This window comes from Cyanobium sp. Tous-M-B4, from assembly GCF_024345395.1.
Taxonomy (GTDB): Bacteria; Cyanobacteriota; Cyanobacteriia; order PCC-6307; family Cyanobiaceae; genus Cyanobium_A.
On record NZ_JAGQBA010000004.1, the window covers coordinates 1 to 55,527 of the forward strand.

Annotated in this window: 61 protein-coding genes and 1 pseudogene (1 of these 62 only partly in view); 24 read left to right on the plus strand and 38 right to left on the minus strand. The window is 58.8% G+C overall.

The genetic code is table 11. The features are described 5' to 3' along the window. Window positions 1–755: photosystem II q(b) protein (locus KBY73_RS08490; protein WP_254936670.1), on the minus strand; the 755-nt coding region annotated here is incomplete at its 3' end. 361 nt (window positions 756–1,116) lie between these two features. On the opposite strand from KBY73_RS08490, the gene KBY73_RS08495 reads away from it, so the two are divergent. Then, window positions 1,117–1,386, plus strand: coding sequence for a hypothetical protein (locus KBY73_RS08495; RefSeq protein ID WP_254936671.1), 270 nt, complete (start codon window positions 1,117–1,119; stop codon window positions 1,384–1,386). Between the two features lie 96 nt (window positions 1,387–1,482). Here KBY73_RS08495 and KBY73_RS08500 read toward each other — a convergent pair whose 3' ends face one another. Continuing rightward, window positions 1,483–3,669 carry a PhoX family phosphatase gene (locus KBY73_RS08500; RefSeq protein WP_254936672.1) on the minus strand — a complete coding sequence of 729 codons (2,187 nt, stop codon included), beginning with the start codon at window positions 3,667–3,669 and terminating at the stop codon, window positions 1,483–1,485. 7 nt (window positions 3,670–3,676) lie between these two features. Next, window positions 3,677–4,636, minus strand: a complete 960-nt coding sequence (locus KBY73_RS08505; RefSeq protein WP_254936673.1) for an esterase-like activity of phytase family protein — start codon at window positions 4,634–4,636, stop codon at window positions 3,677–3,679. A 186-nt stretch (window positions 4,637–4,822) separates the two neighbouring features. Here KBY73_RS08505 and KBY73_RS08510 point away from each other — a divergent pair, with 186 nt between their 5' ends. The 6 genes from KBY73_RS08510 (at window position 4,823) to KBY73_RS08535 (ending at window position 7,593) form a co-directional block, all read left to right on the plus strand. Beyond that, window positions 4,823–5,938 carry a RimK family alpha-L-glutamate ligase gene (locus tag KBY73_RS08510; protein ID WP_254936674.1) on the plus strand — a complete coding sequence of 372 codons (1,116 nt, stop codon included), beginning with the start codon at window positions 4,823–4,825 and terminating at the stop codon, window positions 5,936–5,938. After that, on the plus strand, window positions 5,935–6,141 hold the full coding sequence (locus tag KBY73_RS08515) for a Nif11-like leader peptide family natural product precursor (protein ID WP_254936675.1): 207 nt from the start codon (window positions 5,935–5,937) through the stop codon (window positions 6,139–6,141). Before KBY73_RS08510 ends, KBY73_RS08515 begins: the two co-directional genes overlap by 4 nt. 94 nt (window positions 6,142–6,235) lie before the next feature. Beyond that, a complete protein-coding gene (locus KBY73_RS08520; RefSeq protein ID WP_254936676.1) occupies window positions 6,236–6,496 on the plus strand; it encodes a hypothetical protein in 261 nt (86 codons plus the stop codon). Window positions 6,497–6,722: 226 nt separating this feature from the next. Beyond that, window positions 6,723–6,866 carry a high light inducible protein gene (locus KBY73_RS08525; RefSeq protein ID WP_254936954.1) on the plus strand — a complete coding sequence of 48 codons (144 nt, stop codon included), beginning with the start codon at window positions 6,723–6,725 and terminating at the stop codon, window positions 6,864–6,866. Beyond that, complete coding sequence (locus KBY73_RS08530; protein ID WP_254936983.1) at window positions 6,863–6,988, plus strand: hypothetical protein; 126 nt, start codon at window positions 6,863–6,865, stop codon at window positions 6,986–6,988. The genes KBY73_RS08525 and KBY73_RS08530 overlap by 4 nt, the downstream gene beginning before the upstream one ends. Before the next feature lie 176 nt (window positions 6,989–7,164). After that, window positions 7,165–7,593: an EamA family transporter gene (locus tag KBY73_RS08535; RefSeq protein WP_254936677.1), complete on the plus strand. Its 429-nt coding sequence runs from the start codon at window positions 7,165–7,167 to the stop codon at window positions 7,591–7,593. Between the two features lie 199 nt (window positions 7,594–7,792). Here the strand turns inward: KBY73_RS08535 and KBY73_RS08540 are convergent, their stop codons facing one another. From KBY73_RS08540 to KBY73_RS08550, 3 genes are all read right to left on the minus strand, one after another. Continuing rightward, the gene (locus KBY73_RS08540; RefSeq protein WP_254936678.1) at window positions 7,793–8,044 is read right to left on the minus strand and encodes a DUF2811 domain-containing protein; all 252 of its coding nucleotides are present in this window, start codon (window positions 8,042–8,044) and stop codon (window positions 7,793–7,795) included. Window positions 8,045–8,279: 235 nt separating this feature from the next. After that, window positions 8,280–8,645, minus strand: coding sequence for a hypothetical protein (locus KBY73_RS08545; RefSeq protein WP_254936679.1), 366 nt, complete (start codon window positions 8,643–8,645; stop codon window positions 8,280–8,282). Window positions 8,646–8,731: 86 nt separating this feature from the next. Next, on the minus strand, window positions 8,732–9,055 hold the full coding sequence (locus KBY73_RS08550; protein ID WP_254936680.1) for a hypothetical protein: 324 nt from the start codon (window positions 9,053–9,055) through the stop codon (window positions 8,732–8,734). Window positions 9,056–10,168: 1,113 nt separating this feature from the next. Here KBY73_RS08550 and KBY73_RS08555 point away from each other — a divergent pair. After that, on the plus strand, window positions 10,169–10,369 hold the full coding sequence (locus KBY73_RS08555; RefSeq protein WP_254936681.1) for a hypothetical protein: 201 nt from the start codon (window positions 10,169–10,171) through the stop codon (window positions 10,367–10,369). Between the two features lie 503 nt (window positions 10,370–10,872). Here the strand turns inward: KBY73_RS08555 and KBY73_RS08560 are convergent. The 7 genes from KBY73_RS08560 to KBY73_RS08590 all read right to left on the minus strand — a co-directional run bounded on the left by KBY73_RS08560 (window position 10,873) and on the right by KBY73_RS08590 (window position 16,982). Then, a complete protein-coding gene (locus KBY73_RS08560) occupies window positions 10,873–11,811 on the minus strand; it encodes an IS5 family transposase (protein WP_254936955.1) in 939 nt (312 codons plus the stop codon). A 131-nt stretch (window positions 11,812–11,942) separates the two neighbouring features. Continuing rightward, a complete protein-coding gene (locus KBY73_RS08565) occupies window positions 11,943–12,719 on the minus strand; it encodes a sulfite exporter TauE/SafE family protein (protein ID WP_254936682.1) in 777 nt (258 codons plus the stop codon). Beyond that, window positions 12,716–13,774, minus strand: coding sequence for a hypothetical protein (locus tag KBY73_RS08570; RefSeq protein ID WP_254936683.1), 1,059 nt, complete (start codon window positions 13,772–13,774; stop codon window positions 12,716–12,718). The genes KBY73_RS08565 and KBY73_RS08570 overlap by 4 nt, the downstream gene beginning before the upstream one ends. Further along, window positions 13,771–14,619 (minus strand): acetaldehyde dehydrogenase (acetylating), encoded by an 849-nt coding sequence (locus KBY73_RS08575; protein ID WP_254936684.1) that lies wholly within the window; start codon window positions 14,617–14,619, stop codon window positions 13,771–13,773. The genes KBY73_RS08570 and KBY73_RS08575 overlap by 4 nt, the downstream gene beginning before the upstream one ends. Window positions 14,620–14,684: 65 nt before the next feature. Next, the gene (locus KBY73_RS08580; protein WP_254936685.1) at window positions 14,685–15,095 is read right to left on the minus strand and encodes a hypothetical protein; all 411 of its coding nucleotides are present in this window, start codon (window positions 15,093–15,095) and stop codon (window positions 14,685–14,687) included. A gap of 456 nt (window positions 15,096–15,551) precedes the next feature. Continuing rightward, window positions 15,552–16,064 carry a VOC family protein gene (locus KBY73_RS08585; protein WP_254936686.1) on the minus strand — a complete coding sequence of 171 codons (513 nt, stop codon included), beginning with the start codon at window positions 16,062–16,064 and terminating at the stop codon, window positions 15,552–15,554. Between the two features lie 36 nt (window positions 16,065–16,100). Next, window positions 16,101–16,982: a proline iminopeptidase-family hydrolase gene (locus KBY73_RS08590; protein ID WP_254936687.1), complete on the minus strand. Its 882-nt coding sequence runs from the start codon at window positions 16,980–16,982 to the stop codon at window positions 16,101–16,103. A gap of 35 nt (window positions 16,983–17,017) precedes the next feature. On the opposite strand from KBY73_RS08590, the gene KBY73_RS08595 reads away from it, so the two are divergent. Then, the gene (locus tag KBY73_RS08595) at window positions 17,018–18,076 is read left to right on the plus strand and encodes a Gfo/Idh/MocA family protein (protein ID WP_254936688.1); all 1,059 of its coding nucleotides are present in this window, start codon (window positions 17,018–17,020) and stop codon (window positions 18,074–18,076) included. Between the two features lie 16 nt (window positions 18,077–18,092). Here KBY73_RS08595 and KBY73_RS08600 read toward each other — a convergent pair whose 3' ends face one another. Continuing rightward, entirely contained in the window at window positions 18,093–19,214 is a 1,122-nt protein-coding gene (locus KBY73_RS08600; protein ID WP_254936689.1) for a calcium:proton antiporter, read from the minus strand. Beyond that, on the minus strand, window positions 19,211–19,879 hold the full coding sequence (locus KBY73_RS08605) for a cysteine hydrolase family protein (RefSeq protein ID WP_254936690.1): 669 nt from the start codon (window positions 19,877–19,879) through the stop codon (window positions 19,211–19,213). Before KBY73_RS08605 ends, KBY73_RS08600 begins: the two co-directional genes overlap by 4 nt. Window positions 19,880–19,902: 23 nt before the next feature. Here KBY73_RS08605 and KBY73_RS08610 point away from each other — a divergent pair, with 23 nt between their 5' ends. Next, window positions 19,903–21,255, plus strand: coding sequence for a glutamine synthetase family protein (locus KBY73_RS08610; RefSeq protein ID WP_254936691.1), 1,353 nt, complete (start codon window positions 19,903–19,905; stop codon window positions 21,253–21,255). A 65-nt stretch (window positions 21,256–21,320) separates the two neighbouring features. Here the strand turns inward: KBY73_RS08610 and KBY73_RS08615 are convergent, their stop codons facing one another. After that, on the minus strand, window positions 21,321–22,625 hold the full coding sequence (locus KBY73_RS08615; RefSeq protein ID WP_254936692.1) for a DUF2252 domain-containing protein: 1,305 nt from the start codon (window positions 22,623–22,625) through the stop codon (window positions 21,321–21,323). 296 nt (window positions 22,626–22,921) lie between these two features. Between KBY73_RS08615 and KBY73_RS08620 the strand changes: the two genes are divergently transcribed. Both KBY73_RS08620 and def read left to right on the plus strand, forming a co-directional pair. Further along, complete coding sequence (locus KBY73_RS08620; protein ID WP_254936693.1) at window positions 22,922–23,707, plus strand: hypothetical protein; 786 nt, start codon at window positions 22,922–22,924, stop codon at window positions 23,705–23,707. A gap of 35 nt (window positions 23,708–23,742) precedes the next feature. Further along, the gene (gene def / locus KBY73_RS08625; protein ID WP_254936694.1) at window positions 23,743–24,285 is read left to right on the plus strand and encodes a peptide deformylase; all 543 of its coding nucleotides are present in this window, start codon (window positions 23,743–23,745) and stop codon (window positions 24,283–24,285) included. Between the two features lie 96 nt (window positions 24,286–24,381). On the opposite strand, the gene KBY73_RS08630 is transcribed toward def, so the two are convergent. Then, window positions 24,382–24,690, minus strand: coding sequence for a hypothetical protein (locus KBY73_RS08630; RefSeq protein WP_254936695.1), 309 nt, complete (start codon window positions 24,688–24,690; stop codon window positions 24,382–24,384). A 158-nt stretch (window positions 24,691–24,848) separates the two neighbouring features. Here KBY73_RS08630 and KBY73_RS08635 point away from each other — a divergent pair, with 158 nt between their 5' ends. The 6 genes from KBY73_RS08635 (at window position 24,849) to KBY73_RS08660 (ending at window position 32,497) form a co-directional block, all read left to right on the plus strand. Continuing rightward, window positions 24,849–25,778 (plus strand): YeeE/YedE thiosulfate transporter family protein, encoded by a 930-nt coding sequence (locus KBY73_RS08635; RefSeq protein ID WP_254936696.1) that lies wholly within the window; start codon window positions 24,849–24,851, stop codon window positions 25,776–25,778. Window positions 25,779–25,830: 52 nt separating this feature from the next. Further along, a complete protein-coding gene (locus KBY73_RS08640) occupies window positions 25,831–26,274 on the plus strand; it encodes a VUT family protein (protein WP_254936697.1) in 444 nt (147 codons plus the stop codon). Between the two features lie 62 nt (window positions 26,275–26,336). Next, the gene (locus tag KBY73_RS08645) at window positions 26,337–27,539 is read left to right on the plus strand and encodes a beta-ketoacyl synthase N-terminal-like domain-containing protein (RefSeq protein WP_254936698.1); all 1,203 of its coding nucleotides are present in this window, start codon (window positions 26,337–26,339) and stop codon (window positions 27,537–27,539) included. Window positions 27,540–27,627: 88 nt separating this feature from the next. Continuing rightward, window positions 27,628–29,736, plus strand: coding sequence for an AMP-binding protein (locus KBY73_RS08650; RefSeq protein ID WP_254936699.1), 2,109 nt, complete (start codon window positions 27,628–27,630; stop codon window positions 29,734–29,736). Then, entirely contained in the window at window positions 29,733–31,583 is a 1,851-nt protein-coding gene (locus KBY73_RS08655) for an APC family permease (RefSeq protein ID WP_254936700.1), read from the plus strand. Before KBY73_RS08650 ends, KBY73_RS08655 begins: the two co-directional genes overlap by 4 nt. Window positions 31,584–32,044: 461 nt before the next feature. After that, the gene (locus KBY73_RS08660; protein ID WP_254936701.1) at window positions 32,045–32,497 is read left to right on the plus strand and encodes a cupin domain-containing protein; all 453 of its coding nucleotides are present in this window, start codon (window positions 32,045–32,047) and stop codon (window positions 32,495–32,497) included. 6 nt (window positions 32,498–32,503) lie between these two features. On the opposite strand, the gene KBY73_RS08665 is transcribed toward KBY73_RS08660, so the two are convergent. The 14 genes and pseudogenes from KBY73_RS08665 to KBY73_RS08725 form a co-directional block, all read right to left on the minus strand. Then, the gene (locus KBY73_RS08665; protein ID WP_254936702.1) at window positions 32,504–32,842 is read right to left on the minus strand and encodes a multidrug efflux SMR transporter; all 339 of its coding nucleotides are present in this window, start codon (window positions 32,840–32,842) and stop codon (window positions 32,504–32,506) included. A 311-nt stretch (window positions 32,843–33,153) separates the two neighbouring features. Beyond that, window positions 33,154–33,321 carry a hypothetical protein gene (locus KBY73_RS08670; protein WP_254936703.1) on the minus strand — a complete coding sequence of 56 codons (168 nt, stop codon included), beginning with the start codon at window positions 33,319–33,321 and terminating at the stop codon, window positions 33,154–33,156. Window positions 33,322–33,370: 49 nt separating this feature from the next. After that, window positions 33,371–34,825, minus strand: a complete 1,455-nt coding sequence (locus KBY73_RS08675; protein WP_254936704.1) for a circularly permuted type 2 ATP-grasp protein — start codon at window positions 34,823–34,825, stop codon at window positions 33,371–33,373. Beyond that, entirely contained in the window at window positions 34,815–35,417 is a 603-nt protein-coding gene (locus tag KBY73_RS08680) for a cysteine dioxygenase family protein (RefSeq protein ID WP_254936705.1), read from the minus strand. The genes KBY73_RS08675 and KBY73_RS08680 overlap by 11 nt, the downstream gene beginning before the upstream one ends. A 58-nt stretch (window positions 35,418–35,475) precedes the next feature. Then, a complete protein-coding gene (locus tag KBY73_RS08685; RefSeq protein ID WP_254936706.1) occupies window positions 35,476–36,795 on the minus strand; it encodes a GNAT family N-acetyltransferase in 1,320 nt (439 codons plus the stop codon). A gap of 200 nt (window positions 36,796–36,995) precedes the next feature. Beyond that, window positions 36,996–37,985 carry a DMT family transporter gene (locus tag KBY73_RS08690; protein ID WP_254936707.1) on the minus strand — a complete coding sequence of 330 codons (990 nt, stop codon included), beginning with the start codon at window positions 37,983–37,985 and terminating at the stop codon, window positions 36,996–36,998. Beyond that, a complete protein-coding gene (locus KBY73_RS08695; RefSeq protein ID WP_254936708.1) occupies window positions 37,982–38,731 on the minus strand; it encodes a hypothetical protein in 750 nt (249 codons plus the stop codon). Before KBY73_RS08695 ends, KBY73_RS08690 begins: the two co-directional genes overlap by 4 nt. 3 nt (window positions 38,732–38,734) lie before the next feature. Continuing rightward, window positions 38,735–39,832, minus strand: coding sequence for a Rieske 2Fe-2S domain-containing protein (locus tag KBY73_RS08700; protein WP_254936709.1), 1,098 nt, complete (start codon window positions 39,830–39,832; stop codon window positions 38,735–38,737). A 1,283-nt stretch (window positions 39,833–41,115) separates the two neighbouring features. Continuing rightward, window positions 41,116–42,153: an EamA family transporter gene (locus KBY73_RS15060; RefSeq protein ID WP_254936710.1), complete on the minus strand. Its 1,038-nt coding sequence runs from the start codon at window positions 42,151–42,153 to the stop codon at window positions 41,116–41,118. 45 nt (window positions 42,154–42,198) lie between these two features. Beyond that, window positions 42,199–42,756, minus strand: coding sequence for a molybdopterin-dependent oxidoreductase (locus tag KBY73_RS08710; protein WP_254936711.1), 558 nt, complete (start codon window positions 42,754–42,756; stop codon window positions 42,199–42,201). Between the two features lie 139 nt (window positions 42,757–42,895). Further along, window positions 42,896–43,420, minus strand: a pseudogene (locus KBY73_RS08715) (cytochrome b/b6 domain-containing protein); the annotation flags it as partial. Between the two features lie 144 nt (window positions 43,421–43,564). Continuing rightward, a complete protein-coding gene (locus KBY73_RS08720) occupies window positions 43,565–44,428 on the minus strand; it encodes a hypothetical protein (RefSeq protein WP_254936712.1) in 864 nt (287 codons plus the stop codon). 2 nt (window positions 44,429–44,430) lie between these two features. After that, entirely contained in the window at window positions 44,431–44,577 is a 147-nt protein-coding gene (locus tag KBY73_RS15140) for a hypothetical protein (RefSeq protein ID WP_396096858.1), read from the minus strand. Between the two features lie 812 nt (window positions 44,578–45,389). After that, window positions 45,390–45,827 (minus strand): hypothetical protein, encoded by a 438-nt coding sequence (locus tag KBY73_RS08725; RefSeq protein ID WP_254936713.1) that lies wholly within the window; start codon window positions 45,825–45,827, stop codon window positions 45,390–45,392. A gap of 564 nt (window positions 45,828–46,391) precedes the next feature. Here KBY73_RS08725 and KBY73_RS08730 point away from each other — a divergent pair. After that, window positions 46,392–46,718: a hypothetical protein gene (locus tag KBY73_RS08730; RefSeq protein ID WP_254936714.1), complete on the plus strand. Its 327-nt coding sequence runs from the start codon at window positions 46,392–46,394 to the stop codon at window positions 46,716–46,718. Between the two features lie 701 nt (window positions 46,719–47,419). On the opposite strand, the gene KBY73_RS08735 is transcribed toward KBY73_RS08730, so the two are convergent. After that, window positions 47,420–47,596: a hypothetical protein gene (locus KBY73_RS08735; protein WP_254936715.1), complete on the minus strand. Its 177-nt coding sequence runs from the start codon at window positions 47,594–47,596 to the stop codon at window positions 47,420–47,422. Between the two features lie 375 nt (window positions 47,597–47,971). On the opposite strand from KBY73_RS08735, the gene KBY73_RS08740 reads away from it, so the two are divergent. Both KBY73_RS08740 and KBY73_RS08745 read left to right on the plus strand, forming a co-directional pair. Next, window positions 47,972–48,442, plus strand: coding sequence for an ureidoglycolate lyase (locus KBY73_RS08740; protein WP_254936716.1), 471 nt, complete (start codon window positions 47,972–47,974; stop codon window positions 48,440–48,442). Between the two features lie 11 nt (window positions 48,443–48,453). Beyond that, the gene (locus KBY73_RS08745) at window positions 48,454–49,221 is read left to right on the plus strand and encodes a Coq4 family protein (RefSeq protein WP_254936717.1); all 768 of its coding nucleotides are present in this window, start codon (window positions 48,454–48,456) and stop codon (window positions 49,219–49,221) included. Here KBY73_RS08745 and KBY73_RS08750 read toward each other — a convergent pair. Further along, window positions 49,216–50,349 (minus strand): MFS transporter, encoded by a 1,134-nt coding sequence (locus KBY73_RS08750; protein ID WP_254936718.1) that lies wholly within the window; start codon window positions 50,347–50,349, stop codon window positions 49,216–49,218. The genes KBY73_RS08745 and KBY73_RS08750 overlap by 6 nt on opposite strands. 302 nt (window positions 50,350–50,651) lie before the next feature. Here KBY73_RS08750 and KBY73_RS08755 point away from each other — a divergent pair, with 302 nt between their 5' ends. Beyond that, the gene (locus KBY73_RS08755; protein WP_254936984.1) at window positions 50,652–50,906 is read left to right on the plus strand and encodes a hypothetical protein; all 255 of its coding nucleotides are present in this window, start codon (window positions 50,652–50,654) and stop codon (window positions 50,904–50,906) included. Here the strand turns inward: KBY73_RS08755 and KBY73_RS08760 are convergent. The 3 genes from KBY73_RS08760 to KBY73_RS08770 are packed head-to-tail and all read right to left on the minus strand — an operon-like array spanning window position 50,877 to window position 52,099. After that, window positions 50,877–51,083: a hypothetical protein gene (locus tag KBY73_RS08760; RefSeq protein ID WP_254936719.1), complete on the minus strand. Its 207-nt coding sequence runs from the start codon at window positions 51,081–51,083 to the stop codon at window positions 50,877–50,879. The genes KBY73_RS08755 and KBY73_RS08760 overlap by 30 nt on opposite strands. Continuing rightward, window positions 51,083–51,301, minus strand: coding sequence for a hypothetical protein (locus KBY73_RS08765; protein ID WP_254936720.1), 219 nt, complete (start codon window positions 51,299–51,301; stop codon window positions 51,083–51,085). Before KBY73_RS08765 ends, KBY73_RS08760 begins: the two co-directional genes overlap by 1 nt. Window positions 51,302–51,355: 54 nt before the next feature. Next, on the minus strand, window positions 51,356–52,099 hold the full coding sequence (locus KBY73_RS08770; RefSeq protein WP_254936721.1) for a L,D-transpeptidase: 744 nt from the start codon (window positions 52,097–52,099) through the stop codon (window positions 51,356–51,358). A gap of 134 nt (window positions 52,100–52,233) precedes the next feature. Between KBY73_RS08770 and KBY73_RS15065 the strand changes: the two genes are divergently transcribed. Further along, window positions 52,234–52,386, plus strand: a complete 153-nt coding sequence (locus KBY73_RS15065) for a hypothetical protein (protein ID WP_315858416.1) — start codon at window positions 52,234–52,236, stop codon at window positions 52,384–52,386. 49 nt (window positions 52,387–52,435) lie between these two features. Here the strand turns inward: KBY73_RS15065 and KBY73_RS15070 are convergent, their stop codons facing one another. Continuing rightward, a complete protein-coding gene (locus KBY73_RS15070; protein WP_315858417.1) occupies window positions 52,436–52,762 on the minus strand; it encodes a hypothetical protein in 327 nt (108 codons plus the stop codon). 979 nt (window positions 52,763–53,741) lie between these two features. Here KBY73_RS15070 and KBY73_RS08780 point away from each other — a divergent pair. Then, window positions 53,742–54,872 (plus strand): Rieske 2Fe-2S domain-containing protein, encoded by a 1,131-nt coding sequence (locus KBY73_RS08780; protein WP_254936722.1) that lies wholly within the window; start codon window positions 53,742–53,744, stop codon window positions 54,870–54,872. Here KBY73_RS08780 and KBY73_RS08785 read toward each other — a convergent pair. Then, a protein-coding gene (locus KBY73_RS08785; RefSeq protein ID WP_254936723.1) for an aromatic ring-hydroxylating dioxygenase subunit alpha crosses the window boundary here: on the minus strand, window positions 54,836–55,527 show its 3' portion. 262 nt of this gene lie beyond the right edge of the window; 692 of the gene's 954 nt are visible here — the last part of the coding sequence; its start codon lies beyond the right edge, outside the window; its stop codon occupies window positions 54,836–54,838. The two genes, KBY73_RS08780 and KBY73_RS08785, sit on opposite strands and share 37 nt — an antisense overlap.

Here is a 55,527-nt window from a genome sequence, read left to right on the forward strand (position 1 = left end):
TGAGCAGCCACGATGTTGTAGGTCTCCTCTTCTTGGCCGAACTTGTAGCCGTAGTTCTGGCTCTCGCTCTCGGTGGTCTCACGCACCAGGCTGCTGGTAACGAGTGAACCGTGCATGGCGGAGAACAAGCTGCCACCGAAGACACCAGCCACTCCCAGCATGTGGAAGGGGTGCATCAGGATGTTGTGCTCAGCCTGGAACACCAGCATGTAGTTGAAGGTGCCGGAGATGCCAAGGGGCATGGCGTCCGAGAAGGAGCCTTGACCGAAGGGATACACCAAGAAGACGGCAGATGCTGCGGCCACAGGAGCGCTGTAGGCAACGCAGATCCAGGGGCGCATGCCCAAGCGGTAGGAAAGCTCCCACTCGCGGCCCATGTAGGCGTAGATGCCGATCAGGAAGTGGAAGACCACCAACTGGAAGGGACCACCGTTGTAGAGCCACTCATCGAGGCTGGCGGCTTCCCAGATGGGGTAGAAGTGCAGGCCGATGGCGTTGCTGGAAGGAACAACAGCACCGGAGATGATGTTGTTGCCGTACATCAGGGAGCCAGCTACGGGCTCACGGATGCCGTCAATGTCGACAGGGGGTGCGGCGATGAAGGCCACGATGAAGCAGATGGTGGCAGCCAGAAGGCAGGGGATCATCAGCACACCGAACCAGCCCACATAAAGGCGGTTGTTGGTGGAGGTGACCCAGTCGCAAAACTGGTTCCACGCAGAAGCGCCTTGGCGCTGCTGAATAGTGGTTGTCATGAGAACGGTTTGGGGAAGGGCTTGCCTGACTCAGCCGAAAGGCTTTGCAGGAAAGCAGTAAGTAGATGCGGGGCGGTGAACCGCTCGCTCATCTAAACGTAACACCAATTCATATTTGCCACCCAACCCAAATGCGCAATTGGCCAGCAGCAGGACTGATGGCACCGATAAGACCGGCTAATCAGTTCGTATCCGCTGGTCGATGTCCTCCATCTTCTTGAGCGCTGCTCGGCTTTCATGGACATTCCTCCTTTGATCTGGTGTGCAACCTCCTGGGGCCAGTCCTTGATCTGGTGCACCTTGATGTGCGTGGATGGACGTTCTTGGGTAGCTGCACCGCAAGGTGGGGCCAGCAAAGCCGATGACGCCTGAGCTCGCAAACCGCGTACTTGAGGGATTACTGCTGCTGCATGAGGAGCTGTCACAGGACCCTGAGTCGCCTTGGTACGTAGGCACACCAGATCAGACGCAGGTGCTTCACGACGAGCTCTGGATCTTGGCTGGAGAGCTCTACCCCCGCTCGAGCGCTGCCTTGGTAGATGCCTGGTACCGGGCTGGGCGCTCAGCGTTATTGCCGGTGAACTGCACCGGAGAGCTGTTCAGCAGCCGGCACCTCCAGCTGGTGGGTTGATTATTGGGCTGCTGCCTGCCCAAGGCGCAGAGGAGCTCAGATATCAATTCATCCACGGCCTGGGCACGCCTCAAGAGATTGGCGTGGGCTGGCACCTCAGCTCAGCAAGGCCCTGCTGTCAAGTCGACGGATCGCTACGACCCCGGGCCTGGGCGGCCTGGCGGGTACCCCAGACGGCCAGTTAGAGCCGAGCGGCACCCAGCGCAGCTGTTCGAAGCGTTGACCGTTTCGATCGACCAGGCTGTGGGCTTGGGCTTCCACCTCCTTGCCTTGGCGCACACCCTGGCCTTCACCAGGGTGCTGGACCGCCAGAAACAGCGTGCGGGCCTCGCTATCGAAGCAGGGCCCGCACAGCTCACACCCAACCGGACCGATCGCAAAGCAGAGGGCCTGGCCCGCCATCGCGCCTGCGCGCGGCAGCAGCCAGCAGCTGTTGTTGCCGAACACATCGAGGTCGGCACCCCCAGAGCGATCGGTCACCAGCCAGAGGTTGCCGGATGGGTCGAAGGCGAGGTTGTCGGGATGGCTAAAACCAAGCCCCCCCTCCCAGGGCAGGCCGCCAGCAGCCACCATCCGCCAGCGGAAGCTGGCCCCTCGGCTAGCGCCGCCATCGCTCAGCCGCATCACCCAACCGTGGGGCCAGAGGGATTCGCCTTTGGGGCCGCGGAAGACCGCCGGATCACTGCAGCCGCCGTCATCACGGCCCGCCGCCGTGAAAGCGATCAGCAGGTCGCCGTTGATCGGGTCGATATCAGTGTCTTCTGGCCTGGGGCAGGCGGTGGCGCCAGCGGCGTTGGCGGCCAGATGGGCATCGATCAGGATCGCCCCCTGCTGCCGCAGTTGCGCCTGCACGTCATCGCCGCTCAACGGGTAAAGATCGCCAAGGTTTTTGTAGCGGCTGCGGTAGGACTGGAGTTCGGCATCGCTGTTAAGCGCTTCGCTGCCGCTGCGCTGGCGGTCGCTGTGGGGCAACACGGTTGGTTGCTGCCAGCCAAAACGCTCGTAATGACTGGGGGATTGCGGCTGCACCGCTGTGGCGGCCTCCAGGGCGATCCAGGTGCCGCTGCCTTCCGCGTTGAAACGGGCCACCTCCAGGCGCCCCGCTGCAAACAGCCGCGAATTGGTGCGATCGAGCGGGTCTTGCACGAGCCCCTCACTGACAAAGCGGTAAAAATGGCCGCCATGGCGATCGCAGCCGGAGTACAGCACCAGCGGCTCACCAGGCCGGGTCACAACGGCAACGGCTTCATGGCGAAAGCGGCCCAGCAGGCTGTGCTTCACCGCGGGTTTACTTGGCTCGCGGGGGTCAAATTCCACCATCCAGCCGTACTTGTTGCCGGCTAGCCCAAAGGGATTACCGAGCCCGTCGAGGCGTGCACCATCCCAGCGGAACGGCCGCGCTTCTGGGAAAACCGCCGAGCCATCGGCATAGACGGCCTCGGGCACCTGCGACTGAAAGTTTTCCTCAGCGCTCAGCACGGTGCCCCAGGGGGTGGTGCCGCCAGCGCAATTGGCAAAAGTGCCGATGATCCGTTCGCCTAGGCCATCGCGGTAGCCAAGCGGCTGGCTGTGGCGAAACACCGCCGCCGCCGGACCGCTGCAGCGCAGTGACTGCTCCTGCTGGCTGAGCCCGCTGAGCCCATCGATGCGCCGCTCATAGCGACTGCCGCCGAGGCGGCGCCAGCCTGAGCTCCCCTGCTCAAGCTCGAGCACGCCGATGCCGAGATCGGCCATGGCGGCGCGGGCCACGGCCTCGATCAGCGGCCGCAGTGGGTCGCTTGTAGCCAGGCTGGCCACGTCAATGCTGCCGCCGCGGCTGGCCAGGGCCTGCTGCAAAGGCTCCAGTGGCAGGGGGGTGCCCACGGCTTCTGAAAAACCTGCCGACCAGGTTTGCGGACTGATGTATTCGAAGTTGATGCTCAACAAGGCCCTGCCACTAGGCAGGGGCTGGAACGCGAGGTAGTCGTTGTTGAAGCCAAAGCGACCCGTGGCGAGAGGATCGCCCCAGACAGCGAGCAGCTCGGCTCGGTAACCCTCGGGAACCAGCAGTTTGTCGTCGACGTTGAATGTCCGATGGATGCGCCGTTGCTCTGCCGCGCTCAGACCGTCAGCAGGCAAGGGCAGAGGCGCACGCACGGGCACAAAGGGCAGGGCAGCATTTCCTGCCGCCGTGCTGCTGCTGCGGACCTCAAGCTGCGGCAACAACATGGCAGCGGCGCTGCTGCCAGCACCGATGCCCAGCAATTCGAGTAGCTGGCGGCGTTTGAGCGCGGAGCGATTCATTGCTTTTTCATTGCTGGGGTGGTGCTGAGCAGCCCGGCAGCTGGCGCGGCACCAGCCGGGCAAGGTGTGAGCGTTGCAGGGGATTGAAGTTGTCGTCGCTCGCCAGCACCAAGCTTGGCCCGCCATCACCTAGGGGCGGAGCTGCCAGCAGCACTTCCCAGTTATCGGGAGCAAGACCGAGCTGCATCAGATTCCAGCTCATCAGTGGCGCCACGGGGGAAGCGTCGGGGTTGCTGGTTGCGTTGATTGTTAAGGCGCTGGCGGGATACAGCACCAGTCGCGCCTGCCACTGATCGGGTGCCGTAAACCGACGCCATAAACCGAGGAGTCCCTGCTTGGTGGCAAGCAGATCGGTGAGCCCCCAGCCTCCAGGTGGCAGGGCGAGGGGGCGCAGCTCTACAGGTTGCAAGACGCCGCTGGCATCGGGCGCCCAGCGCAGCAGCCGTACCCGATCGGGGGGATCTTGCAGCAGTGGCTTTTCCGCCGCCATCAACAAGGCCCCATCTGCTGGTGAACGGCTCAGGGACTCCGGGCCCCCATTGCTACGCAGTCCACGACTGGGTTGGAGGCGCCAATCTGGCGGCAGCTCCCGGCTACTCAAAAGCGAACCTGAAGCCATGTCGTAGCGGAGCAGCGCTGCAGGTTGCGCAGGTTGTTGCCGACCTTCAACGGCTACCCAAAAGTGATTGGCCTCAACCACCAGCCCTTCGCCATCCATGGGCTGCGGCTGCTTTAGCGGTAGCGGTGGCAGTGGCACCAGACCCTTCAGTCTGCCGGTTCGGAAGCCACGCCAGCGGCTGATGCTGCCGCGGGGAGCATCACTAAGCAGCCACAACTCATCAACTTCTGGGCGGTAGGCCCCGGCCGAGAAGCCGCCCCCCTGGCTCGATTCGATCAGCCGCTGCTCGACCACCTCCCAGCCGGCTGAGAGTGGACAAGGCAGGGGGATGGTGGTGGGTGCGTCCATGGCGAGTGCTCAGATCGACGCGGATATTTAGGTGGGGGTGGGATTGAACTGGAACGACATCATGCCGATCACTTTCACCACCCGAATTGGATCAAGTGAGGTTCAGGTTCAGCAGAGTTTCAGCTCTAGCAGAGCTACTGCTCTTTTGCCTGTTGCGCCTGCAGCGTGTCCCTGTGCTGCACAGGCTTGGAGCCATGGCCTCGCCACAAGAAAAGTGAGTTTGTGGATGGGGCTGGCATGAATCTCTGGGTGCTTCAAAAGCGACCGACCGGAATGGTCGAGCCCTATGAGCTGACGCGGTTGCGGGAGGAGGCGCGCGCTCTTGACATCCGCTTTGAGACCGTCGCACCAGAAGAAATCGATTTAATCGTTAGCCGGGGTGGCCGGCGATCCATTCGGCGCTGCGGTTCTGAGGTTCAACTCCCCGATGTCTTGCTGCCCCGTACTGGTAGTGGCACGGATTACTTCTCATTGGCGATCCTGCGCCAGCTAGAGCACCTGGGTGTGGCTGTGGTCAATCCCAGCAGCGCCATCGAGGCAGTTAAGGACAAGCTCTATGCGCACCAGATTCTGGCCCAGAGCAATTTGCCGATCCCACGCACCATGCTGGTGCGCTTTCCAGTCGATACCAAGCTGGTCGCCCAACAGATTGGGTTCCCCTGTGTCATCAAGCTGCTGGTTGGCTCCTATGGCGACGGTGTTGTGCTCAGCCGTGACCCAGCCAGTTTCCGTGACCTGATGGAGCTGGTCTCCGGGCTAGATCGCTCCCAGAGCCTGATCCTGCAGCAATACATCGGGACAAGACCCGGAAAGGACCTGCGGGTATGGGTAATTGGCGGCCATGTCATTGGTGCCATGTTGCGCAGCAGCACCGATGGCAGTTTCAAGGCAAACATCAGTAGGGGTGGTGATGGGCAGGCATTTCCGCTTAACCCAGAGCTGGAGCGACTAGCGCGCGATTCAGCCGCCGCCTTGAACCTCGACATAGCTGGTGTCGACCTGCTGTTTGATGGCGATGGTTACAGCATCTGCGAGGTCAATAGCGCCCCAGGCTTTCAGGGCTTTGAGACAGCCACGGGCCTTAACGTGGCTCGCCTAGTGCTTGAGCACTGCAGATCAAAAGTGCGGATATTGCCGCCAGTGCTTGAGCAAGGTCTGGCGCTGGCCCCGCGGCACCAACCTCCAGGCCCCGAACTCCAAGCCCCTAAGGCACACGCCAATGCGCCGCAATGGTCCTCAGGGAACCTGGCATCAGGCTCCGGTTCACGCGAGGTTGATCCCATCTCTGTTTTGAGTAGATGAGCTGGTCTGATCTGGAGCGGTTGGTGGCCGATGCAGAAACCAACCCGGCGCTCCAGCAGGTCCTGCGCCAGTGCCATAGCCACCAGGAGCTGCTGCACACCGTCCGAAAACTGGGCTACCGGCTCACCAGAGCTGACCTGCAAAACGCCTGGCTGGAGCACCACAACGCAGCGGAAGAGCAAGAAGCCACTTTGGTGGTCTAGCCAGCCGCCCGCCCTAGCCAGCCCCCTGAGCCCTCTCGAGCCACGCAGCGAGGCTGGGCGCGGCAGCATGTAACGAAGTTGTTACATGGCTCTCATGACAGTCGGGGAAGTCTTTTTGGAGTCCATCTCTAGCGGTGTGATCACTGAGCATGAAATCTCCTGGGTTGCCTCCCACCAAGGCGCCTTTGCCCGCCACGAGGAAGCCCTGGCGCTTCGGTTGGGGCGCTTGGTAGACGAGGGGCAGATCAACCTTGGTTGCCGCCTGCCGAGTCGCCTTGTCCAGCACAAGCTTGTGCTCAACGAATGGATCGAACCGCTGGGCCGGCGCCGCGGCAGAGCAGCAGTTTGCGCCTGACACCCCAGCAGCTCCCATGACTCAAGCCAAAACATTGCACTACTGGCAGAACATGCGTAATGCCATGGAGGCTGCAGGCGCAACCTCGGGTGCCATTTACAAACGCGCCTTGGCGATCACCCAGGGGCTCCCAGATCCCCTCGCATCTCAAGATTCAGCCGAGGATCAACAGCTAGCCACGACCCTTCACAACCCGTTTCGCTAGTGCTAGCAATTTGCAACATGCATTACTAAATCCGCTTCTCGCTTTGGTTTTGTCGCTTTTGCTGAAACCTGGAATGGCCGTCTGGCAATTCTTGGTTTTGTGATCGGTCTTGGCGCCGAGCTGCTCACTGGTCAAGGCATCCTTTCCCAAATTGGTCTGGGTTGAGCGTCATGGAAACCGACTACACCGCTGCAATCTCCGTAGTTGCTCTGATCACCGCCGTGCTCTCGGCAATGACGATCTACGTGCTGAGCCGTCCTACGGACCTGGCTAAGAGGGTTGGATGATTTCTGCAATCACCATCCTTTTAATCGGTGCCTGGATTGTTGGTGCTCTCAACCAGGCGACTATTGCCGATTGAGCTTGTAGCTCTTACTTAACCAACATTTTTAGGTGGCTTGTGAACAGAAGTGTTGCCAGTGCGAATAGCCTTTGCTCGCAGCCTACCAATGCAAGACGCCCCGTGCAGAACTGGCAGCTGTGGGCCGTAGCGGCCGCGCTCTCCGCAGCCGTCACCGCTCTATTGGTCAAAGTGGGCGTGCAGGGGGTGGATGCGGGGATGGCCACCCTGTTCCGCACCCTGGCCGTGGCGATTGTGCTGGCTCTTGTGCTGCTGGGAAGTGGCCGGCTCGATTGGCAGGAGCTGAGCCAGCTGCCCGCTCTCAGCCTGGGCGCTCTCGCCCTCTCCGGTCTGACGACAGGGGTGTCGTGGTTCTGCTACAGCCGAGCGCTGCAGCTGGGGCCCGTGGCTGGGGTGGCGGCGCTCGACAAGCTCAGTGTTGTGCTGATTGCCCTGCTGGCTCTGCTGCTGCTAGGTGAGCAGCTCGATCTCAAGGCCTGGCTCGGGGTGGTGCTGATGGCTATAGGCGCTGCCTTGGTGGCCTGGGTCTAGTTCGCCAGCCACAGAGATCTAGTGGCAGCAGGCATGGCGGATCAAGCTGGTTGGCCCAACCTGCGGAGAGCCTGCTGCTGCCAAAGCCAGAGAGGGCAGCATCCTTTTATTTATACCAACGGCCTGATCTGCACAATCGCCGCGCGCAGCTCGAACCGATTGAGCCTGGGCCACCAGCGGCATGGCAGGAGCTGCTGCATCAGTTGTGGGAGATCGGCCGCGCCGCAGTAGCCGGATCGCGCTGGAACAAACCGTCGAGGTAAAGCCGGCTCACGGCCCGGTCCTTGCAGCCGTGCTGGAACAGGAAGCCCGCAAGCGCTGCTTGCAGCAGGCGGTACTGGTCCCAGTTGGGATGGCTGCTGATGAATTCCCGCATCGCCTGGTACAGGTCCTCCGGGAACTCATTGACGACGCTCACGTGGACCGGCAGATGGTCGGGAATTTGGCTCATGCGTTCATCACGGCAGTGCACCCATCAAGTCACGAGCACCGCAGCGGCGTCAAAGCAGCAAAACCAGTCCGACAAGGCCGTGTCTCTCCGTGAGAAGTAAGTCCTGAACTGCCTTCCTGGCGGCTTGCTGTTGCTGTTGGGCTGGCCAAAACTCCCCGCTGCCGCCGGTCAAGAGGAGAGGGCTTTTCCACAGCGGGTGCTGCACTGCTGGCGCCAGCAGCGAGGTCTTGGGAGTTCAGCTTGTGGAAAAGCCGCCGTTTGTGGTGGGAAACCGCTGAATTCGGGGGAAAACCTCATAGCTCAGCAGCCCTGATCGATTCGCCCGCACCCCTGCAGCAATACCAATCGGGATTAGCGAAACAACAGCTCCTGCCTGATCCCCAACGCACAATCTCTCCTGTTCGCGCCACACCTCCGAGCCCAAGCGCCGGCGGCTCGGACTAGCCACAGTGGAATGGCGATACATGAGCTCGTGTTCCAATCCGCCGCTGATCTGCGAGTGCGTCAGGGTGGATAGGAATGCCGGCAGCACATCGAGGGACAAAGGCACGAACAGGTCGGCCACCACCTCGCTCGGCCCTCTGGCCGGCATCAGCGCCACCGAGGAGAAGGCCAGATGCAACCAGCCACCGGAGGGCCGGCGATAGCCCAGTTCGACGCGGTAGTCGCGATCACACAGAGGTAGGGCTAATCACCACTCGCTGTTGTGGGCATCGACCACCACCTCCTGCAGGGCGTGGGATGGCTTGCTCTGGACTGCAGACCTGTCACATCGCTCACCCGCAGGCAGAGCTGGCTGGCACCGGCGGCGGCGGTAGTCAGCACTGCCACGGGCCCGTAGTCGTTGGCGGCCGGACCCTGTTCATGTAACACCTGGTGCAGGGCATCGATCAACCGCGAGCGGCTGAGGCGGCTGTAGATGTTGGGGAGCGGAGAGTTGCGCGCCAACTCGCGCAGCTGGGCAATGGTGCGCCCGGCTAGGGAAAACAAGTTGCCGTTAGTTGAATCCATGCCTGCACATCGAAAATTATTTAGTGCTCGCCCTGTCTGCCCTTAAGACACCCGCTTGTTAGCGGACGGCTATAAGCGGGGATCATGGGCTTGCCCCAAGTGGGCTACCGTTCTGGGGGTTGACAGTTGACAGTTACTGGGCGAAAGGCCGCTTGGGCGAATCCGTGCAAGCAGAGGCAGGCTATGTACCTGCATCAACAACCTCAACCGTCTCCCTTGGCAGAGCGGAGCGCTACCCGAGTGCTGGATCGGCGACCCGATGCGGAGCAAACTTTTCCGCAACGATGCCATGCACTTTCAAACCTACGGCGTACATGCCACCGCAGGCAAAGTCAATCAACGGCTCTTGAATCTCCTGGGAGTGGCTACACCTAGCAGAGTTTTGCGTCCCCGGCAGCCAGGAATCTTAGAGAGAATCCTGGAAATCACATACTTGCAAAGCTCTGCTGCTAAAGTAATTTTTTATTTACCTTCCCATCTCCAGGGAGGATCAATTATGGCCTTGACTTGAACTTTTGTTTTGGGGGGCCAGCAGATTAACGAACTTGAAAGGTTGTAAATTCACAAATCCGGGAACTCACCCAGCATTGAAAGCTTCGCTTACATTTGCCAGATCACTTGTCTCGCTAGCCAATTGATTAAGGGGCAAGCCGAGCCACCTGGATCTAGCCCCAGGAAAAGTTCGCTCAAGTTGATTACCCCCACTATTATTTCTTCTTCTTGAGAATGTTGCAGCGTCTTCACCGGCTTGGCTTAGTCCACCGATCAGAATCTCAGCTTCTGCGCAAGAGAGTTGATAATAGAGCGATGAGTTTAGCTTGCTAGCCATTGTCTTGGAAGGCATGAATTACAACACTCTAGCGGATGGGTCTGAAATGAGGTGCCATACGACCTCCTGTTGCCATTGAATTACCTAGCATTCAAAATGACGTTGACCTTCGAGGTTGCCCTTCGACGTTGACCATGAAACCACCAATTCTCAAAACTCGCAGTCAAATGCGCCCTAACTACTCTAGGCAGCTCTGGCTAAAATTCAAGATCTAGGATTGGAAGCAAGTGGCTCCCCAGTTGGGCGCCGACGTAGAAAACTGAGCACGACCTGTGACAGATGCCATGAGCAGCTACCTAATCAGACGCGACGACGGCATCAGCGACGGCATCGCCGGTCAGGTGTTCGACAGCTACAACGCGGCTTATGCAGTGGTTGAGCGCTATTACGCCGACATATGCTGCTCAGACGATCGCGAGTACTACCGGATCGTGGTCGTAAGCGAGGAGAAGCCTGGTTCCACCCAACTCACCCCTCCCCCTTAGCATTGCAGGACATCAGACCATGGGAGCATCGACATTAAGGACTTTCTAACAGGTCTCCCTATTGACGATAAAGCCGCCACTAGCGGTGGCGGAGGTCAGCGACAGCAGGGTGAACAGGCTGCCTCTCCTGGCTTTCAGATCGGAGGCAAAAGTGGCGGATTTGAGGCTTGGCTGGGTAATCTCACCGCTGCTTTGGAGAAATCGAGCGCCCCCACAGACAACCCAGGGCAAAGCGACAAGACTGGGGGGACGGGAGTGTATCCGGGAGGCTTAAATGCAGATACTTATTCTGGACTTTTGGCAAACAATCCAATTTTTGATACGACCTTCAATTAAGGAGTCTCTGGGCACCATGGGATTAAGAAGCTTCTGAATTCAAAACTGTCGCATTCGACTGCAATTTGATTTAGCAGGGCTCCAATAAGTGCTCTGCCGTTATTTCCCACCTATTTTTTGGTGGTTTTGAGGTCTACTGAGGTCCCCCGGACACACCATTCCCCCGTTCATGTCGCCAAGAGCAACAGGCGGCGCGCTAAGAATAGGTTTGTGAGCGCAGCGATCACGTTGACCTTGCTGCGGTTCTTGGCCATGCCAAGCAGCCGGGTTTTCTGGAAGCCGAACTGTTGTTTGATAACCCGGAACGGATGCTCGACCTTGGCTCGTACGTGTGACTTGGCCGTCTCGATCAGATCCTGCAGCTTTCCATCTGGGTTGTTCGGCAAGGATCGCCGTTTTCCGGCACGCATCGCTACTCGGAATTCTGCTGAATTGCCCGCTATATCGCCCCTCTTGGCGATGCCGTTGTAGCCGGCGTCGCCGTAAACCACCTCTTCCTCACCATGCAACAGCTCGGCGACTGGGGTGAGGTCATGCACGTTCTCGGCCGTGGTGGCCACTGAATGAATCAGTCCGGAGTCCTTATCGACGCCGATATGGATTTTCATTCCGTAGTACCACTGATTGCCCTTCTTGGTCTGGTGCATCTCGGGATCTCGCTTCCCCTCTTTGTCCTTGGTGGAGCTGGGGGCGGCGATCAAGGTGGCATCGGCGATCGTCCCTTGTCGCATCGTCATGCACCGAGCACTGAGGTGGGTTTTGACGATTTCAAAAATCTGCTCGCCCAGCTCGTGCTTCTCAAGCAGGTGGCGGAAGGACAGGATCGTCGTCTCATCCGGAATCCGGTCACTGATCAAATCGATGCCGGCAAAGCGACGCATGGTGGGCACCTCAATCAGGGCCTCTTCCATAGCTGGGTCGCTGAGCGAGTACCACTGCTGCAGTAAGTGGATGCGCAGCATCGTTATCAGCGGATATGGCGGATGGCCACTCTTCTTGCTGGTCTTGGGGTAGTAGGGCTCGATCAATTCGATCAGTGCTTGCCAGGGCAGCACCGCCTCCTTCTCAGATAAAAACTTCTCCCTTTTGGTCTGTTTTTTAGCGATGGTGAGCTAGTAGTCCGTAAATCCGAGCTGCTTGTCGCCCATTACCCCAGTCCTAGCCTTCGTTCACCGGCCCATTCTCCCGCGAATGGCCTGGGTTTTCCAGAGTCTCCCTAAAACAACACAGATTAATCCTATGATAGGGATGCCAGCCTTGGCAAGTAGTTCAATAACTTGAGTAACAAGTTGGTTGAGATACCTGCTACCAAAGACCAGTAAATCCACTTCTTGGCTCCGGGCCCTAGTGCGAGCTTGCTGCCTATTGTCGAACCGAGGATGCTGCCAATGACCAGCGGCACAGATGCATTCCAGTTCACTGCGCTATAACCACTAAAAATTAACAATGAAAACAGTCCAGATGCACCCATTAGCACAACCTTCATAGCATTAGCCTGGGCAAGTCCCAGTCCTCCCAATAAGGTTAGGGATAGGAGGAGGTAGGTACCCGCATCTAGCACAATAAAGCCATTCCATACACTGACCAAAAAGAGAATGATGATCAGCTGCGGACTAAGAGTAAGTACATTGGAGTCAACGGAATGATCGTCCAGCCAGCGACGAGGATTGAGTAGTAGCAGCGCTAAAGCCATCACCACCGCAAACGTAATGGCTGAGGCAAGTGCTGACATTGGGATAAGAACTGAAAGCTGTGTCCCAATAAATGTTCCTATCAGAATAAGCGGCAATAACCGAGTGCAACTTCTCCATGGAATCGATCCCGCCCTTTGAAACTGCCAGATTGCAATAAGCAAGCCGACGGAAACGGGTACGCGATTTGTAGCATTAGCCACAACAGCTGGATAACCCAGGGCAAGCAAAAGGGGGAGACTGATGACGGAGCCGCCCGAGCTCACTGTATTCAGGAAGCCAAGTACAATACCAGCAGAAATGAGCTGAAGTATGTGCGTCACAGGATTGAGTCAACGACAAGCGTCTTAGAACTTTTTGAATGGTTGCCAGGAGAAGTGGCGGTTGAAAGAAGTTGTGCGGCCGCAATGATCTGATCCTCTTGACCTGCTATGACTTGTTGCATGCCTAAATATTCAATGAGCTCAAAAATATCGACATTGTATGTGGATGAAGCTTCCAGCAATCTGGGCTTAAAGCCAGAAAATAAACCATACAGTCCCGTAGCTGTGGAGACACTATCTCCTCTAGGCATGGTGGATTGAAAATTCTTTTCTAGGAAGGCTGCCAGTTCTAGAAGTTTTCTGATGTCTTTTCCAGTACGTTGACCATCTTTCTCAAGAATAGCTATAAATGAATCAAGTGGCAGATTTCCAGCCCCTGGCCCATATCCAGAAGAGCTAGCATCAATTGATGTGCACCCGTATGACAGGGCTGAGAGTGAATTAGCGACAGATGCATTCAAATTATTGTGAGCGTGGAAACCTACTGGGATTTTTAGTGAAGTGACCAACTGGGAGCTGATCTTTTGTACGTCCTTTGGTGTTAGTGCTCCAGCAGAATCAAGAAAGACAACACGTTGGGCGCCATAGGAAGCAAGCTTGGAGGCCTCTTCTGCAAGCATATGCGGTTCCGCCATATGGCACATCATGAGTAGCCCCCAGGCCTCATATCCTTTCTTTATCACATATTTGATATATGTCTCGGTAATGTCAGCTTCAGTGCAGTGAGAGGCAACACGGAAAATGTGGATGCCATGGTCAATGCAGAAGGCAATATCTTCAAATGTAGCTAGCCCCGGTATCACATGAACCCCAATGCGAAGATCTGGGTACTGAGCTGCTTTGATGGCAACAATGTCCCAAATATCTAAATCCTGCAAGGGGCCTAAATGGAGACTGCTACCACCAAGCCCATAGCCATGTCCAACTTCAATTCTGCGAATCCCTGCTGCATAGGCCTTGTCGATATATGAAGCATAAAAATCCGAACTAAACCCATGACCGTTGGCATTGGCCCCATCTCGAAGAGTAACATCATAGATAAGCGGTGTGATCATAGGCTTTTGATGAGCTCTAGGGCGGCACAGTTAATGATATCAAGATTGCCTGCATAGTTCGGGAGGTAGTCGCCAGATCCTGAAACAATTACCTGGCATATTGCCCTGGAACCGATCTTCTTAAGTCCTATAGAAGATTTATATCCGGGCACGTAGCTACTGGTTCTTTCTATCATCTCTTCAATCATGGCGATTGTTGCTACTTCGTTGGCAATGCTGTCTGAGCCAATCACGATCGTTGTTCTCATTATCACCGGAGGCGTAGCAGGTGAGATGTTGACGATAACTTTTGCCTTGCTGATGGCAAGCATCATCTCAATCGCTTTTTGAGTGGAGGCAATATATTCCGAAAGGTTCTTCCGAGTTCCAGGCCCTACCGACTCAGAGGCTACAGTTGAAACAACCTCGATATAATCAACTGCTGGGTTCGCACTCTTGATCGCAAAGCATAATGGGAGTGCGGCCTGTCCCCCGCATGAAATCATGTTTATATTGTTTGAGGCTAGGCATTGCTGAAGATTAATTGCAGGGCAGCAGATCGTGCCTATTTTTGCCGGAGTCATGTCAATAATCTTTATGTTATTTGCCCGGCATGTTGTGTCATGAGAGTGGTGGCATGATGCAGTCGTGCAATCTACAATTATGTCTGGTTTGATGTTTGTTTCGACTATCCCCTCTATACTTCGGTCAGTGGTATAAACCCCTCTGCTTTTGGCAAATGCTAAGCCTTTTGAAAATGAGTCTCGCCCCGCAAATGCTACGAGTTCAACTTCTTCAGTTTTCTGACATTTGACCAGAAGATCACAGCCAAGAAGCCCAGATCCCAGTATTGCTACTCGCTTCATAGGCAAAGCGTTGTCCGATGAAGCGTGACTGCCGATGACATCATAGACAAAGCGGATGTCTTTCGCTATTTCCTTTTAAGGTAGACATTTGAGGCCTCGCTTTCTTCAGGGCTCGATTCAATATACTGCAGAGAGAGGCTGTTGCGATCCAGGATTCCATTGATATAAAATCCATCTTCATCAGCTATCGCAATATCTCCATTTCTGCCAATCGAACCATGGATTTTCTCTTTGCCAGTCCTTTTGTCATTGTATTGATATTCGATTGTTCCAGAAAAGCTTTGGCCAGACGACTGGTCAATTAGAAAGGTGACATTCGTACCAGTATTCCTTCCGTTTTCATGCCCCGAGCTGGTTCCAGTCCATGTCCCCTTCATCTGCTCGCCTGTGGGGATCTTTGCTGCACCAAGATATGAGCAGCCAGCCACCATTGATGATGCAATGATGATAACGATTGCTGCCTTGCCTGCCTTCATAATTGCGATGTAGTGACAAGCCTGAGATTAAGCTCTCATGCTGACATCGCCACGTTCGAAATATTTCTTGACAGCTTCGCGCCTGGGTCTTGGTTGGGCGCCTTTGCTAAATATTTCTATCAGCAATCAGAAGCCATGGCCAATACGTGAAAAGAAATTTAGAGAGCAGAGCCCTTGCATGTCACAACGAACGCCCTCTGCCGTGGTCGGCAGAATGTTACGTGCATCGATTCGGACAGACCCTTGAAGTCCAGCCGAAGGCTTAGGGGGGCTGCATTTATCGATGATTATTGATTGCAAGGCTATGCACTTTCTTGATTTTGGTACATCTAAATTTTTTTCGTACTCATTGGTCATTTTGTCCAGGTTGACCCATGGGATCGTCAACCGGTCACGACAATGAGCGATCGACGTCTCTGTCAGCCAGGCATGATCCAGCGTCTTGGCAAGTCCTCATCAAGGCCCAGGCCGTGAAGAATTTTCGAACAAGGCCAGGCTGGCCGGAAACTGCCGTTGCTCGGGGTCGCGGTCTGCGGCCGAGGGATTGCGTACTCGCGTTGTGTATTCCAGCCGCAGGCCGTTGACCGGATCGTCGAAGAAAAAGGAGCGGTAAGGATCCAGATCGAGCAGCTCCCCCATCACCACGCCGGCGGAGATCAGTTTGTTCCGCCTTGCTTCAAGGGCCTCAAGCGAGTGACAGCGGAAGGCGAAGTGAAAGGTGCCGGTGGGCACGCCCAGGCCGTGGTTGATGCCGCTGTCGTAATCGCTCGGCACCCCTGGTACGGCCTGCCACTCCATGAAGGCCAGGGCGCAGTCGCCTCCGCAGTCAAAGAAAATGTGTTCAACCGTCCCGCCCTTCTCCATGAGCATCCGCTCGTGGATCAGCACCGGAAACCCCAGTTGCCCCTCGTAGAACGCACGGGTGGCGGTGATGTTGTGGGTACCGAAACTTAGGTGGTCAAGCGTCATGGCGAGACGAGAGGTAAGGGGGCTGGGCCGGCCAGATCAGGCATGTTCGCCTGTGTCCAGAATGAACTGATTCACGGTGTGGAGATACAGCTCGGGGTCCTCAAAGAACGGCATGTGGGAGCAACCCGCAAAGAGGGCCAAGGCTGCGTTGGGCAGGCGGTCGCGGGCCATGGCGGCTAGGTCGGACACGATGTAATCGTGCTCTCCGTGCACCAGCAGCACCGGCATAGTTACCGACTCCAGATCGTCCATTCGGTCCCAGTGGCGCAGTGAGCCGCTGCACTGAAAGAAATAGGGGCCAAACATGCTGGAAAACACCTCCACCCCCAGGTTCTGCAGGCACCAGTGCAGCGACTCGGGCCAGGGGTGGCGTCGGCAGACATGGCGATGCATCAACAGGGTCACCGCGGCCTGGTATTCCGGATGGTCGGTGCTGCCCCCGGCTTCATGGCGGGCCATCATCGCCACGGTCTCGCTGCCGAGGGCCTGTTTCTTCTGCTCGAAGCCCCGCTCCATGCGAGGCAGGTCAAACGCCGTGTCGGCAGCGATCAGGGAGCGCACGCGATCGGGGAAACGCAGGCTGAACTCCAGTGCCAGCACCCCACCCCACGACTGTCCCAGGATGTCGACGCAGTCCAGATTTAGGGCATCCAGCACCGCGGCCATCTCCTCTACGAAGCGCTCGAGACGCCACAGGGCAGGATCCTGGGGCCGGTCGGATTCACCGCAGCCCAATTGATCCCAGGTGATGAGCCGAAGTCCTGACTGCAGCAGGGCTTCATGGCTGTCGCGCAGGTAGCGCGACGGGCAGCCCGGCCCCCCATGCACCAGCAGCAGGGTGCGGGGGGCCGTGCCGGCTGAGAAAGTCATCACCTGGTGGCCGGCCACGCCAACGACTTGGCGCGTCCATTCAGCCATGGCTGCCATGCTTAAGAGTTGGTACTCACCAGCGTATGGCCCCTACCCCGTCTGCCCTGCCCTTGCGGGTTGGCCTCGCCGGTGTGGGGCGCTTTGGCCAGCTGCATGCCGGCGTGCTGGCCGATCTGCCGGGGGTGGAGTTGGCGGCATTGGCCGATCCCGATCCGGACTGCCTGGCCCGGGTGGCCGACCGCCACGGGGTGACGGCACGGTATGGCGATGCCCTGGAGCTGATCGCCGACGACAGCCTGGATGCCGTGGTGCTGGCGACCCCGGATGAACAGCATGGCTCCCAGGCAAGGGCGGCGCTGGCGCAGGGTCACCATCTGTTCGTGGAGAAACCGCTGGCTCCCAGCTGGCAGGACGCCCGGGAGCTGCAGCAGCTGGCGGTTGTGGCCGGTGTGACCCTTCAGACTGGCCTGATCCTGCGTTACGAGCCTTCCCACCGCTTGCTGCAGCACCAGATCGCCGCGGGCAGCTTCGGCGATCTGGTGTCGATCCGGGCCCGGCGCAACTGCAGTCGCTCCTCCTTTGCCGCCATCGCCGATCGCATCCACACGGTGCATCGCACCCTGATCCACGACATCGACCTGATGCTCTGGCTCACAGGGAGCCGGGTCACGTCCGTGATGGCGATGGAGGTGCGCCAAGGGGATCACCTGGCGCCCCAGGGTTGCTTTGCCCTGCTGCGGCTGGCCAATGGTGCTGTAGCCCAGCTGGAGAGCAGTTGGACCGTGCCCGCCCAGGCCCCCGCCAACGTGCTCACCGACCACTGGCAGGGCTGCATCGATGCCGAGTTGGCGGTGGTGGGCAGCCAGCGCACTGCCCGGCTGCAGGGGCTGCAGACCCCGCTGCAGGTCTGGGGCGACCAGGGCCAGCAGCATCCGGACCTCACGCTGTGGTCCGAAACCGGTGGACGGGTGTGCGGGGCACTGCGGGACCAGCTCGCCGATTTCACCACCTGCCTGCGGCGTGGTGAGCCTTCGGCGGTGGCCGACCTGAGCGACGCCGTGGAGGCCCTGCGGATCGCCGAGGCGCTGATCACGGCCGGCCAGCTTGGGGAGGTGGTGCGGCTGGATTCCGGCGCTCTCTAACCCGGCACCGCAAGGCTCACATTCCAGGCCTGAGAAGCAGCGCTCCTGTGAAAAGAGCTGTGTAGATGCTGAGCAACAGCAGCCCCTGGTACCAGGTGAGCGTGTTGCCTTCGGTGAGCCAGTGCACGGCGAAGGCCGTGGCTCCAAGGCAGGCCAGTGCCTGGGGCGGAAAGGTGAGGTGCAGAAACCGGCCCATCAGTGGGGCGGCCAGCACAAGGGCGGGCAGTACGAACAGCAGCAGCTGCACGCTTGATTCCACGGTGCTGGCCATCGCCAGGGCCATGCGGCCCCGGCTGGCGGCTCGGAAGGCCACCAGGGCTTCCGGAATGGCTGAAAACAGCGGCAGCAGCAGCATGCCTACAAATAACGGGGTGACGGAGCTGCCCATCACCAGCTCCTGCAGGCCGCTCACCAGATGCTCGGAGACCCCGGCGATGGCCAGGGCCACCAGCGCCAAAGCAAGCGCGATCGATGGCACAGATGCCCCGATGGTTGGGCCAGGGTGGCTGTCGATCAGGTCGTTTTGGCTAAGGAAGAGGTGCCGGTGTGTACCGAGTTGGTAGATATAGGAGAGCAGATAGACCACCAAGACTATGACCGCAACAATCAAGGAGTAGATGGCAAAGAGATTGAGTGTTTCTCCGCCTTCGCTGATTGGATGCATTGAATTCCAGAAGAAAACCGATGGCACCGCCATTAGAATGACGCTGATCAATAGCTGGCGGGTACTCAGTCCGCGGCTGTGCTGGTTCAGGTCGATGGTCAGGGCCTGCCGTCCCGCGAGCATGGTGCTGATGCCCAGCACCAGCAGGCTGTTGGTGATCACGGCTCCGGCGATGCTCACCACCACCAGTTCGTAGAGGCCGCTGCGCAGGGCCGTCAGGGCGATCACTAGCTCGAGCAGGTTGCCCAGGGTCACGTTCAGAAGCCCGCCCAGGCGTTCGCCTACCCGTTGCACCAGGTGATCCACCAGTTCGGCAGTGAGCTGGGCCAGCGGAATCAGGGCCAGGCCGCAAAGAAGGAAATAGGGAAGCCGCAGATCTGAGGCCGCGGAGGGCGGTAACACGATCGCCGCGGCACTAAGCACTAGCAGCAGCGCTCGGCGCCTCCCGAGCAGGTCCCGAACCAAGCCCATCATTCTGTTGACGCCAGGAAGGCATTCACTGTGGCCGTCAACGCGGCCACCGGCATCTGGGTGCAGTAGCCCTGGAAGCACGCCAGCGCCGCGGCGTGACGCTCGGGAGTCTCCGCCTGGCAGGCGTCGGTGAGGCACACCACCCGGTAGCCGCGGTCGGCGGCATCCTTCACCGTATGGTCAATGCACTGGTCGGTGAGCAGGCCGATCACTAGCAGGGTGCGGATGCTGAGGTTGCGCAGCAGGTAGTCGAGGGTGGTGGAGCTGAAGGGCGACGACGAGCTTTTCGGCAGCACCAGCTCATCAGGCCCTGGCGCCAGTTCGGGGATCACCTGGGTGGCGCGGCTGCCCGGTGGGAAGCCCATGCCGCAGCGCTTGTAGTCGAGGCTGCGGTCACGGCCGTCGGCGGTGAGGTTGGCCATCACCGTGTGGATCACCTCCAGGTGTGCCTGGCGCGCGGCGGCCAGGGCCCGTTGGGCGGCAGGCAGCGTGTGGGCGCGGAACTGGGCATCAAAGGCCGGCCGCGGCCGCGGCTGAGCATCACCGCAGGTGCCCTGCTGCAGGTCCACCAGCAGCAGGGCCATGGCGCCGGTCTGCCACCAGGCCGGTAGGGGATCCGGTTCCATGTGGACAGCTTCCATGCGGGCAGCGCCGGACGGGGCAATCATGGTCGCAGTGCCGCGGTCTGTCCGTGTCCAAGCCCCTGTCGCCGCCGGTTGCCGCCCTCGCCGATCAGGGCATCCGCTGGGTGGCGATCACCTGGGTGAACCATGCCGGTGCCCCCTTGGTGAAGGTGGTGCCGCTATCGGCTTTTGACGCGGCGGTGGCCGTGGGGGTGGGTTTCTCCCCCGTGTCGGATGCCTTCCGCGCCGATGGTGCCATCGATCCGGCCCATCGCCTGGCTCGCCCCGATGGGGACCTGCGTTTGCGGCCCGATGCCGCTGCCCTGGCTTTGCTTGAGCCCAGCAGCGGCTGGGCCTGGGCGCCGGGGGAGCGCTTTGAACGCACCGGCAACCCCTACGTGGGGGATCAGCGGTACCGTTGCCGTCAGCAGCAGGAGCAGCTTCACAAGGCCGGAGTGGAGCTGTGGGCCGGCTTCGAACTGGAGTGGCTGGTGGCCAGCTATCGCCCCGATGCCGATCCCCAGCCGGCCATGGCCGGTGGCCCCTACGGCGCCGATCGGCTGATGGAGGGTTTGGATTACGCCACGGCCCTGCTCGATGGCCTGGAGGCCGCCGGCATTCCCTGGCTGCAGTTCCACCCGGAATACGGGGCCGGGCAGTTTGAGCTGTCGCTCGCTCCGGGTACGCCCCTGGAGGCGGCTGACCGGTTGGTGCACGCCCGGCTCGTGATTCAGCGGGTGACGCGCCGCTTTGGCTGGCGCTGCAGTTTCAGTCCCAAGCCCAGCCTGGAGCGGGTGGGCAATGGGGGCCATCTGCACCTGAGCCTGCAGCGCGATGGCCAGCCGCTGCTGCAGGGGGGCGACGGCCCTGGCGGCCTTACCGACGCTGGTGGCGCCGTGCTGTCGGCCCTGCTGGAGGAGCTGCCGGCCCTGCTCGCCCTGGCCTGTCCCTTGGAGATCTCTTACCGGCGCCTGGCGCCGGGCTCCTGGTCGGCGCCCTTTCAGGTGTGGGGTATCGAGAATCGGGAAGCGGCCCTGCGCCTGATTCCCACCGCTGCCGATGGTGCCTCCGCCCACCTGGAGCTCAAGGTGGTGGATCTGGCGGCCAATCCCTACCTGTTGCTGGCGGCCGTGCAGGCCGTGGCTCTGGACGGGCTGGAGCAGGCCCGGTCCCTGCCGCCGCCGGTGAGTGGCGATCCGGCCCATCTGCCGGCCGGTGCGGCGGTGCGGTTGCCCGCGAGCTTGGCTGAGGCTTCAGCCGCCTTCACCGCCAGTGCCCTGCTGCGCCAGGCCTTTGGGGAGGACCTACACGCCAGCCTGCTGGATAGCCAGGCCGCCGAGGTGCGCCGCTGCGCCGGCCTCGGCGATGCTGCCCTGGCTGCGGGGGATGCCTGGTGGCCGCTGGTGGGCGGCCTCCCCTAAACCACAGGGGATCCATTTGGATTTTGCACAGCCATTCAAGAACCAGGCTAATTCGAGGTTGTCATCTATTCGCTGCAGAAACGCTTGTAATCCCTAACGACCGTTTCGCTGTAACTCAGCGCAAACGACGCCATCGCCTGCTCGAATGCGGGGTCGCCGCCGATCCAGGCAGCGATCGGCGAGGCCTTGCTGGAGCGGGCATGGGCCTTGGCCAGCACCCAGGCACACAGGCGGCCGTAGTCGGTGATGCCCTTGCGGCCGAGATCTTGCAGTTTGACGGATCCTTTCCAGTCGCGAAAATGTCGCCAGATCAGATCGTCGCCCCTGGGATTGGTGGCCCAACCCAGAAATGGGTCACTGTGGGTTTGCATCAATCGCTGACCCTCCACAACGCGCTGACCCTGATGCTTCCAAGCCCCCGGACTATCTGCGGGCTGCAGCACCGAGGGCAAGGCCTGTTTGCATTGCAGGATCAGCACATCCTCTTCATGGGGGCCAACCCAGAGCCCGATCGAGCAGCGGGTGCCCACCGAAGCCACCCCGACAGCTTTCAGCGCCCAATCACTCCAGTGAAAATAGCCCAGCAACTGCTGAATGTGGGAGGGAGTGCTCGCCTGGTAAGACTCCATCATTTCTCGGCTCCATTGATCAGCGCTCAGGGAGCAGCGCATCTCCTCCGGCAGGGAGTCGAAGCGCTGCAGGGTGGGTGGCTGATGGTTGAACAGCAAGCGGCCCATCGAATCGCGATGGCACAGGCGTTCTGCGGCGTGCAATGTGTCGCGCTCCCGTGCGGCCGCTGTGACATCGCGTAGATGCTTTCGGAAGCTAGGAGATCCTGATCCTTCCACTACCTCATCAAGATTGATGCGAGCACCCCACATCTGCATCAGGGGCAGCCCGGCCAACCATTCGATCGTCGTTCGGTAGTGCTGCGCCACGGCGATGGCTGCCCGTTCGCAGTCTTCGGCCTCAACGCCCCGAGACTGAAGCACCAGCACCAAACTGGTGAGCAGGCGCTTCAGATCCCATTCGAATGGGCCTGGGTAGGTTTCATCAAAATCAACGATGTCGAACAGCAGGGTGCGCTCCGGTGAGGCATAGAAGCCGAAGTTCAGCAGATGCGCATCACCGCAGAGTTGAACCACTACTCCGGAGTGTTTTCCGTAGTCCAGATCGGAGGCCATGAAGGCAGCCCCTCCCCTGAAAAACTCAAAAACACCTGCCCCCATGAGTTCATGGCGCATCGGCAGCAGCCATGAAATTCGAGTTCTCTCCTGCTCTTCCAGGATTTCTAAAGGGCAGCGGCGATTACCGGGCTCGACCCAGCGGCCCAGCTCATCCCATGGTTTGCTCCCAACAGTTGCTTGCATGAATGGTGGCAGGTTGTGGTAAGGCTGGATGTGCAGATCCGTAAATGTACTTAGCAGAAGTCAGAGCTGATCTTTGTTGTTCGGCTCTGTGCCGATTCGCGATTGTTCGCATCCTGCGATTCGGGAAGCTTTCGTGCACGCTCAGGGCATCTGCAGCGGGCGGATTTTAGCCTTGCTGCTGATTGTAGATGGGTGCGGATTGAGCTTTTGGGGATTATTCCTATGAGCTGCCATGCTCGACCTGCCATCCGATTTCCGCCAGGCTCACTTCGCGGCTTCCTCCCACTACCTCCCCGATGCCCAGTCTCAGCCCTCCCCCTGTTCAGAGCCCTGCACCAGAGGTGCGCTTTGTCTTCGCTGCTCCCTCCCCATATACCGGCCGGTTCGATGCCACTAGGGCTGGTCTAGGTATCGCTCTCGAACTGCAGAGGATGGCCCGGGAGCAGCAGTTGCCAGTGCGCATCAGCTTGATGGCCCTGCCCAGTCAGGCCGGCCGAGCTGAGGTCAGGTCGCTGCTGGAGCCAGGGCCGCGGGTACTGGTGGTGGGGGGCTCCACCTGGAGCCAGGGCTCGGCCGCACCCCTGCGTCGCCTGTTCGAACTGGGTGGGGATGTGTCATTGCAGGGGGTGCGCGCCACCGCTTTTGCCACAGCCGGCGGGGCACACACGGGCGGTGAGATGGTGGTGTTCGACAGCCTGCGCTCGCTCATGGGGCAGGGGGCCCTGGGGTTCACGGCCGGTCAGCGACTGATGGTATTCAGCACCGATGAAAGGCTTGAACAACAGCCGGGCCAGTTCACCCACCTCGACTGTTGGGCCATGGGCCAATACGCGCGCGAGCTGCTGCTCCAGGCCCATGCCAGCCCAGATCCCGTTCAGACGGTTGCACTGGCTGGGCGTCTCGGGGTCGACCTGACCTACTACCGGCGCTTCCCGCGTCAGCCGTCTGACCTTGGCTCCCAGGCCAGGAGCGTCTGCGCCCGAATCAATCCGCTGGCTGCGGCTGCTCGCCCGGGCCTCGCTGCCGTGGCGTCCGCTCTGGACAGGCCCGTACCTGAGATCCGCATGTTGTTTGCCCCCTGAGGGGCTGCTTGCATGGCGCCAGTTGCGGTTCGTTGATGGGGGTGCGCACCGTTCTGCGTCTGGGTGACCCTCGATTGCGCCAGAGCGCCAAGGCTGTGCCGGAAGTTCACCATCCCGCCTTGAGGCAACTGATTACGGATCTGCACGACACGATGGAGGCCTGCAGCGGCGCCGGCCTGGCTGCTCCCCAAATCGGCGTGCTGCTGCGGGTAGTGCTGTTCGGTGGTGGTGGGCCCAACCCCCGCTACCCTGATGCGCCACCGCTTCCCCGCACCCTGTTGATCAATCCCGTGCTCACCCCGCTCGGACCGGAGCGTGATGAGGGCTGGGAGGGATGCCTGAGTGTGCCGGGGTTGAGGGGGCGGGTGTCGCGTTGGCAACGGCTGCGCTATCAGGGGATCGATGGCGATGGCCAGCCCGTGGATCGTTGCGTGGAGGGGTTTCATGCCCGGGTGGTGCAGCACGAGTGCGACCATCTCGATGGCGTGCTTTTCCCCGACCGGCTCAGTGATCCCACTGCTTTTGGCTTCATCCCTGAGCTGGAAGCGGCCGGGCTGATTCCGGCGGTCCCCAGTTAGGACCCCTCGCTTGGAGCGAGAGTTGTAAAAGCCCTACGGCATGACTCCTGCTACCAACCGGGTAGCTGTCCTTGGCTACCTCCTCCAGCCCGGTTCTTAGGAGAGCGGTGGCAGGCTGCACCAGCGGGCCCATGCGTTCAGTGCCTGGCGGGAAGACGCGCTGATCGCAGCCGACGCTTGCTGTGCATCCTTGAGCATGGCCTTGACCGGCGGACAGTCGAGTCCGATAGCAGCCTTGCTCGGTACGGCGCTGGCACCGGGCACACCCATTTTTACAAGCATATTCTGAACCTTCTGGTCCTCCGGGGAGGCCGTCGGCCCACCAGCAGGGCCGGACTGGCCGCAGGCCGACAGGATCAAGCTGGTGAGCATCAACAGGCCGAGGTAGGTGCGGAAGCGTCCCATAGGAAACCTGAACTGACTGGTCAGTAGCACCGGGAGGAGGGAAGCGTCGAGTGCCCAGGTCACTAAGAACCGGTTCCGCCTCCTGCATGTGCTCCGGGTCACAGCCGTGCGGCTGTCTCTCCGCTCACGATGGCGGCCAGCGAGGGTTAATCCGATTGATGCAGCTTCCCTTGGGTGTGGTGGTGGGGCTGCTGTTTGTTGCTGGCCTGCTGCTCAGCCGTATCCATTTCTGCATGGTTGCCGCTGTCGCCAAAGCCAGCCATGGCGACTGGGCTACGGCCCGGTCGATCGCTCTGATTAGCTTCGGGGTCAGCGCCGTGCTGCTGGCGCTGGCGGCCGCTTCGGGCAGCGTTCCGCGCCAGCTGGCACTGGACTGGCCGGTTGTTGCCGGGGGGGTGTCATTCGGGGTCGTGGCTGCCTGGAACCGGGGCTGCTTCGTGGGTACGAGCATTCAGCTGGCCGGAGGGGATGTGAGGGCCCTGTTGAGCATGGTGGGGTGGGTGCTTGGCTTCAAGATCGCTGGCAGCCCCATGGCCCTGCCGGTTCTTCCAGGCCAGCTCCAGCGCACTGCGCTAGCTCTGGTCGCCCTGCTGGTACTGCTGTGTCTCCTGTGGTTGGCGGCCCGCCCTGCAGCCCAGCCCTCAGGGTCGCCGGCTGGAGACGGGGTGGCATGGCGAGCTTCGATCGCCTGCGGAGCCATGCTCGCCTTGATCGACAACGATCTCTGGCGCTGGGACCCCTCCTCCCTGGCCCGTGCCCTGGCCCAGCCCCTCGCCCTGGTCGACAGCCTGCAGCACCACGACCCTGCCCCGCTGCTGGGGCTGGTGCTGCTAGCCGGTATGGCGGGTGAAGCCCTAGTGCGGCGACGTTTCCAGCTCACCTTGCCGCAATTACACGATCTAGTGCGTATCCCCTACGGGATGGCCATGGCTGCGGGAGCTGTGCTGGCTATGGGCGGCAACGACACCCAATTGCTGCGTTTTATGCCGGGCGGCTCCCCCCACGGCTGGGTGGTGGTGCCGGCGATGGTGGCAGGCATTCTGATCGGCATGCGCTGCTCGCCCCCCCTTGCCCTCCTCCGAAGCTAAAGGTTCTGGCAGGATCACCCCAGCTTCCGCCAGCCGGCTTCCCTCCATCCGCTTGCCGAGCCCCCGCCACCTAGATGCGGCCACCACGGCGCTTGCTTACATTGCCTGCGTGGTGGTCGTAAACGTGGGGTTCAGCCATCATCCGGACTTGGACTGGTTCTGGTCCTTGCTGGTGGGTGGTGTGCTGGCGCTGCGGGACCTAGCCCAGCGCCGTTGGGGCCATGCCGTGCTGCTGCTGATGCTGATCGGTGCGGGGTTGTCGTTCCGCCTTGGGGCCCCTGCGGTGGCCCTTGCGAGCGTCACGGCCTTTCTGATCAGTGAGACGGTCGACTGGCTTGTGTACTCCACCACCCGCAGCCCCTTTTCAAAGCGGGTGTGGTGGTCCGTGCTCTGCAGCGCCCCAGTAGATACGTCGGTGTTCCTGGCCATGGCAGGCCTCTGGAGCTGGCCGTTGTTCACCATCGGGGTGGGTACAAGATTCTGGCCGGAGGGTTGATCAGCCTCAGTCTCCGGTCCCGGAGCGGGGCGGTCATTGGCACTCGCCCCCGCCCATGAGCCATGTCCAAGGTGGATAACCAGCGGGTAGCGATCACCGGCAGCTCGGCCCTGGTAGCTGGGGTTGTCGGTACGCCAGCGCTATGGGTATGTCTGCAGCACGACCAGCTGCTGAGTGACCGGGCCTTGGATCCATCCCAGCTCTGCGGCTTCGCCAGGCTCACGCCGGGCGAAGCCCGGGTGCTCAGCCGCCAGCAGCATCTTGGCCTGGCCGCTGCCGAGCTGGCCTGGGGGCAGGCTGGACTGACTGATCGGCGTCAGCCCCTGCGGGGAGAGGGGCATCCCGGGCTTCAGGACCCCTGGCGACTGCGAGCTGGGGTGGTGAGCGCCAGTGCACTCGGTCATATCGGTGCCCTGCTGGAGGAGCAGGCGTCCACCCCGCAGCGGCCTTCTGCAACCAGTCTCAGTCGCTGGCGTGGTAATGGTCTCGGAGCTGCTGTCGCCTTGCGCTTCGGCCTGCAGGGCGAGCAGCTGAACATCAATGCCGCCAGCAGCACCGGTGCCCAGGCCCTCGCCCTCGCTGGCCGGTTGATCCGATCTGGCGAGCAGGACCTGATGGTGGTGGTCGGTGCCGAACCCCGGCTACAGCCTCTGCTGCGGCAGGCCTCCCAAAGGAGCGGGGCGCTTGCGGCGAGCGAGAATTCCCAGCCGCTCATGGCCACACGTAGCGGCATGGTGCCCCGGGAAGCAGCCGGCTGCTTGGTGCTTGAGCGGTTCGAATCAGCGGAGGACCGAGGGGCGCCGCTGCTGGGTTGGCTGGAGTCTTCGGCAACGGGCTGCGAGGCCCATCATTTGGTGGCTCCCCAGCCGGGGCAGGCCCTCAGCCATCAGCTACTGAAGCGCCTCCTAGGGGATGGTCCCAGGAGCAGGGAGGCCATCGACTGGATCTGTCTGCATGCCACCGGCACCCGTCGCTTCGACGCGGAAGAGATCGCCTTCGTGCATCAGGCTTTCCCTGCTCTGCCTTGGATCACGGCGATGAAGCGAACCCTCGGGCATGGCCTTGGTGCGGCTGGGGTAGTGGAAGCAGCCTTAATGGTTGAGGGCTTGCAACTGGGCAGTGTTCCCCCATGGCCCAAGGGCATCGATCCCAACCTGGAACTGCCGGCCAACGCTCCCATGCTTGCTCCCATTCCACGACGGACTTTGCAACTCTCCTCTGGCATGGGGGGAGTGGTGGTGATGAACCTGCTGGATGCGGCTTGAGCTGATGTTGAACGAATGGCAACGCCGTTGGAGTGAGTCTGCGTCTAGGTGGTCAAATCGACTGGCGTTACAAACGCCGGAGGCAGCAATGACCTTTGGCCAGTTGGCGACGGAAGCAGGACATTGGCAACGCAAATATGAGGCATGTCCCGACTGGTCAGTGGGTCGGTGCGTAGCCTGGGCTTGGCAGGACAACCTTCGTGATCTTCCGCACTTGCTGGGCCTGTGGCTTGCTGGCGGTGTGTGGATCGCTAGGCGCGACGATCTTTCGACGGCAGACTTGGCCCAGAGTCTGGCGTCCTCCTGTCGCGGACCAGAGGGTGGGAGTGAAGCTTGGCAGCTAATCCTGTTCAGTTCAGGTTCAACCGGCAGCCCGAAGGTGCTGGTGCGTGGCTGGCGGCAGGCACTGCATGAGGCCGATGCCTATGCCCGGCGGCTTGCAGTGCCTGTCGGCAGCCAGGCCACGATGTTAGTCAAACCCTGGTTTGGGGCTTCTACCAAGCATCTGCTGGCAGGCCTGCTGGGTGGTTGGTGCCAAAGCCTCGGGTCTGCGGCCTTGGCCGCCCAGGGTGGGGGGGGTGAGGTGCTTTACGCCACTCCCAGCCAGCTGATGTCTCTTGGTGTCGCGCCAGCTGGCTCGAGAGGCTTCGATTGGCTATCGCTGACTGGAGAATCCTGCCCAGCATCATTGTGGCCGCTGCTTCAGAGCTGGGCTACGGACTCAGGTCGTTGTCTCAATGCGCTGGGGGCCAGTGAAACCGGGGTTATTGCCGACCAGGTGTTGTCGTTGGCTATGCCCTGGCAATCATTTGCAGGCACACCCGAAGCCAGCAAGACAATTGACCTGGTCGATGAAAGCGGATGCACCCTTGCCGATCCCACGGCTATCGGACAGCTGCGCATCCGTGGCAGTTCCCTGATTGAAGGGCAGCTGCTCTATCGGGAGCTGTCTTGGCGTTTTCAGGAGAGCGAGCAGATTGGATCCCAGATGGTTTTCGTAAGCAACGATCTGGCTCGCTGGACGAAGGATCAAAAGCTAGAACTTCTGGGACGAAGCAATCAACTCCTCAAGCGGCACGGCATCTGGGTGGATGCGACTCCACTTAGGCAGTTACTTGAGCAACAACCGGAGGTGCGCCGTTGCCAGTTATTTGGCGCAGCCGAAGGGATATGGGCCTGGGTCGAATACATTGAACCAACCAGCAAGGCGCTTGAAAATCTGGCGCAGCTGCTGCAAGCCCAGCTCACAGACCAGCGTCTGCTCCCCCATCGTCTTTTTGCTACAACAAAATTCCCCCTCAACGGTAATGGAAAGGTTGATCTATCGCGCTTGCAAGCCGCCGGGTCAAACCCAGCCATCCTCAACGCACTGGTAATCGATCCAGCTGTAATCTTGCCCGATGAGGCATGGCCGCTCGATTCACTCGATCAAGCCCAGCTTGTCGCCCAGCTGGGAAATATAAATCTCTTATGGTGCGGCGCGGGCTTACAAGCGCTGAAAGCTAGCCGGCCCTCAGGGGTTGGATTAGTGGGTCTTCCATTCCCTGAACCACCAGCAACCTGGCCCCATCAAGTAGATCGAATGGCGCTGGAGGAGGTCGCGCTGGATCAGGTCCGGGAGCTACAGAACATCACAAACGGGGATCTTGGTGAAACCGTTTGGCTGGGTGGTTACTCGATCAAAGCTTGGTGGGCCTATGCGTTTGCTCAGCAGCTGATGGTCCAGGGAGTTGCCGTGGCAGGAATCATTCTCCTGGATCCACCTAATCCATTCAGCGGCAGGCTTCGCTGGGGCTGGCGTCGCCACCTGGCTGATCGGTGGCGAAGGTGGCTAAAAGGCCGCCGCCGCTCTGAAAGCTGGTATCGGCAACGGGCCTACAATCAGGAGTTGCTCGGTTGCTGGCAGCCACGTCCGATTAATGCCAAGTTGCTGCTGTTTACTAGTTGTTATGGGCGAAGACTTCCCTTGCGCAGGGCCCGCTGGCTGCAACCCGAACTCGTCTGGAAAGAGTTGGCCGGGGCCAGGCATGGTGATGTCGTTCAGGATTTTGAAGTGAGCGCAATCTGGCAGGCGGAAATATGGCAGCGGCTGCTCTCTACAAACAACTCCTCTCTATCGATGGCTGATCGTTCGACCGCGCCCCCCGCAGAGGCCGCACGTCATGGCAACCTGAGCCCTTTGGTACCAGAGCGATGAGCTCGGAACTAAGCCGCCGTCTGTTTGGAGAACCACTACCCCGGAGCCAAGCCGAGGCTGAAAAGTTGCCCAGTTTTGCTGCTCTGCCAATTCTTTCGTCAGATGCACTCTCTTCTGTGGCCTATGCCACTGAAGCGGCACTGGGAGTGCTCGTGCTCGCGGGCAGCGGCGCCTTGAGTTTGTCCTTGCCGATTACCGCAGCGATCGTGGTCCTGATCGCCATTGTGGTGTTCTCCTACCGACAGACGATCGAGGCCTATCCCCAGGGGGGTGGTGCTTATGTCGTTGGCCGCGAAAATCTCGGCACCTGGGCGGCTCTGGTGGCGGCCGCCAGCCTGCTGATCGATTACGTGCTTACGGCGGCGGTGAGTTTGATGGCCGGCACCCAGGCCCTCACCTCTTTGGTGCCTTGGCTGCTGCCCTGGGAGGTGGTGATCGCCCTGATCTTGCTCACCGTGGTGGGCTGGGCCAACTTGCGGGGCCTGCGCGAATCAGGTCGCCTTTTCGCCCTGCCCACCTACTCATTCGTGCTGATGGTGGTAGTGCTGGCAATAGCTGGTGCAGGCAACCTGCTCTTCTCTCACGGCTTCCAGCCCGATCCCCCCCCAGCGGTGGTAGCTGCTGAGCCCCTCGGCCTGTTTTTGATTTTGAGGGCTTTCAGCTCCGGTTGCTCAGCTATGACCGGCATCGAGGCAATCGCCAATGGCGTGCAGGTGTTTCGGGAACCCTCCGCCCAGGGGGCCCGCCGCACTCTGGTGGTGATGGGTGCCCTGTTGGCAGCGATGTTTCTGGCGGTGAGTGGTTTGGGCTTCATGTACGGCATCGCCCCCCATCCAGACATCACCGTGCTCGCCCAGATCGGCCAGCGCCTGTTCGGCTCCGGCAACCCCCTTTACTGGCTTCTACAGGTCACCACCCTGCTGATCCTGATGCTGGCTGCCAACACGGCCTTCGCGGATTTTCCCCGTCTTTCAGCTCTGTTGGCCCGCGACAACTTCCTGCCCCGGCAGATGGCGTGGGTTGGCGATCGTCTCGTGTTCCAGAACGGCATCGTGGGGTTGGTGGTTGCGACTGCCGTGATCGTGCTGGTGAGCCGGGGGGACACCACGGTGGCAGTGAATCTCTATGCCCTCGGTGTATTTCTGGCCTTCACCATCTCCCAGACCGGCATGGTTGTGCACGGCTGGCGACAGCGCGCCAGCCACTGGCAGGGTCGGGTTTTGATGAATGGAGCCGGCGCCATTTGCACCTTGCTTGTGCTTGTTGTGATCGGAATCAGCAAGTTTGCGGAGGGTGCGTGGACTGTGGTAATTGCCATCCCTATGCTGGTACTGCTGTTGGCCAGCATTCGCCAGCGTTACCGCCGCGTCTATGCCGCGATTAGCCTGCCTCCTGGATCAAGCCAACCACTGTGCATTTCGCCAAGGAATGAACCAATCGGTAATCGCAGCATTGTCTGGCTGCGCATGTTTAGCCAGCCGGGGATTGAGGCCTTGCGTTATGCCGCCACTATCTCAGATCGGGTGGATGCCGTCTGGGTTCTGAAGAGCGATGACGATGCCGAACGGATCCGGGCGGACTGGAGTGAATTGGTCGGCAGGGATCCTGCGATCAATCTCACCCTGCTGGAGAGTCCCTACGCCTCCGAGATCAACCCCTTCGTTGACTTCGTGGAGGCTGAGGAGAGCCGCCATCCCGGACGTCTGACGATCGTGATGCCGATGGCCATACCCCGCTATCGATTAGACAGCCTGCTGCTCAATCAGCATGGCGTCAGCCTACGTCGCGCCCTTGATGCTCATCACAACCGCGTCTACACCTTGGTGCGCTACTACCTACCGGCCTAACGATGGCAACTCTGGAGTACATATAAGGGGGCGTCACTGATTGCGGCCACCTGCCTGCCCCTTACCTCTCTGACGCCTAGGCTAATTCCCTGGGAGCCAGTGTTCGTTATGGCCTTGCTCACCGTGGTCAGCTCCGACACGCATCTATCCAACCGGAGTAGGGCGGCATAATCGAGATGTACCGCTGGATCACAGGCGAGTTGGCGGTACAGGATCATCTCCCAACCGACTTCTGCTTAGCGCTCCAACTGTTAGTGATAGTCACTCGGGGCGCCTCGTTCGCCGTTCAGCAATACTACCGGCCATCGATTTACAGCATTGGTCGTACCAATTATCTATCTCCAAACCTTACAGCAATCTACCCCGATCCTCTGCCATTGGCATTGCGTTGCATCGGCGGCCTCCTGAGCGATGTATTCCTGTGCTAGTAATAAGAGCAGCTTCTACAGGTTGCCTACAGCATGATTGACCTGACAATCCGCAATCTCCAGCAGGAGATCAAGGCGAGGATTGACTTCCAGCGGGACAGCGTGGAAGTTTTGGCCGAAGTGCACTACAAGACAGTTCAGCATTATCTCGACACCCATATGAATGTGGTTGTCATGACTGGCGGGAGAAACGGTCTACAGCTGCCGCACTATCACAAGCATGGTTTTGATTTCTTTGTTGTGCTTCAGGGGCGGGGCTGGCTTCATACGGCTGACCTAATGGATGGTCAGATCACCGCTGAGGGTTGGCGGCATCAGCGCCTTGAGAGCGGAGATTCCTACGGTGTTGAACCCAACAAGGTTCATTGCATACTGAATGATAGCCAGGATGACTTGATCTTTCTCAATGTATCCCCAGCAGGACATATGGACGCAGATTATTTCGTGGTCGACGGTGTTGACCATGAAAGCCTGAGGAGTGCTTGATGGTGTTCAGCCAGGATTATTATCCCCCAGGTTCACTATCACAAACCCTGCTGCAATCAGTACAACTCCAAATAGCTGGGCGCTGCTTATGACTTGGCGATAGGCCAACGCCCCGATCAGAACCACGGCAAGGGTTCCAATTCCGCTCCATAATGCGTAGGTGATTCCAAGTGGGATCACGGTGACCACCCTCGAGACTAGGGCGATGGCGCAGCCATAGGCTGCGAGTAGAAGTGCTGTTGGCCAGGGGCGAGTCAGGCCTTCTGAAAGCTTAAGCAGTGATGTGCCTGCGACTTCTGCTGAAATCGCCAGCACCAATGCCAACCAGGCTTGGGAGGTGGTCATGGTGTTCGTTTTATGGATGGCTGAGAACGGATTGTTCGGTTGGCAATCGCCCGATCCTGGGCCGCAAGCAAGAGATTCATTTCCTCTAACACTTGGATCTTTGGGTCCAGGGTTCGAAAGAATTTGCCCCATAGCTCAGGGGTACTTAGCATAAAGATACCCTAGCCTGCTTCGATGAAATGGGCAGCTTTTGATGCGCTGCTTAGGAATCATGTTTAATTTTAGCGCAACTGGCAATCAAAATGATGAGTAGTAGTATTCTTTGGTGTGGCTATTCGTTGTTCTCGGTTTGACACTGATGCCAACTGACTTCATTCGGACAGCTCTGCCATGTTTTGCCTTGGGAACAGTTGTCTTGCCTTATGCCAAAGCTGCAGGTCTTTCGGGTCCAGGGCCAATAGATAGCTCTTTACGCCATGGGCATATAGCTCGCCATGCCAGAGATATAGCAGCACATCTGTATGGCCGATGCGCTTCACTCTCCTGTGGCCAGCGCATCCTTGGTTTTGGGTCAATGGGTGCGAGCTGCTAGTAATCCGAATTGACAATCCATGTATCCTTGAATCCTCCACCCTGAGTGAAGTTGACAATTCTGGAGGATGGCTGCAAGGCTACTCTTGTCAATGCAGCATTTGCCAAAAGGGGTTGTCTTCCAAAAACAATAATCGGCCGCAGATCAACACGGCAGGGTTCGAGCTTTCCGGAACGAAGGCATGGAACAGTGGATAGCTCTTGCAAAGGCTGAGCAATGTGATGGCGGGGATTTTTGGCGATGGCATCCGCCATGAAGAGCCTTTCCTCAGGTGTCGCGAGTGGCCCGATCATCACTCCTGCCCCCCCTGCTCCGCCGACATGCTTGATCACAAGTTGATCAAGCCTATCAATCACGTGCTCTCGCTCTGATGCGTTAACACAACGATAGGTGGGTACTTGCTCAATCTTGGGTTGTTCACCCAAGTAATAGCGAATCACGTCGGGTATAAAGCTATAGATCAACTTGTCACCAGCAATGCCGGTACCTGGAGGATTAGCAATGGCTACTGATCCATTCAAAAAGAGTCCCATCAGCCCTGGAATGCCCAACATGTGATCAGCGCCTTCACACTCACTGGCGTAGAAGTCTTCGTTGCGCCGGTAGATCACATCAACGCAGACAGGATTCTTGCCCGAATGACGCCATAGCCGACCTGCATCAACCCACAGCTCAGTTGGTTCAACAACCGGAATTTCCATCTCATCAGCCAGTCGGCGGTGCTCGTAAAACGCGCTACTAAGCCGACCAGGTGTGAGCACAACAAGATCAGGATCGTCAGTCCATGGCGCGAGAGATGCCAACGCGCTGCGCAAAAGACTGGGACCGTCTTGGATTGGCGCGACGTCAATCCCTCTGAACAACCATTGGAAGTGCTGAAGCTGGGTCTCACGAGCGGCCAATGCATAACCGATCCCAGACGCACGCCTGAGGTTCTCCTCGAGAACCATCCATTGACTATCAGCATTTCGGATGAGATCAAAAGCAGCTATAACGCACCATCGCTGTACATATGATCCACAGCCCAACAGCTCAGGGCACCAGAAAGGGGAGCTTGCTATCAAATCCTCAGGGATTATCCCATCTCGAAGAATCCGCTGCTCTCCATAGAGATCGGCAACAAATGCATCCAACGCAACAGCTCGCTGGATTAAACCAGCCTCAAGGAGCTTCCACTCAGCTTGATCTATAAGTCGAGGCAGTGGGTCAAATGGCAGAAAGGCTTCCGGATGAGTGAGCGTTGGCTTCTCAAGTCGATAGTCAACTCCCGCAGTCAGCTGGTCCCGCTGGGCATTACGCAGGTCGACTATTGTTTGTGCTAGTGAATGCTGGCGGACATGTTCCAATAGATTCGTAGCACATTCATAACTGAACGCATCACGAGAAGTAAAATACTCATCGAAGCCGGGTCCGGCTACATAGGGTTTTAGGCTAGAAATCTCAGCAGACATTTGCCAAGGCCTGGGCAGCACGCCATGTTCTGAGCTGCTGCTGCCGGTGCAAAATATCGGGGTCAGCCGTTAACCCAGGCTGGCAGCGCAGAATCTCGCGATCAGGGAGCCCAAAGAAAACGCCGCCATTGGTGAACTGAATGCAACCCTCATTCACAGCAAAGACGCGTGCGCTGCCCGTGATCGCTTCTCGGCAAATATCGGCGCCGTAGACGTGGAGGCTCAGAAAACTCTCAATTCCAGAATTTCCCATTTGATGAATGAGACCTCGATTCACCAACCTGATTTGCCCTGGGGTGTAAGGGAGAGATGCTTCATACTGGAGGCGTCGCCCTTTCAGGTTATAGCTGTGATGCTCTGCGATACCAAAACACTGCACAGCTCCCCACTGAGCGTATCCATGATCGTGAATAGCGCTGAAGTCTCCCGGTAGCCACGTCATCACCATCACCTCAAAATGCCCGCCATACCAGACCAGCCGACGGCCGTAGCTATCCCGAGGTGAGTGGTTGTAATCAGCCCAGGGCTCAAGCTCAACAGCGCTTACGCCTGCGCTTGCAATCAGCTCTAACAATTGCGCTGAATCACTCACCGTGCAGGCGCACAATCCCTCGATCAGGGACCTCAGGCCAGGGGATTGGGGCACATGTTCAGAGCCCATGGTCCTGCTCAGCTTCGGTATTGAGAATGCGCTGCAGGATCGTCACGTCATACCAGCGGCCATGCAGGTAGCCGATGCGTTGCTGTGTGCCCACACGCTCATACCCCCACCGCTCATGGAAGCGAATGCTGTGACCATTCCCAGCCACGACCTTGGCGACCAAATGAGCGTAGCCGTACCCCTGGGCTACTTCGATCAATTGGTGCTGCAGGCTACCCCCCACCCCCTGGCCCTGCACTGCCGGGTGCACATAGACCGATGTTTCCGCGCAGCGGCTGTAGCCAACCCGCGGGGAGTAGGGCTTGAGATCTGCCCAGCCAATCACTTCCCCCAGGCACGTCGCCACCAACAGACTGCTCCGAGCACCCATCTCCTGGCGCTTCATTGCGACGGCTTCCGGCGGGAAGCGGCGGTCATCCATGGTGATCCCTCCTTGATCGATGGCCCATTGGTAGATCGCAGCAATGGCAGCGTCGTCTCTGGGCTGGGCTGCTCGAATCTCGATGGGAGCGGACGCCAGGGCAAAGTATTTGATCCAGTCAAGCAACTGATTGAGCGCGGGAGCACTGCCCATCAGCTGCAAGCTTGCAAATCCACCCACATTGCCAACGTTGATTTCGCTGACCCGCCAGGTACCGGAGTCGTCTTGCAAAAAGTCGTAGCCGAGGACTCTTAATCCCAGGGAGGCATAAGCAGGCCAAGTGGATTCAATCGCCTCTCGCTCTTGATCATTCACAGGAGCCGCCGTACACCGGCCGCCGGCGGCCACATTGTTCACCCAATGCCCGGCCGCCGATCGCCGCACATAGGCCCCCAAGATCTGTCCATCCAGCACAACCACCCGCTTATCCCCCTCGCTGGTGCGTGGCAGGAAGCGCATGAACTGCAGGGGTGCATCCGTCCCGCCCTGCAGCTCATCAAGCAGCGACCTTAACGAGCTCTGCTCTGAGCGTTGTCCATAGGCATGTTCAAAGGCGTATAGCTTGCCCTGTTTCTTTAGGCGAAACACCCCTTGGGCCTGGGTACTGTTGCCTTGCTTGGCGACAACCTCTCCATGGGTTTGCAAAAAAGCCTCGATCTGTGTTGGATCGTTGCTGACCAGGTGTGGTGGCATGAAGTCACCCGCTAATTCCGAAAGGAAATGCGGTTTGAGCTGTTGAATCTTGCTGGAAGGTCGATTCAGGAAACGCAGCTGCGGCTCCAGCTCCTGCAGCACCTCCAAATACCCCTGAGCGAATGGCTTCAGGCTCCGGCAGAAGACAGCATCAATCTCTTCGGGGATGAAGGGGGTGAAGGGCGATTGTCCCAACCTCAAAAAGGTCGCTTGGTCAAGACCTGCCTGCAACGGGGTGAGCCGCCATTGGGAGGAAGGGAGGCTGTTGATCTGCTCTGTGGCTAAATGCAGAGGGACGAAATCAGGGTTTGCTGCAGCCGCTCTGTAAAAGCATGGAACGTCACCTTCCCCGTTGGAATAACGGCTTGGATCAGCAATCAATAGGAGTTTGACGCTCATGTCACAGGAGCGATGACGTTTGCGCCATTAGCTGCCAGTTCCGCCATTTGCTCCTGCTCCTGTTTACCTATAGCTGGCTTGGACTTGCCAAACGCCGTGATCATGACCCCCACCATGATCACCAGCAAACCCACCACCTGGTTGCTGGCAGGCCACTGCCGATTCAGCAGCGCTGCTACTAATACACCAACCGCTGGGGCAGGTGTCGCCCAGCGACCAACACTGATCGAGTCAAGCTGGTTGGATGCATCGAACCAAAGGAACTGAGCAACCACAATGATCAGCAGGGCATAGATCACCATCACGATCCAGAGTTTGCCGGAAAACGCATCAGCAAAGTGATGCGGCCCAAAGACCACGTTGGCAACGATAAAGAAAATCACGCTGGAGGAGCCGTTGCGAACAAACACCAGCGCTCGCAGCGACACGTCTTGATCGAGAATCGCTTTACCCAGAATTGAGGAGATAGCAAAGACGACAGTCGACATGATAATTAGGGCATCTCCTTTGTTCACCATCCAATTCGAACCAATCAAAGCCACCACCAACGTGCCGGCAATGATGAACCCAAAACCAAGCCAATCTCGCTTGGAAATCAGTCGACTAAACACAACAGCGCCGGAGAGAGCATAGAGAACAGGAGCCAAACGGCCGAGCAAAATCGCATTGGTTGATGAGGTGTACTCCAGGCCGATGTAGATGAGTGCAGAGTTCAACGCCGCCAATCCTCCATCCAGCACTAGTCCCAATCGCACCCTCGTAGACAACCCCTTGATGTCCTTCCAGATAGGACCGGGTTTAAACCAGCACAAGACGACCAGAGCCGCACAGAGGTTGCCGACAAAGAGAACATTGCAAAAAGAGATCGGGGTCTTTGTGCCTTGACCCAATGCCGCTCCGTTCATCACCAAAAAGGCAATCAGCACAGGGCGTAGGGCCGCCAAAACCCGGGACGCTAGCAGCTCGTAGCGGGGGTCTAACTTCATCCGTTCAGCAGCCTATAGGTGGATGGGTCGGACTTGAGCGCCATCAGGTTGTCGTACTCAATTACTTCGCCTTCGATTGCGACAGCCTGGGCCACCACATCCAGAACACGATCGTTCACAGGGTTGCCCTCCTGATCAATTAGCACCAGATCCAGGACCTCTCCTGCGCTGTTGTGAACGTGGAACACCACTGGGACCCCACCACTTATGCAACGAATGGCACAACCCATGTGGGTTTTCCCGGCGCCCGGCTTCATTACCCCAGAAAAACACTTGCTGTCGATAATTTCGCCCACCAACTTGAATGAACCAAGCGATATCCCTTCCAAATCAGGAGCCGAGAGATCAGCAGGCTGAGGAATGGGCTGGGCTTGTCGTGTGTTCATCACACTCAAGGCTCCATGGCTAAAGAGGGAACCCTGCAAACGCACCCATTGACCTTGATACTGCATCACCGAGTCTGGTGGGCTGCTTTTGCCAGGGCCCGCTAGCAAGATACGGGAATAGTGGGAGTGACCAGTGGTTTGTCCAGGCCGCGGCACCAACAACTGAGCTCCGCCTGGACCATTGAGTAGCAAGCCAGTTAGTTGCTTGATTGGTTGACGACTACCTGCACCGTATTGGTTTTGCAGCGTTGGCACCAGCAGGCCGAGCAGGACGGCTAAGCCCACAACCAGCGGCAGGAACCAACCCAAGAAGCGCCGATGCGCTTTCGGCAGGGGCCTGTAGTGAATGAAGAAGTCCATCGCTCAGGTCTGCTGTGGTTGGTGAGGAGGCAAACCAAGGCGCACCCTCCCCTGATGCAACTCGACCGGGAACGTAGGCACACATTCCGTAAATGGTGGCGGGGAGGCACCGGTTTCCAAGCGGTATTCGTAGCCATGCCATGGGCAGACCACGCAGCCGTTCACGACTTGGCCCTCCCCCAACGGGCCGTTCTGGTGTTGACAGACATTCGAGAGGGCAAACACCTCTGCTCCGCGGCGAAAGACCGCGACCCGCTCCCCAGCCAACACGACAACTTTGGCCCGGCCATCGGGAATGGCATCGATGGGTCCCAGATCCACCCAACCTGAGGTCTCTACAACCAGCGGATGACCATCAATCGCCCATTCCCTCCAACCACTGATCAGATGAATGGACAGCAACCAAAACAGACCCGCCAAGATCAGTGCTGCCAGCCAAGGGGACTGGTTGCTCTGCAATGCCCCTAAACACACATGGCCCACCAGAGCCGCATAGCCGACATAGATCGCCATATGAATGGCTTTCCAGACTGGCGCCGTGAGATTCGTTAACCAGAAGTCGTGGCTAGTGACAGCCATCACAAACAGCACCGCCAAGCCCACGACCCCCAACAACTCAAAGGGAAACAACTCAAAGTTGTTGAAGTGTCGATTGCTGGTGAATAAACTCACCAGCGGATCGCGATTACCGAAGTCGTTGTACCAATTCAGCGCTCCATGGAAACTCCACGGCAGCTCTGGGGCTTTCTGCCCAAGCCAACTCCAGGGTTCCATTGGCAAATGCCAACCGTTGACGTGCAAGAAGCCCAGCAAAAACACCAACACCCCCATGTGACGGCGGTTAAACAGCAGGGTGTGAAAGAGCGGGTTGAGACGGGCGAGAGGGCCAATCGAAAGGGTGAGATGTAACAAGATATAGGCCGCACTGCCGTAGGCCCGGATGGCGACCCCGTCGGTCTCCAAGGGAGCATTGGCTGCTGCGGCCCACCAATGGCTGATCGCCATGAACAGCAGGAGGTAGACACTGACCGTCCCGAGCAGAATGCCGTCGTAAATGAGTTTTCGGCGCGTCCATTGCACCGCTACGTAGCCATGGCTCATGGCTGATTCACTCCCAGTGGAATTGACTGCAAAATCAAGGTTGATAAGACGCTTTGGTTGAGCGGATTCACCAGCAGTAGTTGTCCAGGCTCCGCAGAATGGAGGGCATTGCTAACTACTTCAGGTAAGCGATACATGTGGGTCCCGGCTCCCGCGATCGAGCCCAACACTTGCGCTTTCTGAAGCTCAACGGGATTCGTGGTGGTGCGCTTCCAATAGAGCAGTGGGTCAGCCACGTTGAGTTGCCCCTCAGGGGTGACGCGCAATTGAAGCTCTCGGCCTGAGCTGAAAGCCTCTACTTGCCCCCTCAGCTGCGTGCCCTGAGCTGTCCAGCTGAAACGAGACAGCAGTCGACCTTGCGCGACGGCGTCACCTAGGTCCGCACGAGAGAATAAGGACGATGAACCTCCTCCAACAGGGGGGATTTCGGGTCGCTGCATCACGGCGCTCACCGCCATCCATGGGAGAAGAACGGCCAACACGGTGATTAACCATCGATGGGCCTGACGTCGACAACAGATCATGGGCGGGCCGCCATCCGATGGGCATTGCGCTCAACCGCTGGAGGAGTACCCAGCCAGACCCGCTTGATCAGCCAAGGCCATAACAAAGCAAACCCTGGGATGGTCAGCAAACGGAAGCCGAGATTCCTCCATCCACGCGCTGAAGAATCGATCCGTTGGACACCAAAACAACTGATCAAAATACCGATCACTAAGCTGATATACCCATAGGCCCTGATCCCATCAAGGCCCGCACGAACAGCAGGTAGAGAACCTTCAAGCACCGGCATTGTGACTTGTATTTGCCTAAGACTAGGTCCCTTGCCTAGTGCTGATTCAACTTGTGTCACAGGTGTTCTCGCTGCGGCTGCGAGTATGGATTGAGGTCGGCTGGCTTGCGACCTCTTAGTGTTTCAGAGCATTTCAGCCTTTGCCGATATTGCCTTGATCGGCCTTTCCTAGCGTCCCCAGATTGCCCCCGAGGGGGCGTTCCTCCCTTGATGCGCGCAGCTCAGGCACGCGTCTCACCGACCGGCGTTGCAGGTGGGTGGTAGGAAGAGGGTGCGGATCCCATATGTTGCAATGTTTCCATTTGTGCGACCGGCCCCAATCCTTGCAGCAGCAGGCCCATCAATCTGATACACGATGGTCTTGAGGCTATAGATATTTCTTTTGATGGTCTGCGGTTGAGATCGCCAATCAGCGCATTAACAATCGGTGCATTAACAATCGGCGTGGCGTCTGACTAGGCACAATCCTGAGGGTCGTTATTGAAAATAACTATGGGTCGATTGCGGCCTGACCGCGACTGCGTAGTTTTTGGGCTTCAATCAAGCCAATGCCGGCTCCTGCGATCACGCAGCTGATGACGAGGTTGAAGGTTAGTTGTTCTCTTAAGATGAACCAAGCGAGCAGTCCGCTAGCGAACGGTAGAAAACCCTCGCAAAGGGCAACGAGTGTTCCGCCTGCTTTGGCCAGGGCGGCCGCCTCCACTAATGTATAAGCCGTGGAGATCACGCCACCGTAGACAAGCATCGCTTGCCAGAGTAGAGGGGACTGTAGGTCGTAGAGATGGGCTAAACCAAATGTAGTGATTGCCCAAATGAAGAAAATAGATGTTTGCACGCCGGTTTGCCAGATGGCATAGGCGAATATGCTGGCCTCCCGCGTAACTGGCTCTGAGTACTTGTAATACAGCATGCCCAGCATGAGGATAAGGACCAAAAGCAATCCATTGCCAGTAGTTGTATTGGGTATCAGATTCACTCCCATGGCGCTGAGCTCTACGCCTGTTTCTGTGTCTGTTGTCGGCCCCAGTGCAATCCAGGCGGAGAGAGCCACAAGAACGGCTCCCACGGTAGGGAGGGTCTTCGGCGCTTTGCGTTGATCAAGGCAGTCCCAAATCATCAATGCGATAGCTGTACAGGCTACGGTGAGGGTGACCTGGATGGCGCTGATCCGAGAAAAAGCAATCACCAGTGCCACTTCTAGCAGGGCATTGCAACCAATTGGGAGGAGAGATGTGAAGGCCAGTCTTGAGTTCCATGCCGTTTCCTGATCTCTGCTTCGTCGGTCGCGCTGCCGTTGGAAGCGTCTTGCCAGCAATAGCGCCACCAGGCTGAAAGCGTTGCCAAATAACAGGCCATTGCAGAAGTTAATCGGGTTATGCCCATTCACCAATCGCGTTGAGCCCAGTTGATAAGCGAGCACCAGCACTAGGGGCTGGAGAGCCTCAAGCCCGGTTGTTGCTAAAGCGAGTGCGATCCCCGTTTTGTCCGCGGACTGGCTCGATCTTGCTGGAGCCATGTTGTTCTTCACGCTGGATGCTCTTTGGGTTGACTTGTTATGAAGCGATCGTGCCTTTCATAAACCTGCAAACCACTCATAACCTTGATCTTCCCACGTGCCGAGCCGCTGAGGATTCAGAGTGCTAAGCACGTGAATAGCGGTGATCCACTTGCTCAGCTTGTAGCTCAGCTTCAGGGGGGAGGCTAACCGCAGTGGTGCTCCATTGGCGGCAGGCAAGGGGGCTCCATTCATCTTGGTTCCCAGCAATGTCTGGGGATGGAGCGCCGTGCATAGATCCCAGGTTTCGAAGTATCCATCCGCTGATTCGAAGGCCACATACCCCGCCAGCGGAGACACTCCTGCTAGCCTGAGCATATCGCCCAGCTGCACACCTCCCCAGGCCACAATAACTGTCCAGCCTACCACGCAATCATGTCGGATAACCATCTCCTGCTGGGGGAACTGGTTGAGTGCGCTCAGACTTAGTTGTTGTGGTTGTTGCACCAAACCATCCACGGTGAGTGAAAAACTAGCTGCATTGATCTCTGGCACACCGTTGAAGCTATTCACCAGTAGTGCTGAGGGCTCCACTTGGTTTTTTGCAAATTCTGGAACGGCACCATTGGTTTGCATTCAGGATTCGATCGCTCGTTCAGGGGGCGTGTGAGCTGAGCCACCTCTGGGCCCAGCGGGTTGAGAGCGCAACCTCCGAGGCTTATAAGGCCACCCGACCCAAGGGCTGATTGCAGCAGGCTCCGGCGTTTCATGGTTTCTACCAGCTAATTGCTCTGAACAAGCGCAGGCCGCCGAGTTTCAACGACAGCGGCACATGGGACAACACGAGCAGCGCCATGGCCGGAATAGTTGCAAAGTGCACCACGCGTAGCTGTTGCCAGCTACCGAACCAACCCGATAGCCACCACAGGGTGGCGGGTTTGTACATCGCCAGTCCGGTGAGCAGCGCTACAGACAGCACCATCAACATCAGCGTGTAAAGGAGCTTGTGCAGCGCATAGTTGCGCTTTCTGGGGGTACTGGACCTGAGTGCTCCAAGATCCCCACCACGACCAAGCCGCTCCCTCCGCAACTGCCATAACAGCAGCAGCCAGCTGCCTAGAACGAGTGCAAAGATGCCCATGAACCCGAAGTGCCACCACCGTCCGCCAGCCAGCCAGCCACCGAGCGTGAGCAAACTGGGTATGGGGTCTCCAGATTGCCCGCCAAATACGGGATTAGCGTTGTAAATCTGTAATCCACTGCTCGCCATGCCCACCAGCACGAGTGCATTGCAGGCATGAAGCGCTCGCGTCTAGAGCGATTGGTGATGACGTAACTCCATCGACTGCAGCTTGTGATTTTACATTAGCTCTTTCCACGACTAAAGACAGACTCTGCCACTTTGTCGTGGCTACCGCGGGAGAAGCCCATCACCTAGTTACCTTCACGATGTTGCGTTGTAAGCAACGATATTGTTCAATTTTTGAATATTGATGCGTCGATGCCCCTTGTTGTCGATGCTCACCAGGTCGCCATAGCGGTAGCCGAGCATGATGTCCTTTACCGAGTAAAGATATGTCTGCACTAATCCAGAGCCAGTTATTTCGTCAATGCCTTCCACTAGTGGCATGATCACCGCTTTGCGTTGCAAGAGGCCCTCGATTCCCATTTGTGTAATCGGGCTGCCCTCATCGAGGTTGTGGGTGAGCGTTGCTGTTTGACTCAATTGAGGCGTGCCTGTATTCAGAGTTGTTAATGGAACGATGCGCCGTTGCCATAGGCCAGGCTCTGGCTCGTCATCAAAAATTAGCGAAAGCGAATAGCTTACGTTGAGCCACTGGCTTCTATCTGTTGTTACAAAACGGCAGAACAGATGGCCATTGTCAAGGCTACTAATGCATAGATGTCGACTGAATATGAGTGGCATTTCGTTGCTGCTTAGCCTGGAGAATACAACAGCAGTCAATGTTGATAATGTGATCAACCCGCTGATCAGATCTAGCACGGCAATGGCATAGGTGAACCTTGAGTTGGCTTCCAACCCACTGAATGCGTTGGCTAGAAAAGATTCGATTGCAAAGGCAAATGGCTTCGGTATGCCCATAGGAGCATCGCCCACAATGTGCCGCTCATCAAGGCTCAGAATCAAGCCAAAGATGATGATTTGGCTCAAGTAGATGGCAACCATTGTTGCGAAGAACAGCCACCATGGCATCCGGATCATTGCCGCCAGCGGTTGTCGCCACAGCTGATTCCATGGTGTGTTCTGATTGTTTTGATGAAGCTTGCGATGATTGAATTCAAACATGTCTATGGCTGTGAGATTGTGATTTTTCCGCTACCGACTAGCTCCTCTATGCAACCAAACTGATGTGTTGAGGTGAGTCTTTGCGGGAACAGTATGTCATTAAGGTGGTCGCATTCATATTGCATAACACGCGCTTCAAAGCCTCCCACACGACGCTGGGTTACAAGTCAGTTTAGTTTGTGCACCCATTCCTCGACTTTCAGCCAACGCGTGAAATCCTCTCGCAAACCTGGCACGCTGAGACATCCCTGCCATGTGCCAGCGAGGCCATTATCCCTTGAGAAGCAGGAATCTCATTGCTTGATCGTTCGGATTGCCATAAATTAGAGCCAATTTATCTGTTTGCCTTCTATTCGCCTGTGGCCCAACTCACTTTGAGCCACTTGATTGTTGACGGTGCGGCGCTACTTTTCAACCTTATCTGTCTTTCTGGATTGCTTGACACAATCGTACGCGCCTCTTCGGCTTCTCCCACTACGCCTTTTTTCGATGCAAGAGCAACTGATTGTGCCTGTCACCTGCTCAACCTGTTGCCTAGTTGCAACACTTGCACTTAGGGATGCAGCTCGACTTACCAAAAAGCAGAACAGTTGCTTGCGCGATTCGAACCCAGCTGATGCCCTGATGAGGCGCCTGGCACGACTAGGTGTACAAGTTAGCCATGGGAAGCAACTAATTAGCGAGTATCGGAATGAAATGAACGAAATGATGACTTTTGGCAACTGCCAATGATGCTGGCTTAACGCAGCTCAAGTCGAAATGATTCTGCTCCGAGCGGGCCGCTTTTTGAAGCTGAGAGCGTCCAATAACAACCGGTCTATAAACCAACAGCCTGCCTATAAACCAACAGTCTACCTATAAGCAAACAGCCTTCACAGCCTCGGAGAGATACCGCGTTCAATATAATGGTTTAAGGCTATTATTGCCGGGGGGCAACAGGATAGGAATGAAGCCATTGCGATTACTTTAGGGCAGTAAATTCCCAGCAAATAGCGGCATAATTATTGAGGTAATTCTCAAAGCTACCTTCGCTGCTTCGAACTGTGCCGCAGCCTGAAAAGCGGTTGCCTTCTCGAGTAAGCATCAGGCTGCGGACGCTGTCAACAGCGTGCAACTGCTTGCCATCGGCAGACAATGTACCAACAAAAAGAGCACGAGCTCCGCGCGGCGAAATTATTGCAAACTCAACATGTCTGCTTTGTTGTTTGATGATTTTTAAGGTACGGCCTTCCTGATATGCATTCCATACTGCAGGCTTATTAGCCTTTCCTGAGTCAGCGCTATGGAGCGGGTGAAGTTTGCTATGTGTGCCAAATGCTGTGACTGTAGCCGTACCTTTCCATTCAACGGCTAGGTCTGCTATTGGTTGTGCTGGAGAGGGGTGTGGACAGAGCGCCAAGAAAGCAATCAGGACTGAGAAAGCAGGTGTTCTCGTAGACATTCTTGTGGTCGCTTTTTGCACGTAGCTTAATCGAGTCGCTTTTTTCACTTTAAGTACCTTTCTAATGCAGGATCTCTTTTTTTGCAAATCTTTTATCTTGCCGGGTAATTCGAGGTAAGCCCGGTGGCTTTTGGAATTGATCTTGAAATACTATCTAAGTCCCAGTGACGCACATTTCTGCTGATCACCGAGCGCGCAAGCCAATTTGGTCTGGGGCTGCGTAGCAATCGCGTCGAGACGGGTCGCGAATGGTGAAGCAATGGCGGGCAGTGACACTATCTACCGGAATCCTGCGGCTGTAAAGCCCTGGCTTAACTAGCTTTAATTCTTATATCAGGCAAGTTGTTGCCAGGAAATGTGCAGATTGGCAAGGTTGCCCCTGCGGCCGGGCCTGGGTACGGTAACCGTTCTCGGCAGTAAGGGGCTGGGGCTACTCGCCCCTGCGGGTTAGCAGGCCCAGCTGGGGGTCCTTTCTTACCGCTCGCCCGTTTCCATCTGCGCGATCCCTTCCTTCTGTACTGGGTGAAGCCTTTCTGCTTCCTGATCACCCGGCTGGGGATGGAGCAGACCAGCTCCGCGGCGATGGCCAGCCTGTTCGGCGAGTGGTTCGATCCCGATGCCGCCCTGGACTCCCCGATCGGTGGCAGCCGCGCGGTGGTGGAGGCTCTAGTGCACGGCCTGGAGCTCCAGGCCGGCCGGCTTCAGTGCCGCTCCCCGGTGGTTGAGAGCCTGGTTGGAAGGAGGCAGGCCACCCCGGCCTGTGCCAGCTCCCTGCAATGGCACTTGGGCCTACGCGGCGACGACCTGGCTGAGCTGCTGATCAATCAAGTCTCGGTGGGCGACTGGTAGTGGGGTATTGGCGCCGAGCGGAACATGGTGGTGCCGTCGTTGCCGTCGCTGCTGGATCCGTCCCTGGCGCCCACGGGGCATCAGGTGGTGCATGCCTACACCCCCGCTAACGAACCCTGGGAACTCTGGAGGGAACTGGAGCGGGGCAGTGCCGATTACGAAGCCACAAGCAGGAGGGCTGCGCGATGTTCCACCAGGTGTTCGATGGCGATCTGCCCGATTGGTACGAGCGGGTTGTGATCGAGCTGCAAGCCTCCCCCTCACCCCCCGCAACTTACTGCGGCTGCACTAGGGCCGCTACAACACTGCCTGGCCCGCCGATCGGGGCCCTTTCCCGCCCGTGGCACTCCTGTGCAGGGGCTGGTGCTCTGCGGCGCCGGAGTTTTCCCCGACATCGGCATCCTGTCGGCCTGAGACGGCCCTGGTTGGCGTCATGCCGCCGCCAGGGCTCTGCTGCGCTCCGGCCAGTGTTCGTCTGTTGCCTTGGGCCCAACTGCCTGGTGGCATGGCGTAGCAATGAGTTCACCCCTGCTGCTCACGCCGGCCGGAGCTGCGCAGCCCGAGCAGGCGCGAGAGGCGTAGCGGCATAGGCCTGGGCTGTTTGCCGGCCAACCAGTCAGGTCACCAGCCAAAGGCCGCCGCGAAATCCCCGAGCAGGCGCGAGTTAGTGGAGGGGCGTAGGCCTCCAGGGGGCCTACGCCCTAGACGGCCCAGCGCAGGGGCTGCTCCCAGGCTTCCTCTGGGCAGATCAGATCCCAGCAGCAGGCGATCGTCTCTGGCAAAGAGAACAGCACCAGCTGCCGAGCTGCTGTGGTGGCCTGGCCGGTCTTGCGCTGCCTGGTGCTGCTGGGGCGGAGCAGGGTGGAGGTGGCTTGCATCGCTGGAAGGAGAAAAAACGCCCCCACTCGCGCCCATCAAGACGCAGGGTCAAGGCCGCCAGTAGGGCGCTCGCCTTGGCCTGACCCTGCGGCGCTGCCAGCCCGCCAGGTTGCTGGCGCTTGGGCGAACCATCGGGGAAGTTCTCTCCCTTGCGCTGCACCACGGCGAACCCTGATCTCCAGCAATGCATCAGGGTGAAAAAGTCTGGATTAGGCCCTCGGCCGGGCTGGAGCCTGTGGCTCCTGCCCCCTGAGAATGGGCTTGAAAGTCGCCCCCATTTTCTCGCTATAGGCTCGTCATCACGCCGAAGCAATTCAGATCTGGCAGGTCCATCGGTATTGGCATCACAGTTCCCACAGCAGCTACCACCAGCCATGACAACCCTCAACGCCGAGCCAATCACATCAGCCGACTTCCTCGTCTACGGCCAGCCGATCACCCCCGTGCGTGACTTGGCTCCCTTCGGTGAACACGATGCTGATCTGTATTTTGGCAAGGGTCCGATCCGGTTTTACATCGAGATCATGGAGAATCCAGGTGAGTTTCTGAGGGTTATGGCACGCCACATTCATTGCAGTCAATGCCTGGCCTCAGCCGATGCTGAGCCGTGGTGGATCGCCGTAGCCGCTCCTCAACTCGACAGCAACGAGATTGATCTCAGCACGATTCGCCTGTTTCGCGTGGAACCTCGGCAGGCGGTCAAGCTCGCTCCAGGCACCTGGCATGCAGGCCCTTATTTCAGCAGTTCAACGGCAACATTTTATAACCTCGAGCTCTCCACTACCAATGTGGATGACCACACAACGAGTCGCCTTGAGACAGAGCTTCATCTCCAGCTGAGCTGAGCCGTACCAGTATGCGTATCCAATACCAAAATCTTTCCGGGCAGCCACAACGCCTGGATCGACTGCTGCAACTGGCCCATCTCGCCGAGTGCTGCGACACCAAAATTGAAGATACTTTTCTGCTGGCCAACAGTCTGCGGGACAGCCCACAGATGAAGCGTTGTGTCGCACGACTGATGCAGGATCCCAGCTCCAGGCAACTTATACAATCGCGCAAACTGCACAGTGTGCTTCCGCCAGAGGAGCTGGCGGGCTTCAAGCCGGGCACGCTTGGACGAATCTATTACGAGGTGATCAAGAATGAGGGCCTATCTTACACTTACGGGCCAGGGCCGGAGTACTTCAACAACCTCGAGACGGATGCTGATTACGTGAATTATCGCGTATTCTGCACCCATGACTTCTATCATATTGTCTCTGGGTTCGCCCTTGATGTTTTCGGGGAGATTGGCGCTCGCTCCCTGCTGGTGGCGCAGTGCGGCTACCCACCGATGGCCCTGACCGATGTAGTGAATCTTTTGTCCAGCTGGCTTGCTAACGACATCTTCCCAGGCGAGGACAACGATCTCGATGGCGAGCTCTCACAGGTTTATCTGGTTGAGGTGATGTCCCTCGGCATCTGCATGGCTAAGGCCTGCCAACCGCTTTTCGGAACCGACTGGGATTCACTGCTGCCCCTCCACCTCGATCAGGTGCGAGAACTGCTGCAGATCAACCCCGTGATCGAAGGGCGCTACAGCTGGCACAGCCAGGGCAAGCTGGCACATCTCGCGTTATGAGCGGTAAGGCCCCCAACTGGAATGCTCAATCAGCAGAGCCAGGGCCACAAGCAGCAGCGCAAAGCCACAGGTACCGTTCCAGCCCCAACCATTCCAGTTTGCTGAGGTCACGGCGGAGCTGACCGCCGCACCCAGATAGGCCGAGAGGAACAGCTGTCCGCTCATGCGGCTGCGGGCCTGCGGATCAATGGCATAAATCCGTGCCTGGTAGGCCACGAAGCCGCCTTGAACCCCGAGGTCCACCGCCATCAGACCTATCACTATGGCCGGCAGCGCCATCGGCAACGACCTCAGAAGCAGCACTCCAGCTCCGGCACATATCACTCCTGCCAGCACGATTCGATCAGGGCCGCGGAGATCGACCTGGCGGCCGATTGTTGGAGCCGCCAGGATGCTGGCCAGCCCAACCAGACCAAAACCCCCAATCAGCCCCGGGCCGAAGTGCCAGGGCGGTTCCGCCAGATGTAACGCCACCGCACTCCACAGAGCCATGAAGCTGCCGAACAGCAACGCCTGGGAAAGGCAGGAACTCCGCAGCCGTGAGTGCCTGCGCCACAACGCCAGCTGAGAGGCCACTAACTGTCCGTAGCTCTGCTCAGTGCTGGGAGTACTGATCGGCAGGGCGTTACGGAGCATTAATGCCACACCCAGCATCGTCATGGCCGCAATGCCATAGATAGCCCTCCAGCCCCACAACTGCGCCACCACACCGCTCACGCTGCGAGACAGCAGGATCCCGGTGAACTGGCCGCTGAGCACAATCCCCAACATCCGGCCCTGGTTCGCCTCCGGTGTCAACGCTGTGAGGAACGGCGGCAGCAGGGCAGGAATCAGAGCCACAAGACCAAGGGCAAACCAGGCCGCGAGCAGCCAGGCAAAAGAGGGCGCGATCACCGCCGCGGTGCTGGCCATGGCCATACCCAAGGCCAGGAGACAAAGCAAGCGACGGCGTTCGCAGGCGTCCCCCAGGGGCAGAAGCCACAAATACCCCAAGGCCATGCCCAGTTGGATCAGTGTCGGCCCCATCAAGACCGTGCCCTGCTGCAGGTGGAAACCACGTTCCACCGAAGGCAACAGAGATTGCGCATAAAAGGGGTTGGCCGCGCTCACCCCAACGGCAAATGCCATCAATGGCAGGGATGGCTGGTCGTTTCCGGAGGGGCAGGTGTGCGCTGGCGACAAGAAAGAGATGACGCGATGGCTCGCACCAATGTGGCTGAGTCGGCGCGCCGGGAGGGGGGACGCTGGGTGCGACGAATCCTTCGTCGATACGCCAGATCCGAAGCAGGCGGCGCAATGGTCTCGACTCCGTTTTTTCATGTTCAGCCTTAAGCAGCCATTCGCAGCGCTCCACCCGGCCGGCAAGGGGCAGCAGCTGGGGCAGCGGCATCGTCAAAGCACAGGGCGAATATCGTCACTGCGGTCATGCGTTGCCGTCACTGACAGCCGATCAGCGCCAGCGGCTGAAGGGCTCCAGTCCCTCCAGCCGCTCCCGGTTCAGCAGCCAGCAAGCCGACCACAGCAGTATGAGCGAGTTTCGCCGCCGCACCCTTGATGCCCTCAAGGGCCTGTTTATCCAGATCCTGCGCCTGTGCCAGAAGGACGGGATGGTGAGCCTGGACCATGTGGCGCTGGATGGCACCAAGGTGCAGGCCTTAGGCCAGAGCGTGCCGCTTGGCTTCTAGCTCGCAGCGCAACACCAGCAACTCATGCTGGGCCAGCCGCCGCTGATCGAGCTCATCAACGCGGGCCAGACACTTGCGGATGGCGGGCAGCACATCCTCTTCCAGGCGGGTGATCTCCTCCTCTCCATAGGGCTGCTCGCTCCAGGTGCGGCGCAGCGGCAGATCGCGCCGCAGCATCAGCACCACCTCGATGGAACGGAGGGTGGATTCGAGCAGCAGGAACGGATCTTCTTCTTGCCGGCAGGCCGGCTCTCCAGTGCCCGCTGGCCGCAAACCCCAGCGGCCAACGAATAGATCAGCAGCTGGGTGCCGATCACCACCGCCAGGGTCTTGAACACAAACCGCTCCCGGCCGAACGGCGGCTTGGGCGGTCGGGCCAGTGGTCCTGAGTCCATCGCTGCTCTTCCTTCGCGATCAGCCCCAAGCCGGCGGCAGCACAAGCCCCGCCGTCACTTTTTTTCCTGAAACACCCCCACATACACCGTGCCTTTGCGGTACAGGGGCAGCAGCTTGTCGCGTAGAGCGGCGTTGTGAATGCGGATGCAACCCAGGGTGGGATGCAGGGGCTGCTGCGGAGCCCAGGCCTCAGGCCAGCCGCAGGCGGAGCCACCGCCGTGGAGCATGATCCCGGCCCGGCCGGCCTTGACCTCCTGGTCTTCCAGCTCCTCCATATCAAAGGAGCACCAGCCGTAGGCCATGGCGGTATCGGAGCAGGGGGGATTGGGGTTCTGCTCGTAGTCCGCATACAGCTGGCCCAACCTGTAGAGCCCCGGCGGGGTGTCGGTGTTGATGTGGCTCCAGTCGGTATCCGCGCCCTGGCCGCGGGCCAGACAGGGAAGCTTCCACAGAAACTTGCCGCTGTGGTCATAGGCCTCCATGTCTTCGTCGCGGTCATTCACAAGCAGGCAGGAATCACCCGGTTTGACCGGTGCTGCCTTCTGCGGCCCAGCCATACCGGCTTCCTCTGAACCGCGGGGATCGAGGCTGCCGGCAGGGGGCTGCGGCTGGGCTGGGACTGGCGGCTGCTCGCTGTAGGTGAGCGCCCAGGGCGCCTGCTCGCAGAGGATCTCCTCGGCGCACTCAGTGCTGCTGATTGCCTCAAACAGCTGCAGAACGCCGCGTTGCTGCTGCGGCTGGTCGCGGTAATAGCGGAAGCGATCGCTGAACCGCTCGGCGCTCATCGGGGTGGTCATGGGGAGTGGGGCTGACCACTGCCTTTGCCAGCTGGTGCTCAACCCTGCATCTGCCTGGATCTCGCGCACTCGTGATGCGGTGGGCTGGGAGACCCTGCTGATCCATCCGATACTGAGAGGATCGGATTTGTGCCATGGCCAGCGCAGCCACCCTGCTCTCGCCGCCGCCGCTCCAGCTCCCGCGCCATGAGCAGATTGCAGTGCTTGCTGTCCTTGTACGCCTTCTCAGCATTGAAGGGACCGACATCGAGCATCGCCGCGCCTGGGCCTTGGCGCAGCCCGGCTAAATTACCTAGTCCGACTGGTTGCCCCACCTTGCCGCCGGCTGAAGTGGGGTCATGCACCTCCGAACTCGTGACCACCAAGCGCGGCGCTGTGCCCCTCAGCAATAGAGGCAGCAGTCGCTGCAGCAGGGCCTGATGGGCCAAATGGTTCACGGGCGCCGCTGTACTGCAGACCGGCGTTCATCACCAGGCTGTCAATCGGCTCTGCGCCCTGTAGGAGGTCTTCGGCGCAGCGCTCGACGCTGGCGAGATCACTCAGATCGCAGATCGGTGTTACCAGCCGGCCGTCCATGTGTTGGCCCGCCACTTCACAGGTGAGCACCTTGATGAGACTTACACTGGCATGGTGCCTAAACCAGTGGCAGTTCATGCAGACCATCCGGCTACGACTGGATAGCCAGACCTCCCCATCGAGGTGGGGCCAAGCGTCGATGGGGATCTTGCCAGCAGCTGTTCCACTGCTCGGGGTGGGTGATTCGACGCGGGATGGGCACGACCTTCTCATCGTGCAAGCACGCCTGTACTAGCAATTGGTGGTTGGATTTGGCGAGGTGCAGGGCTTGGCGCTCCTCTATCGGGGTTCAGGTCCCCGGCGCTGGGCAAGGTCGAAACCCTTTAGGGCCTTACCCCTTTTGCTCTGCTCCCGGCTTGTGACCGATCCCTCGCCCTGATTGCATGCGTGAAAATTGCCGTGGAAAGCCCAAGATTGAGCTACTTCCACGTAGCGCAAACGAGGCCTTTGGGACAAGGATCCACCTGTCCTTGGCGGAAGTAAAATCAAGACTGGGCCAATGAAATTCCCCAATCCCGATCGTTTTTTTGTTTGACTATTCCTGCCGGGGGGGCTGGCTACAAGCGGCCGCGGCACTGAGCGGTTCCAGGTCGGATTTGGTGGTGTGACCAGCGGCGACCATTTCCTGCAGGATGCCAGCCAGCTTTTCGGTCTAGGCATTGGTGAGCCGGGTAGTTGTCTCGCCGGTATGTTCTGGCGTCATCGTGGAGGTGCCGTTCCAGCGGCCTCGTGGAATGTCCATGCTGTCTCTATTGCAAGGCTGTGCTGTGGAGAAAGCTGCGCCAAGAGCATGTTGCCAAGGACCATTTGGCCGCCATCCAAGATCATCACCGGATGCAATAACTGGGTGGTTGCAGCAGTCATCGCCGGAGTTCAGGTTCAGCCCTTAGGTGGTTGGTATAAAAAGTTTTTTTCTGGCCCCTGCGTCACCTCAGCGGGGATCGCTGTACCGTCTGATCAACCGTTGTCGATCACACCTTCAGTTGTGAGAAGGTCTTAAGTATCCCAAGTCGGATCTCCTTTGACCAACCTTCCAGCGGAGGGAGCATCCGAGCCGTCAGTTCGGATGCGTGACCCGGCCAGCCTCGATCTCAGTCGCCCCTGGCTGTCGCGCCTGCCGCTGGCCTGGCCGTTGTTGAGTTCTGTTGAACTTGGGCGGGAACGGGCGATGGCGCTGCAGGCCTTTGGGTTGCCGCTTTTGCTCCTTCGTGGCGCCGATGGTGTCGCCTCGGCCCACATCGACCGCTGCCCCCATCGACTTGTCTCCTTCTTCTCCGGGCCTAACCCCCCTGTCGTTGAAGGCGACACGGTTCGCTGTCCCTTCCATTCGCAGACGTTCAACCAGCAGGGCCGCTGCGTGCGCACGCTGCATGGCGAGAGCGACAAATCACAGAGTCTGCTCAGCTTGCCGCTGCTGGAGGAGGGAGGGTTCCTTTGGCTGCCTCTGAGCCGCAGTCTCTTCGCTGGCCGTGGCCAACTTGCCATGCCGCCGGAGCAGGTCGAAGCAGCGCGGGCGGCTATCCGGCTGCCGCAGGAGTTCGAGCAGCTCAACGATCCGAGCCGTTTCCGCTGTCATCCGCTGTTTGATTACCGTTATCCCTGTGGGCCTTGGGGCCTGACCATCACCAGCGGCATCGACCACACCCACGGGTTTCAGGTCCATGGCATCGCCCAAGTAGTGCATCGACTGCGCAGCTTTTTCGGCGCTGAAACCCTTAGCGGCATGCATGTTGTTCGCAACGATGCAGAGCGTTCGGTGCTGGTCACATATGAGCAATTTAGCAATTCCCTCCGGGCTTACTGGAAGGTAGGGGGAGCGCCGAACCTCTGGCTCAACAAGCTTGACGAGGGTCTTTACATCGCCGTGCTGTTTGTGCCGGAGGACTCCAAGGCGACCATGACCCGCGGCTGCATTTACATCGACAAACACACCTGGGGGGGCTTGGAATTTCCACCGTTTCTGAACCGCCTGCGCGATTTATCGATTCAGAACAGCGAGGAAGACCGGCCCTTCATCGAAAGCCAGGCGCGCTTTCTGGATCCAGGTGAGCTGCCGATCGGCTATGCCTCCAGCAACGATGCACCGGTGTATCACTTCTTTCGTTACCTCGAACAGATGACCGGCACGCCGATTGATTTCGGTTTCGCCAAGGCCTCCGTTCAGGAGCTTGTGTCCAGAAATTTCTGGAGCAGCTGACGCATGCGGGCGATCGGTTGGTCGGCCTCGATCAGTTGCTCGCCGCTCGGGCAGGGATCAAGTTGCGCCGGCATCGCCTCCAGGATGCGTCGATCCTGATCGATCAGGGCGCGCTCAAAAGCGATCACGCTGGCTGCGCTCACCTCCTCTTCGAGGTCATTCCGCAGATAAAAGCGCAGGATCGTGCATGACTGATCGTCGCGGGGGACAGCGAACAGCACGATGCACTGCTGCCGGCCATTGGGCCAGGTGAGCTCCAGAGTGAGCCCCAGGGGAGCCAGCCAGCGGACGTGTCTCTCCACCCGCAGGTTGGCGCTGCCGTCAGCCACGGTGGCCTCCAGCGCAGCTGTGGTGCTGACCATTAGAGGGATGCTGAATTCCAGTCCGTCCTCGGTGAGGGTGATGCCGCCCTCCATCGGGTCCGGCACAGGCGAGAGGGCATCCAGCACCCCTTGGTGCACAAAGTAATGGTGGATGTTATCGAGACCGTTTTCAATCACTCGGAAGGCGGAGCACTGCCAACGTTCGTGGAATCCTGCGATGCGCCGATGGCCGGGCGCCTCGGCCATCGCTAGCGCCGGGATCGGCAGCCTGGCCTCCGGCGCCATGCATACCCACGCCAATCCATGACGCTCCTGCACCTGGTATGGCCTGG

Coding starts and splice junctions, on each gene's coding strand:
- KBY73_RS08695 (WP_254936708.1), bottom strand. CDS start 38,731: ATGGACTTCTTCATTCACTACAGGCCCCTGCCGAAAGCGCATCGGCGC.
- KBY73_RS08630 (WP_254936695.1), bottom strand. CDS start 24,690: ATGGGACGCTTCCGCACCTACCTCGGCCTGTTGATGCTCACCAGCTTG.
- KBY73_RS08605 (WP_254936690.1), bottom strand. CDS start 19,879: ATGATTGCCCCGTCCGGCGCTGCCCGCATGGAAGCTGTCCACATGGAA.
- KBY73_RS08745 (WP_254936717.1), top strand. CDS start 48,454: ATGCGTATCCAATACCAAAATCTTTCCGGGCAGCCACAACGCCTGGAT.
- KBY73_RS08495 (WP_254936671.1), top strand. CDS start 1,117: ATGACGCCTGAGCTCGCAAACCGCGTACTTGAGGGATTACTGCTGCTG.
- KBY73_RS08750 (WP_254936718.1), bottom strand. CDS start 50,349: ATGGCATTTGCCGTTGGGGTGAGCGCGGCCAACCCCTTTTATGCGCAA.
- KBY73_RS15070 (WP_315858417.1), bottom strand. CDS start 52,762: ATGGTCTGCATGAACTGCCACTGGTTTAGGCACCATGCCAGTGTAAGT.
- KBY73_RS08555 (WP_254936681.1), top strand. CDS start 10,169: ATGAGCAGCTACCTAATCAGACGCGACGACGGCATCAGCGACGGCATC.
- KBY73_RS08700 (WP_254936709.1), bottom strand. CDS start 39,832: ATGAGCCATGGCTACGTAGCGGTGCAATGGACGCGCCGAAAACTCATT.
- KBY73_RS08595 (WP_254936688.1), top strand. CDS start 17,018: ATGGCCCCTACCCCGTCTGCCCTGCCCTTGCGGGTTGGCCTCGCCGGT.
- KBY73_RS08585 (WP_254936686.1), bottom strand. CDS start 16,064: ATGACGCTTGACCACCTAAGTTTCGGTACCCACAACATCACCGCCACC.
- KBY73_RS08515 (WP_254936675.1), top strand. CDS start 5,935: ATGAGCTGGTCTGATCTGGAGCGGTTGGTGGCCGATGCAGAAACCAAC.
- KBY73_RS08655 (WP_254936700.1), top strand. CDS start 29,733: ATGAGCTCGGAACTAAGCCGCCGTCTGTTTGGAGAACCACTACCCCGG.
- KBY73_RS08505 (WP_254936673.1), bottom strand. CDS start 4,636: ATGGACGCACCCACCACCATCCCCCTGCCTTGTCCACTCTCAGCCGGC.
- KBY73_RS08620 (WP_254936693.1), top strand. CDS start 22,922: ATGCCCAGTCTCAGCCCTCCCCCTGTTCAGAGCCCTGCACCAGAGGTG.
- def (WP_254936694.1), top strand. CDS start 23,743: ATGGGGGTGCGCACCGTTCTGCGTCTGGGTGACCCTCGATTGCGCCAG.
- KBY73_RS08540 (WP_254936678.1), bottom strand. CDS start 8,044: ATGAGCCAAATTCCCGACCATCTGCCGGTCCACGTGAGCGTCGTCAAT.
- KBY73_RS08660 (WP_254936701.1), top strand. CDS start 32,045: ATGATTGACCTGACAATCCGCAATCTCCAGCAGGAGATCAAGGCGAGG.
- KBY73_RS08520 (WP_254936676.1), top strand. CDS start 6,236: ATGACAGTCGGGGAAGTCTTTTTGGAGTCCATCTCTAGCGGTGTGATC.
- KBY73_RS08575 (WP_254936684.1), bottom strand. CDS start 14,619: ATGAAGCGAGTAGCAATACTGGGATCTGGGCTTCTTGGCTGTGATCTT.
- KBY73_RS08780 (WP_254936722.1), top strand. CDS start 53,742: ATGCGTGACCCGGCCAGCCTCGATCTCAGTCGCCCCTGGCTGTCGCGC.
- KBY73_RS08570 (WP_254936683.1), bottom strand. CDS start 13,774: ATGATCACACCGCTTATCTATGATGTTACTCTTCGAGATGGGGCCAAT.
- KBY73_RS08760 (WP_254936719.1), bottom strand. CDS start 51,083: ATGCTGCGGCGCGATCTGCCGCTGCGCCGCACCTGGAGCGAGCAGCCC.
- KBY73_RS08645 (WP_254936698.1), top strand. CDS start 26,337: ATGTCCAAGGTGGATAACCAGCGGGTAGCGATCACCGGCAGCTCGGCC.
- KBY73_RS08600 (WP_254936689.1), bottom strand. CDS start 19,214: ATGATGGGCTTGGTTCGGGACCTGCTCGGGAGGCGCCGAGCGCTGCTG.
- KBY73_RS15065 (WP_315858416.1), top strand. CDS start 52,234: ATGGCCAGCGCAGCCACCCTGCTCTCGCCGCCGCCGCTCCAGCTCCCG.
- KBY73_RS08770 (WP_254936721.1), bottom strand. CDS start 52,099: ATGACCACCCCGATGAGCGCCGAGCGGTTCAGCGATCGCTTCCGCTAT.
- KBY73_RS08665 (WP_254936702.1), bottom strand. CDS start 32,842: ATGACCACCTCCCAAGCCTGGTTGGCATTGGTGCTGGCGATTTCAGCA.
- KBY73_RS08765 (WP_254936720.1), bottom strand. CDS start 51,301: ATGGACTCAGGACCACTGGCCCGACCGCCCAAGCCGCCGTTCGGCCGG.
- KBY73_RS08720 (WP_254936712.1), bottom strand. CDS start 44,428: ATGTTTGAATTCAATCATCGCAAGCTTCATCAAAACAATCAGAACACA.
- KBY73_RS08635 (WP_254936696.1), top strand. CDS start 24,849: ATGCAGCTTCCCTTGGGTGTGGTGGTGGGGCTGCTGTTTGTTGCTGGC.
- KBY73_RS08580 (WP_254936685.1), bottom strand. CDS start 15,095: ATGAAGGCAGGCAAGGCAGCAATCGTTATCATCATTGCATCATCAATG.
- KBY73_RS08740 (WP_254936716.1), top strand. CDS start 47,972: ATGACAACCCTCAACGCCGAGCCAATCACATCAGCCGACTTCCTCGTC.
- KBY73_RS08675 (WP_254936704.1), bottom strand. CDS start 34,825: ATGTCTGCTGAGATTTCTAGCCTAAAACCCTATGTAGCCGGACCCGGC.
- KBY73_RS08615 (WP_254936692.1), bottom strand. CDS start 22,625: ATGCAAGCAACTGTTGGGAGCAAACCATGGGATGAGCTGGGCCGCTGG.
- KBY73_RS08735 (WP_254936715.1), bottom strand. CDS start 47,596: ATGCAAGCCACCTCCACCCTGCTCCGCCCCAGCAGCACCAGGCAGCGC.
- KBY73_RS08550 (WP_254936680.1), bottom strand. CDS start 9,055: ATGGATTCAACTAACGGCAACTTGTTTTCCCTAGCCGGGCGCACCATT.
- KBY73_RS08650 (WP_254936699.1), top strand. CDS start 27,628: ATGACCTTTGGCCAGTTGGCGACGGAAGCAGGACATTGGCAACGCAAA.
- KBY73_RS08690 (WP_254936707.1), bottom strand. CDS start 37,985: ATGAAGTTAGACCCCCGCTACGAGCTGCTAGCGTCCCGGGTTTTGGCG.
- KBY73_RS08500 (WP_254936672.1), bottom strand. CDS start 3,669: ATGAATCGCTCCGCGCTCAAACGCCGCCAGCTACTCGAATTGCTGGGC.
- KBY73_RS08710 (WP_254936711.1), bottom strand. CDS start 42,756: ATGCAAACCAATGGTGCCGTTCCAGAATTTGCAAAAAACCAAGTGGAG.
- KBY73_RS08590 (WP_254936687.1), bottom strand. CDS start 16,982: ATGGCTGAATGGACGCGCCAAGTCGTTGGCGTGGCCGGCCACCAGGTG.